The 57,671-nt window shown below is 51.7% G+C and carries 56 protein-coding genes and 3 pseudogenes (2 of these 59 only partly in view); 37 read left to right on the forward strand and 22 right to left on the reverse strand.

The window, feature by feature from the left end:
• Positions 1 to 466, forward strand: partial view of an AraC family transcriptional regulator gene (locus RVM24_RS18975; RefSeq protein WP_230713398.1) — the 3' portion only. It extends 581 nt beyond the left edge of the window; the window shows 466 of its 1,047 coding nt (coding positions 582-1,047); its start codon lies beyond the left edge, outside the window; the stop codon is at positions 464 to 466.
• A gap of 3 nt (positions 467 to 469) precedes the next feature.
• Here RVM24_RS18975 and speA read toward each other — a convergent pair whose 3' ends face one another.
• Entirely contained in the window at positions 470 to 2,380 is a 1,911-nt protein-coding gene (speA, locus tag RVM24_RS18980; protein ID WP_374813097.1) for a biosynthetic arginine decarboxylase, read from the reverse strand.
• A gap of 229 nt (positions 2,381 to 2,609) precedes the next feature.
• Between speA and speE the strand changes: the two genes are divergently transcribed.
• Positions 2,610 to 3,491 carry a polyamine aminopropyltransferase gene (gene speE / locus RVM24_RS18985; protein ID WP_061332546.1) on the forward strand — a complete coding sequence of 294 codons (882 nt, stop codon included), beginning with the start codon at positions 2,610 to 2,612 and terminating at the stop codon, positions 3,489 to 3,491.
• Positions 3,492 to 3,583: 92 nt separating this feature from the next.
• Positions 3,584 to 3,778, forward strand: coding sequence for a DUF6316 family protein (locus RVM24_RS18990; RefSeq protein ID WP_061332547.1), 195 nt, complete (start codon positions 3,584 to 3,586; stop codon positions 3,776 to 3,778).
• Positions 3,779 to 3,854: 76 nt separating this feature from the next.
• Here RVM24_RS18990 and RVM24_RS18995 read toward each other — a convergent pair whose 3' ends face one another.
• Together RVM24_RS18995 and glnK are read right to left on the reverse strand one after the other, a co-directional pair.
• Positions 3,855 to 5,102: an ammonium transporter gene (locus tag RVM24_RS18995; RefSeq protein ID WP_061332548.1), complete on the reverse strand. Its 1,248-nt coding sequence runs from the start codon at positions 5,100 to 5,102 to the stop codon at positions 3,855 to 3,857.
• Between the two features lie 71 nt (positions 5,103 to 5,173).
• A complete protein-coding gene (glnK, locus tag RVM24_RS19000; protein ID WP_058091350.1) occupies positions 5,174 to 5,512 on the reverse strand; it encodes a P-II family nitrogen regulator in 339 nt (112 codons plus the stop codon).
• A gap of 384 nt (positions 5,513 to 5,896) precedes the next feature.
• Here glnK and RVM24_RS19005 point away from each other — a divergent pair, with 384 nt between their 5' ends.
• From RVM24_RS19005 to RVM24_RS19040, 8 genes and pseudogenes are all read left to right on the forward strand, one after another.
• Positions 5,897 to 6,148: an accessory factor UbiK family protein gene (locus RVM24_RS19005; protein WP_061332549.1), complete on the forward strand. Its 252-nt coding sequence runs from the start codon at positions 5,897 to 5,899 to the stop codon at positions 6,146 to 6,148.
• Positions 6,149 to 6,221: 73 nt separating this feature from the next.
• Positions 6,222 to 6,416 (forward strand): annotated as a pseudogene (locus RVM24_RS19010) (magnesium chelatase domain-containing protein); the annotation flags it as partial.
• 168 nt (positions 6,417 to 6,584) lie between these two features.
• A complete protein-coding gene (locus tag RVM24_RS19015; RefSeq protein ID WP_431474576.1) occupies positions 6,585 to 8,810 on the forward strand; it encodes a hypothetical protein in 2,226 nt (741 codons plus the stop codon).
• Entirely contained in the window at positions 8,794 to 10,470 is a 1,677-nt protein-coding gene (locus RVM24_RS19020) for a hypothetical protein (protein WP_431474577.1), read from the forward strand. Before RVM24_RS19015 ends, RVM24_RS19020 begins: the two co-directional genes overlap by 17 nt.
• Positions 10,471 to 10,537: 67 nt before the next feature.
• Entirely contained in the window at positions 10,538 to 10,972 is a 435-nt protein-coding gene (locus RVM24_RS19025) for a hypothetical protein (RefSeq protein WP_431474578.1), read from the forward strand.
• Positions 10,965 to 11,597, forward strand: a complete 633-nt coding sequence (locus RVM24_RS19030; protein ID WP_431474579.1) for a hypothetical protein — start codon at positions 10,965 to 10,967, stop codon at positions 11,595 to 11,597. Before RVM24_RS19025 ends, RVM24_RS19030 begins: the two co-directional genes overlap by 8 nt.
• Positions 11,584 to 13,083 (forward strand): hypothetical protein, encoded by a 1,500-nt coding sequence (locus RVM24_RS19035; protein WP_431474580.1) that lies wholly within the window; start codon positions 11,584 to 11,586, stop codon positions 13,081 to 13,083. The genes RVM24_RS19030 and RVM24_RS19035 overlap by 14 nt, the downstream gene beginning before the upstream one ends.
• 269 nt (positions 13,084 to 13,352) lie before the next feature.
• Positions 13,353 to 14,567, forward strand: coding sequence for an IS256 family transposase (locus RVM24_RS19040; RefSeq protein WP_431475389.1), 1,215 nt, complete (start codon positions 13,353 to 13,355; stop codon positions 14,565 to 14,567).
• A gap of 12 nt (positions 14,568 to 14,579) precedes the next feature.
• Here the strand turns inward: RVM24_RS19040 and RVM24_RS19045 are convergent, their stop codons facing one another.
• Complete coding sequence (locus tag RVM24_RS19045) at positions 14,580 to 14,771, reverse strand: helix-turn-helix domain-containing protein (RefSeq protein WP_431474581.1); 192 nt, start codon at positions 14,769 to 14,771, stop codon at positions 14,580 to 14,582.
• A 115-nt stretch (positions 14,772 to 14,886) separates the two neighbouring features.
• On the opposite strand from RVM24_RS19045, the gene RVM24_RS19050 reads away from it, so the two are divergent.
• The 4 genes from RVM24_RS19050 (at position 14,887) to RVM24_RS19065 (ending at position 17,671) form a co-directional block, all read left to right on the forward strand.
• On the forward strand, positions 14,887 to 15,438 hold the full coding sequence (locus RVM24_RS19050) for a hypothetical protein (RefSeq protein WP_431474582.1): 552 nt from the start codon (positions 14,887 to 14,889) through the stop codon (positions 15,436 to 15,438).
• A complete protein-coding gene (locus RVM24_RS19055; RefSeq protein ID WP_431474583.1) occupies positions 15,435 to 16,835 on the forward strand; it encodes a DEAD/DEAH box helicase in 1,401 nt (466 codons plus the stop codon). Before RVM24_RS19050 ends, RVM24_RS19055 begins: the two co-directional genes overlap by 4 nt.
• Positions 16,832 to 16,957, forward strand: coding sequence for a hypothetical protein (locus tag RVM24_RS19060; RefSeq protein WP_431474584.1), 126 nt, complete (start codon positions 16,832 to 16,834; stop codon positions 16,955 to 16,957). The genes RVM24_RS19055 and RVM24_RS19060 overlap by 4 nt, the downstream gene beginning before the upstream one ends.
• A gap of 390 nt (positions 16,958 to 17,347) precedes the next feature.
• A complete protein-coding gene (locus RVM24_RS19065; RefSeq protein WP_431474585.1) occupies positions 17,348 to 17,671 on the forward strand; it encodes a HipA N-terminal domain-containing protein in 324 nt (107 codons plus the stop codon).
• Between the two features lie 338 nt (positions 17,672 to 18,009).
• Here the strand turns inward: RVM24_RS19065 and RVM24_RS19070 are convergent, their stop codons facing one another.
• The 5 genes from RVM24_RS19070 to RVM24_RS19090 are packed head-to-tail and all read right to left on the reverse strand — an operon-like array spanning position 18,010 to position 20,678.
• Positions 18,010 to 18,477 carry a nucleotidyltransferase family protein gene (locus RVM24_RS19070; protein ID WP_431474586.1) on the reverse strand — a complete coding sequence of 156 codons (468 nt, stop codon included), beginning with the start codon at positions 18,475 to 18,477 and terminating at the stop codon, positions 18,010 to 18,012.
• A 3-nt stretch (positions 18,478 to 18,480) separates the two neighbouring features.
• A complete protein-coding gene (locus RVM24_RS19075; RefSeq protein WP_431474587.1) occupies positions 18,481 to 18,747 on the reverse strand; it encodes a hypothetical protein in 267 nt (88 codons plus the stop codon).
• Positions 18,748 to 18,749: 2 nt separating this feature from the next.
• Positions 18,750 to 19,382, reverse strand: coding sequence for a metallophosphatase domain-containing protein (locus RVM24_RS19080; protein ID WP_431474588.1), 633 nt, complete (start codon positions 19,380 to 19,382; stop codon positions 18,750 to 18,752).
• Positions 19,379 to 19,984: an exonuclease domain-containing protein gene (locus RVM24_RS19085; protein WP_431474589.1), complete on the reverse strand. Its 606-nt coding sequence runs from the start codon at positions 19,982 to 19,984 to the stop codon at positions 19,379 to 19,381. The genes RVM24_RS19080 and RVM24_RS19085 overlap by 4 nt, the downstream gene beginning before the upstream one ends.
• On the reverse strand, positions 19,977 to 20,678 hold the full coding sequence (locus RVM24_RS19090) for a metallophosphoesterase (RefSeq protein WP_431474590.1): 702 nt from the start codon (positions 20,676 to 20,678) through the stop codon (positions 19,977 to 19,979). The genes RVM24_RS19085 and RVM24_RS19090 overlap by 8 nt, the downstream gene beginning before the upstream one ends.
• Before the next feature lie 120 nt (positions 20,679 to 20,798).
• Here RVM24_RS19090 and RVM24_RS19095 point away from each other — a divergent pair, with 120 nt between their 5' ends.
• Both RVM24_RS19095 and RVM24_RS19100 read left to right on the forward strand, forming a co-directional pair.
• Positions 20,799 to 21,317 (forward strand): hypothetical protein, encoded by a 519-nt coding sequence (locus RVM24_RS19095; RefSeq protein ID WP_431474591.1) that lies wholly within the window; start codon positions 20,799 to 20,801, stop codon positions 21,315 to 21,317.
• Between the two features lie 197 nt (positions 21,318 to 21,514).
• Entirely contained in the window at positions 21,515 to 22,228 is a 714-nt protein-coding gene (locus RVM24_RS19100; RefSeq protein ID WP_431475419.1) for a metallophosphoesterase family protein, read from the forward strand.
• Here the strand turns inward: RVM24_RS19100 and RVM24_RS19105 are convergent.
• The 4 genes from RVM24_RS19105 to RVM24_RS19120 form a co-directional block, all read right to left on the reverse strand.
• Entirely contained in the window at positions 22,185 to 22,562 is a 378-nt protein-coding gene (locus RVM24_RS19105; protein WP_291825418.1) for an antitoxin Xre-like helix-turn-helix domain-containing protein, read from the reverse strand. The two genes, RVM24_RS19100 and RVM24_RS19105, sit on opposite strands and share 44 nt — an antisense overlap.
• Positions 22,562 to 22,801: a hypothetical protein gene (locus tag RVM24_RS19110; protein ID WP_431474592.1), complete on the reverse strand. Its 240-nt coding sequence runs from the start codon at positions 22,799 to 22,801 to the stop codon at positions 22,562 to 22,564. Before RVM24_RS19110 ends, RVM24_RS19105 begins: the two co-directional genes overlap by 1 nt.
• Before the next feature lie 152 nt (positions 22,802 to 22,953).
• Positions 22,954 to 23,526 (reverse strand): HNH endonuclease family protein, encoded by a 573-nt coding sequence (locus RVM24_RS19115; protein WP_431474593.1) that lies wholly within the window; start codon positions 23,524 to 23,526, stop codon positions 22,954 to 22,956.
• A 441-nt stretch (positions 23,527 to 23,967) separates the two neighbouring features.
• Positions 23,968 to 25,851 carry a sigma-54-dependent Fis family transcriptional regulator gene (locus RVM24_RS19120; RefSeq protein WP_431474594.1) on the reverse strand — a complete coding sequence of 628 codons (1,884 nt, stop codon included), beginning with the start codon at positions 25,849 to 25,851 and terminating at the stop codon, positions 23,968 to 23,970.
• A gap of 179 nt (positions 25,852 to 26,030) precedes the next feature.
• Here RVM24_RS19120 and RVM24_RS19125 point away from each other — a divergent pair.
• From RVM24_RS19125 to RVM24_RS19145, 5 genes are all read left to right on the forward strand, one after another.
• A protein-coding gene (locus tag RVM24_RS19125; RefSeq protein ID WP_431474595.1) for an IS3 family transposase occupies positions 26,031 to 27,583 on the forward strand; the annotation gives its coding sequence in 2 pieces (ribosomal slippage) (positions 26,031 to 26,499 and positions 26,499 to 27,583; 1,554 coding nt in all).
• Between the two features lie 136 nt (positions 27,584 to 27,719).
• Positions 27,720 to 28,643 (forward strand): transporter, encoded by a 924-nt coding sequence (locus RVM24_RS19130; protein ID WP_431474596.1) that lies wholly within the window; start codon positions 27,720 to 27,722, stop codon positions 28,641 to 28,643.
• Between the two features lie 39 nt (positions 28,644 to 28,682).
• Positions 28,683 to 30,794, forward strand: a complete 2,112-nt coding sequence (locus RVM24_RS19135; protein WP_431474597.1) for a PQQ-dependent dehydrogenase, methanol/ethanol family — start codon at positions 28,683 to 28,685, stop codon at positions 30,792 to 30,794.
• A gap of 14 nt (positions 30,795 to 30,808) precedes the next feature.
• On the forward strand, positions 30,809 to 32,323 hold the full coding sequence (locus RVM24_RS19140) for an aldehyde dehydrogenase family protein (protein WP_431474598.1): 1,515 nt from the start codon (positions 30,809 to 30,811) through the stop codon (positions 32,321 to 32,323).
• A 254-nt stretch (positions 32,324 to 32,577) separates the two neighbouring features.
• A complete protein-coding gene (locus tag RVM24_RS19145) occupies positions 32,578 to 33,354 on the forward strand; it encodes a LuxR C-terminal-related transcriptional regulator (protein ID WP_052479352.1) in 777 nt (258 codons plus the stop codon).
• 478 nt (positions 33,355 to 33,832) lie between these two features.
• On the opposite strand, the gene RVM24_RS19150 is transcribed toward RVM24_RS19145, so the two are convergent.
• The 6 genes from RVM24_RS19150 to RVM24_RS19175 form a co-directional block, all read right to left on the reverse strand.
• On the reverse strand, positions 33,833 to 36,013 hold the full coding sequence (locus RVM24_RS19150; RefSeq protein WP_058091438.1) for an ATP-dependent DNA helicase: 2,181 nt from the start codon (positions 36,011 to 36,013) through the stop codon (positions 33,833 to 33,835).
• Positions 36,010 to 36,444, reverse strand: coding sequence for a VPA1267 family protein (locus tag RVM24_RS19155; protein WP_431474599.1), 435 nt, complete (start codon positions 36,442 to 36,444; stop codon positions 36,010 to 36,012). Before RVM24_RS19155 ends, RVM24_RS19150 begins: the two co-directional genes overlap by 4 nt.
• 2 nt (positions 36,445 to 36,446) lie before the next feature.
• Positions 36,447 to 37,070, reverse strand: coding sequence for a hypothetical protein (locus tag RVM24_RS19160; protein ID WP_058091436.1), 624 nt, complete (start codon positions 37,068 to 37,070; stop codon positions 36,447 to 36,449).
• A complete protein-coding gene (locus RVM24_RS19165) occupies positions 37,070 to 39,061 on the reverse strand; it encodes a site-specific integrase (RefSeq protein ID WP_431474600.1) in 1,992 nt (663 codons plus the stop codon). Before RVM24_RS19165 ends, RVM24_RS19160 begins: the two co-directional genes overlap by 1 nt.
• Complete coding sequence (locus RVM24_RS19170) at positions 39,058 to 40,101, reverse strand: hypothetical protein (protein WP_431474601.1); 1,044 nt, start codon at positions 40,099 to 40,101, stop codon at positions 39,058 to 39,060. The genes RVM24_RS19165 and RVM24_RS19170 overlap by 4 nt, the downstream gene beginning before the upstream one ends.
• 1,133 nt (positions 40,102 to 41,234) lie before the next feature.
• Positions 41,235 to 42,245, reverse strand: coding sequence for a tyrosine-type recombinase/integrase (locus tag RVM24_RS19175; protein WP_197492689.1), 1,011 nt, complete (start codon positions 42,243 to 42,245; stop codon positions 41,235 to 41,237).
• 825 nt (positions 42,246 to 43,070) lie between these two features.
• On the opposite strand from RVM24_RS19175, the gene RVM24_RS19180 reads away from it, so the two are divergent.
• Complete coding sequence (locus RVM24_RS19180) at positions 43,071 to 43,721, forward strand: hypothetical protein (RefSeq protein WP_431474602.1); 651 nt, start codon at positions 43,071 to 43,073, stop codon at positions 43,719 to 43,721.
• A 169-nt stretch (positions 43,722 to 43,890) separates the two neighbouring features.
• On the opposite strand, the gene merR is transcribed toward RVM24_RS19180, so the two are convergent.
• Positions 43,891 to 44,331 carry an Hg(II)-responsive transcriptional regulator gene (merR, locus tag RVM24_RS19185; RefSeq protein ID WP_431474603.1) on the reverse strand — a complete coding sequence of 147 codons (441 nt, stop codon included), beginning with the start codon at positions 44,329 to 44,331 and terminating at the stop codon, positions 43,891 to 43,893.
• Between the two features lie 177 nt (positions 44,332 to 44,508).
• Here merR and merT point away from each other — a divergent pair, with 177 nt between their 5' ends.
• The 4 genes and pseudogenes from merT (at position 44,509) to merA (ending at position 46,729) form a co-directional block, all read left to right on the forward strand.
• Positions 44,509 to 44,760 carry a mercuric ion transporter MerT gene (gene merT / locus RVM24_RS19190; RefSeq protein WP_431475420.1) on the forward strand — a complete coding sequence of 84 codons (252 nt, stop codon included), beginning with the start codon at positions 44,509 to 44,511 and terminating at the stop codon, positions 44,758 to 44,760.
• Positions 44,761 to 44,775: 15 nt separating this feature from the next.
• Positions 44,776 to 45,078: a mercury resistance system periplasmic binding protein MerP gene (merP, locus tag RVM24_RS19195; protein ID WP_011783481.1), complete on the forward strand. Its 303-nt coding sequence runs from the start codon at positions 44,776 to 44,778 to the stop codon at positions 45,076 to 45,078.
• Positions 45,075 to 45,212: pseudogene (merF, locus tag RVM24_RS19200) on the forward strand (mercury resistance system transport protein MerF); the annotation flags it as partial. The gene merP and the pseudogene merF, both read left to right, overlap by 4 nt.
• Positions 45,213 to 45,377: 165 nt before the next feature.
• Positions 45,378 to 46,729 (forward strand): annotated as a pseudogene (merA, locus tag RVM24_RS19205) (mercury(II) reductase).
• Between the two features lie 138 nt (positions 46,730 to 46,867).
• Here the strand turns inward: merA and RVM24_RS19210 are convergent.
• Positions 46,868 to 47,836, reverse strand: coding sequence for an integron integrase (locus RVM24_RS19210; protein WP_431474604.1), 969 nt, complete (start codon positions 47,834 to 47,836; stop codon positions 46,868 to 46,870).
• A gap of 129 nt (positions 47,837 to 47,965) precedes the next feature.
• On the opposite strand from RVM24_RS19210, the gene RVM24_RS19215 reads away from it, so the two are divergent.
• The 8 genes from RVM24_RS19215 to RVM24_RS19250 all read left to right on the forward strand — a co-directional run bounded on the left by RVM24_RS19215 (position 47,966) and on the right by RVM24_RS19250 (position 54,852).
• A complete protein-coding gene (locus RVM24_RS19215) occupies positions 47,966 to 49,195 on the forward strand; it encodes an ISL3 family transposase (RefSeq protein ID WP_036220386.1) in 1,230 nt (409 codons plus the stop codon).
• A 349-nt stretch (positions 49,196 to 49,544) separates the two neighbouring features.
• A complete protein-coding gene (locus tag RVM24_RS19220) occupies positions 49,545 to 49,817 on the forward strand; it encodes a hypothetical protein (protein WP_431474605.1) in 273 nt (90 codons plus the stop codon).
• Between the two features lie 130 nt (positions 49,818 to 49,947).
• On the forward strand, positions 49,948 to 50,433 hold the full coding sequence (locus tag RVM24_RS19225; RefSeq protein WP_222197988.1) for a hypothetical protein: 486 nt from the start codon (positions 49,948 to 49,950) through the stop codon (positions 50,431 to 50,433).
• Between the two features lie 82 nt (positions 50,434 to 50,515).
• Positions 50,516 to 51,196 (forward strand): hypothetical protein, encoded by a 681-nt coding sequence (locus tag RVM24_RS19230; protein WP_431474606.1) that lies wholly within the window; start codon positions 50,516 to 50,518, stop codon positions 51,194 to 51,196.
• Between the two features lie 112 nt (positions 51,197 to 51,308).
• A complete protein-coding gene (locus RVM24_RS19235; protein ID WP_273135258.1) occupies positions 51,309 to 52,190 on the forward strand; it encodes a toll/interleukin-1 receptor domain-containing protein in 882 nt (293 codons plus the stop codon).
• Between the two features lie 93 nt (positions 52,191 to 52,283).
• Entirely contained in the window at positions 52,284 to 52,817 is a 534-nt protein-coding gene (locus RVM24_RS19240; protein ID WP_431474607.1) for a GNAT family N-acetyltransferase, read from the forward strand.
• Positions 52,818 to 52,919: 102 nt separating this feature from the next.
• Positions 52,920 to 54,356 carry an SEFIR domain-containing protein gene (locus RVM24_RS19245; protein WP_431474608.1) on the forward strand — a complete coding sequence of 479 codons (1,437 nt, stop codon included), beginning with the start codon at positions 52,920 to 52,922 and terminating at the stop codon, positions 54,354 to 54,356.
• Positions 54,357 to 54,432: 76 nt separating this feature from the next.
• Positions 54,433 to 54,852 (forward strand): GFA family protein, encoded by a 420-nt coding sequence (locus tag RVM24_RS19250; RefSeq protein ID WP_431474609.1) that lies wholly within the window; start codon positions 54,433 to 54,435, stop codon positions 54,850 to 54,852.
• A gap of 252 nt (positions 54,853 to 55,104) precedes the next feature.
• Here the strand turns inward: RVM24_RS19250 and RVM24_RS19255 are convergent, their stop codons facing one another.
• A complete protein-coding gene (locus RVM24_RS19255) occupies positions 55,105 to 55,983 on the reverse strand; it encodes a hypothetical protein (RefSeq protein ID WP_431474610.1) in 879 nt (292 codons plus the stop codon).
• A 244-nt stretch (positions 55,984 to 56,227) separates the two neighbouring features.
• Here RVM24_RS19255 and RVM24_RS19260 point away from each other — a divergent pair, with 244 nt between their 5' ends.
• Positions 56,228 to 56,851: a hypothetical protein gene (locus RVM24_RS19260; RefSeq protein WP_431474611.1), complete on the forward strand. Its 624-nt coding sequence runs from the start codon at positions 56,228 to 56,230 to the stop codon at positions 56,849 to 56,851.
• 5 nt (positions 56,852 to 56,856) lie between these two features.
• A protein-coding gene (locus RVM24_RS19265) for a type I restriction-modification system subunit M (protein ID WP_431474612.1) crosses the window boundary here: on the forward strand, positions 56,857 to 57,671 show its 5' portion. The gene runs 703 nt beyond the window's last position; 815 of the gene's 1,518 nt are visible here — the first part of the coding sequence; its start codon is at positions 56,857 to 56,859; its stop codon lies beyond the right edge, outside the window.

Genomic DNA, 57,671 nt, shown 5'->3' on the forward strand with positions numbered 1-57,671 from the left:
TTTCTGCACCGGTGTTAACCAGCTCCGCTTCCAAAAGCAGTTTCTGAACCTGCCGTTATCGTTGTCCAATCCTGTGGCTCGTCGCGTGGCTGAGGCTCAATGCGAGGAAGAAATGCGGCAGATGGAGGCATCCACCTCGGTCACGGAACGAGTAGTCAGGATGCTGGAATCGATTCGTGACGGCCGCCTGTTGAGTCTGGAGGATGTGGCCGGGCAGTTACATGTGTCTGCTCGCACTCTGCGGCGCCAGCTGGCTGCAGAAGGCGCCCGTTTCCAGCTGCTACAGGAAACCGTGCGCCATCAACGTGCGCTGGATTGTCTAAGGCGACACTCACCCCTGAGTATCGACGACATTGCGGAACACCTGGGTTACAGCGACCCGTCCAATTTTGGCCGGGCCTTTCGCAAGTGGGAGGGTATCTCACCCTCGGCCTGGCGTCGGCTACACCAGGCCGAGGGCGACTGAAGGCTATTCCTCCAGGTAAGTGTAGCCCTCAAGACCGGCTTTCAGTTCGCCCAGTAATCGGTCCTGTGTGGATTTATCCAGGTTGCTGGCGGCAAACTTATCCTGGTAGGACTTGATCAGGTTCTCCGGTTCAAAGTTGACGTAACGAAGCACCTTGGCGACGGTGTCGCCGGTAATGGGCTTGCCAATGTCATACTCGCCCTGGTCGTTCAGCCGCACATCCACCGAGTGGGTATCGCCGAAAAGGTTGTGCATGTCTCCCAGGATCTCCTGATAGGCGCCGGTCATGAAGAACCCCATCAGCAGTGGCTCGCCCTCCTTTTCCTCCGGCAATGCCAGGGTGGTTTCGATGCCCTGGCCGTCCACGTACTGGTCAATCCGGCCGTCCGAATCACAGGTAATGTCCTGAATCACCGCGCGCCGGCTCAGCGGACGGTTCAGGCCATTGATCGGCATCACCGGAAAGATCTGGTCAATGCCCCAAACATCCGGCAGGGACTGGAACAGGGAAAAGTTAACAAAGAGCTTTTCAGCGAGCTTTTCGTTGAGTTCGTCGATGATTTCCCGGTGCGCCCGACTGCCACTGTCCAGCTGAACCCGAAGCAGGCGGCAGCAGGTGGTGTAGAGGGTTTCGGCCTGGGCTCGCTCGCTGAGTGACAGCAGACCATGGGCGAACTGGGCGTGGACATCGTTCATCGCATGCAGCACATCGTGGTAAATCTCGGCCAGCGACCGGGGTGAGTGATCATCCTGCAGGCTGAGAAGGTCGCGCCAAAGGTCATGCAGTGGTGCTGGTGCGTCTGCTTCAGGCTCAGTGACTTCCCGATGGTCTGGAGATTCCCGATCAATCACGTTGGTGACCAGAACCGAGTGGTGGGCTGTCAGGGCCCGGCCGGATTCACTGATCAGGTCCGGGTGGGGAATGCCTTGGCGATCGCATTCGGCTTGCAGCACATGCACCACGTTATAGGCGTATTCAAACACGCTGTAATTCATTGAGCAGCTGCTGCGGGAGCGGGTGCCCTCGTAGTCCACGCCCAGGCCGCCGCCGATATCCACGGTGCCGACGGGTGCGCCCAACTGGTGCAGTTCCGTGTAGAAGCGGGCGCATTCCTTCAGGCCGGTCTGGATATCGCGGATGTTGGCAATTTGTGAACCCAGGTGAAAGTGCAGCAGCTGCAGGGTACCCAAAGCGCCGGCCTGTTTAAGGGTATTGACCACATCCAGAACCTGGCTGGCGGACAACCCGAACTTGGATTTTTCGCCGCCGGTGTTCTGCCAGTTACCTTTGCCAATGGTGGCCAATCGTGCCCGCACTCCAATCAGCGGTGATACCTCAAGACGCTCAGCCTCTTCCAGTATCAGCGGCAGCTCCGATTGCTTCTCCACCACGATAAACACCCGGTGGCCCAGCTTCTGGCCGATCAGGGCCAGGCGAATGTACTCACGGTCTTTATAGCCGTTGCAGACAATCACTGACCCCGCCTTGGGGGCAAGGGCCAATACCGCCATCAATTCCGGCTTGCTACCGGCTTCGAGCCCGACCTGTCCGGCCGAGGCGGCGGGTTGTGCCGCCAACAGCTCTTCCACAACCCGTCGCTGCTGGTTCACTTTGATCGGGTAGACCGCGGTATAGCGGCCCTGGTAGCCCTGTTCAGCGGTCACCTTGTTGAAGGCGCCGCAAAGCTTGTTCACCCGGTCGTGCAGTATGTCGGTAAAACGGATCAGTACCGGCAGGGCAACGCCGGACTCGGCCAGAGACCGGGTCAGGTCAGGAAGGTTGATTCGGGCTGCTGTCCGCCCCCGGTCTGGGCAGATCTCGACTTCACCCCTGGGAGTCACCGCGATGTAACCATCACTCCAGTGAGCAATGTTATAAACCTTGTGGGCAGGTAAGGCTGTGGTTTCAGGCATTGTTGCTATCCTGTCAGGAAACCGGAATGGCCCGCAGGCCGTTGTCAGGCTGCATTGTAGGACCTGACAGGCCGGATCGAAAGGATTGCCGGGCCACGAGTGGCCTGAAATGTGAAAAATACGTGGCGGCGAAGGGGAATAGTACTTTGGCTACGGCCGTGGGCCCCCTACAATACGCCCCTTTGAACAGGCCCCGACCCCGTGGTGGCGCAATGAATGGGAGGTACAGATGACGGTATTGAACGAAGGCTGGTTTACCGAGGTATTCCAGGATCAGGGCACGGCATTTTCCCTGCAGGTCAAGCGCAAGCTGCACGAAGAGCAGACGCCGTTCCAGAAGCTGGAAATCTATGAAACGGAAACCTTTGGCAACCTGATGGTGCTGGACGGTTGCGTGATGCTGACCACCCGTGACAACTTTCTGTACCACGAGATGATGACCCATCCGGCGTTGTTCACTCACAAGAACCCGAAGAAAGTGGTGATAGTGGGCGGTGGAGATTGCGGAACCCTGAAGGAAGTGCTCAAGCACCCCGGTGTCGAGGAGGCCTGGCAGGTGGAAATCGACGAGCGGGTTACCCGCATGTCGGAAAAATACTTTCCGGAGCTGTGTGAGGCCAATAATGACCCCCGGGCAAATTTCTTTTTTGGCGACGGTATCAAGTGGATGCGGGATATTGAGCCCAACAGCATCGACCTGCTGATTATCGACAGTACCGACCCGGTGGGCCCCGCCGAAGGCTTGTTTGCCCTGGATTTCTACCGGGACGCCATGGCGGCGCTTCGGGAGGGCGGCATTATTGTGCAGCAAAGTGAATCGCCGCTGTTGCACACGGACAGCATCATCAAGGACATCCACAGCGATATGCAGAAGGCCGGCTTCGGCCACGTACAGACTTTGCCGTTCCCTCAGCCTGTCTACCCGACCGGGTGGTGGAGCTGCACCATGGGTAGCAAGGATAACCCGCTGAAGTATTTCCGTGAGGAAGACGCCAACAACCGCCCGTTCGTGACCCGCTATTACAACGCCGGCATTCACCACGGAGCCCTGGCGATGCCTCAGTTTATGGTGGATGCGCTGGAAGACGCGGTGCGCCCCGAAGAGGCCTGACAAAAATTAGACAGCTCCGCACTCTGAGCTATGCTGAAACAGTGTGGTCATTTATTGATCATCGTGCTGTGTTCGGAGTGAAAGGAGTTGTTATGGAAACGCGCAAAGGTGAACAGGATCGTCACTGGTTTCGTAGTGAGCGGTTCTCGTTGGTCAACGGACAGTGGTTTTTCCAGACTCGCGAGGGCTCGATCCAGGGGCCGTTTGACAGTGTCCACGAAGCGGAAATGGAATTGATGTTGTATCTGCGGCACGCGGATGACCAATTGTTCCAGGGCGTCTGTTAGTGACGGAGCGCCAGGAACAGCAACAAGAAGGGCGCCGTTTGGCGCCCTTCTTGTTTTTCGTGGTTGTCAGGCTGGCTTACTGCTTGCCGCTGACAAACTCTGGATAGGCTTCCATGCCACACTCGGAGTAATCCACACCCTCGTATTCGTCTTCTTCGGATACCCGGATGCCCATGACCGCCTTGAGAATGCTCCACACGATCAGGCTGGTCACGAAGACCCAGACAAAGATGGTGATGGCGCCGATGATCTGGCCGCTGAAGCTGGCGTCGCCGTTGGTAACCGGCACCAGCAGCAGGCCGAGCAGACCGCAGACGCCGTGAACAGAGATGGCACCGACGGGGTCATCAATACGCAGCTTGTCCAGGGTCACAATGCTTACCACCACCAGCAGGCCACCGAAGGCACCGAAGATGGTTGCCAGCAGCGGAGTGGGGGTGTCCGGGCCGGCAGTGATGGTCACCAGACCAGCCAGTGCACCGTTCAGGAGCATGGTCAGGTCAGCTTTGCCAAACATCAGTCGGGCAAGGATCAGAGCTGCGAGACCGCCACCAGCCGCTGCGGCGTTGGTGTTCATGAATACAATGGCGACGTCGTTAGCGGATTCTGCGGAAGCAGTCGCCAGAACCGAGCCACCATTGAAGCCGAACCAGCCCATCCACAGGATGAAGGTACCCAGAGTGGCCAGGGGCAGGTTGGCGCCGGGAATGGCGCGGATCTCACCGTTCGGGCCGTATTTGCCTTTACGGGCGCCCAGCAGCAGGACGCCAGCCAGGGCCGCAGCTGCGCCAGCCATGTGTACGATGCCAGAGCCGGCAAAGTCACTGAAGCCAAGATCGCCCAGGTTGTACATGCCGAAGACGTCAGCTTCGCCCCAGGTCCAGGCGCCTTCCATCGGGTAGATGAAACCGGTCATGACCACAGCGAAGATCAGGAATGCCCAGAGCTTCATGCGCTCGGCCACGGCACCGGATACGATGGACATGGCTGTAGCAACGAAGACCACCTGGAAGAAGAAGTCAGCGGATGGCGCGTAGGTTGCTGCAGCCTCATACTCGAAGCCTTCTTCAACGCCCATGCCAGTGATGCCGCTCAGGAAGGTGCCGCCACCGTACATGATCGCGTAGCCGCAGACCATGTACATGGTGCAGGCAACGGCGTACAGGGCGACGTTCTTGGTCAGAATTTCAGTGGTGTTCTTTGAGCGCACCAGGCCGGACTCGAGCATGGCAAAGCCTGCTGCCATCCACATGACCAATGCGCCACACACGAGGAAGTAAAACGTATCTAATGCGTACTGTATTTCAAAAACAGTGCTTTCCATAGGAGGCCCTCCGCACAAGGCTCTTAGGTTATAAATTTTTTGCGTTGGCTTTTTTCAGAGTCAGTCTGCTGTCAGACCGCTTCTTCGCCAGTCTCGCCGGTTCGAATCCGGATGGCTTGCGCCAGTTCGGTCACGAAGATCTTGCCGTCGCCGATCTTGCCGGTATTGGCCGCCTTGGTGATGGCTTCGATGACCTGGTCAAGCAGGTTGTCGCCAATGGCGATTTCCACTTTGACCTTGGGCAGGAAGTCCACCACGTATTCCGCGCCACGGTAGAGCTCTGTGTGGCCTTTTTGCCGACCGAAGCCTTTGACTTCAGTGACGGTTACGCCTTGTACGCCAATCTCGGATAGTGCCTCACGGACATCATCCAATTTGAAAGGCTTGATGATCGCTGTCACAAGTTTCATTGCTTTCTCCTTGGTAAAGCCGTCCCAACAGTGAGGGCCAGCGGCCGGTTGTTGAGTTCGGGATGCTGCCACCTCGCACATCAATTGTGCGGATTGCGTACGAGAGCTTTAGCATCGGGTGTGCCAACGCAAAAAAAATGTTTTAAATCAGCTTGTTGGTTATATCCTGTTCCAGAATGGCGCAATAACGCGCACCAACTTGGTGCGATGAGCCCGCCCTTGGCTCAAAAAAGAGCATGGCCGGGTTAGCCATCCGCCGCCATTATAATGCGGACAGGGCACAGTATGGCAGGGGCGGCGGTGTGATACACTCCCACCAAAGCGGATAGCGACTCAGCCACGGCGTTTGCCGCGTCGGGAAACAGAGACTCTCAGAGGTGATTTATGAAAGGGCCACAGGACTTTTTTGCTCAGTTACAGGGCCAGTTTGGCCAGTTCGTTCCGGATATGGCTCGGGCTGCGAAAGACGATTTTGAGGCCCAGGCCAGAGCAACGGTGATGACGGTCATGTCGAAGCTGGAACTGGTCACCCGCGAAGAGTTCGATGCCCAGCAGGCGGTATTGATGAGAACCCGTGAAAAAGTGGAAGCGCTTGAGAAGCGGGTTGCCGAACTCGAGCAGAAGCTGTCCTCATAATGACCGGTCTGGCCCGGCCCGCAGGATGCAGCGGCCGGGACTTGTAAGAAACTGATTGCCAAGGAAGGTTGCCATGCTTGCTATTGTCCATTCCCGTGCCAGTATCGGTGTGTCTGCACCGGCAGTGACTGTTGAAGTGCATCTGTCTGGCGGACTGCCGGCCCTGTCGATTGTTGGTTTGCCGGAAACCGGTGTGCGTGAGAGCAAAGACCGGGTTCGCAGTGCCTTGATCAACGCCGGGTTCGAATTCCCCGCCCGTCGAATCACGCCCGTTTTCCCGAGCTTCAAATTTTGTACATAGGCTGATGGCCAGATAAAACGCCGAAAATAAAGGATCGTGTCCACTCTTTTGGCAACTTGCTAGATCTGTTTTCTTAGACTAAAACGATAAATACACTAATCTGTATAAAAAAACAGTATTCAGAAGAGAGTGGTCATGAATTTCGTTCGCATAAACGGGTTGTTGGTCGTTCATCTCAAAGACCCTCGCAGCACGAAGCCCAGTACCCGCGAGCTGTATGAGCTTGGTAAGGTAAACGATCCTGTTGTTGAACGAATCATTGAAGCGTTTAAAAGAAAACTAATAGGGAGTCCCTTTCGTTCTCAGGTAAATGGGCTGGGCTGTTTTCTGCGCCCTTTGGGTGTGTTTCTGAATAGCTGGATTGCAGACAGTTCAAAAAAGACGGTGGCTTTTGATCTGGCAAGTTGGCAAGCGTGTGTTTGCGATTTTGCTGTGTGGTGGCTTGTAAGGGACGATTCGAAAGCGACCCTGGCAACGCGTTGCGGAGTGTGGCAGAGAGTCGTTATACCTTTTTTTGAGTACCTTCAAGAAGAAGATGTTTTGCCGTTTGGCCTAGTTTTCCCGAAACTTAAGCTGCCGAAAGAGCAAACTAGTTCCAATCCTCAGCAGCCGAAATTGATTGGCGAATCTCCTGCGATGGCTGTTTCTGAAGAGCATGCCATTGAAAAAGCCCCGCTTGATCGAACGTTGGCTGGCCCGGTTTTTTGGCGGGCAGACGCCGAATATTTAGACGAAATCGAGACCACATTACGAGAACGCGATGCCATGCTCGCTTCAGCGTTAGACGACTACTGGCTAAAGCTGATAAAGGATTACCGAACTGGCTGGCGGCTGAAAAGGCAGATCAGTGACGTCGAGTGGCACGCGCAGGAGGCTGCGGGAGACTGGGCTTATGGCTACTATACTAAAGCGGGAATAACCTTCGATGATCCTAAAGTGGGCCGTAGAATGCCGCTTTGTACACCACTAAATCCTCGCGGCCATGTCTGGCTACTTCGTTTCTTACAGCATTTTTTGCTTGGTCTTGAAGATGCAAAAGATTTTAATCTGAAGGCGATTCAAACGCATCCCGCTGTGTGTGTTTCATGCTTTAAGCATCCAAGGCGAACGCCGATAGAGCCTTTGAGGCGACTAACGGCATTGAGCAACGAGCAATTTGACGTCATACCTACAGCCGCTTTTTTTTGGCGTTTTTTCGGTTTGTTGTCAATGTTGGATATGGCTGTGGCCATTACAATATTGATTCGCGAGCACGCAAACTGGACACCTGAGGCCATAGCTGGCGCTAAGCTACTGGACGCGCATGGAAAGTCTTATTTGTTGATAACGGATTCAACTAATCCAGCTGAAATTTTTAGCGTCGACAAGCCTAGGGCAGGTAGCCGAAAGTGCGCCATTCTCTCCAAACGGTCGATAAGAGTTGTTCGCCATTTGTTGCGGGCAACGGCTCCTGTTCGGGACGTTCTGCGTCGATCGGGGAATCCCCATTGGCGTTACTTATTTCTGGGGTACATGAGACATAAGGGACTCGGGCACCCCAGCAGTATCCCTTCAAGTTTGCTAAATCGGAGGGAAATGGTTGAGGCTAGTCTGGTTCGTTTTTACCCAAAATTAACGCAGGCCGGGCTCGGTGTGGGGACGTTGGATTTTTCCAAAGTACGGGCCACTCAAGGTGTATTGGCATGGTTCGATAAAGGTTCTGTAAAAGCAGTAAAGCAACGACTAGGGAATAGTTATCGTGTTTCGATCGAACACTACATCCCCGAAACTCTGCTTGCCGCATGGAATGAACGCATCATTCGTCGTTTCCAAAATACGTTAGTGGTGTTGGCTGCCGCAGAAGAAGACTATCTGCTGGAAGTTGTCGACATGCCCAGTCTTGCGGATTTACATCGTTTTCTAGCGCAGCTCGTTTACGAATTACCGCCCGGTCGCTCCCCGATTGCGGATCGTTTACAGGCGAGATTTGGCGAGCGTTATCGGATTGATGAGCCGGAAAGCGAAAACCTTAACAATCAGAAGAAAACACCGAAGGAATCACTGCATGTCCGTCTGAATCCGAGCTGTATAGCTCTGTTGCTAGCATACAGGGAGTGGGCCAAAACGCAGCTTTCACCAGCGATGCAACAACAAGCAGATCGTCAAACAGGGTTAACCCCAGCCCATTTCATTGAGTTGGCAGGCATGCTGCAGTCTGCTGCCCAGAGTGATCAAATCGGAAAAGACCTCAGTCGTGTTTTGAACGTGAAATTGCTGAGACAGCAATTCGCGCAAGCTGAACCGAAAGTGGCGGCTCTGGCAGTGCAGTTAGACAAAAAATCACTAACCTTTGAAGGGAAGAATCATGAGCGATGTGGTTGATTTGCGATCTTTGGAGGATAGCTTTTGTCTTGCCGCCGGCATCGATCCTGCCCTTGCGCCCTACATCGCCTATATCCGTCAGCAAGTTGAGCCGTTTGCCGGAAAGTATCATGCTGACTGGTTGCTGAATGATTGGAACGCACCTACTTGGCAAACCAGGACAAAGTGGCTTCGGCAAGTGAATGGCGAGTGGCGGGGCACCTTAGACGTTTGTTGGGATTTACTACTACCGGATGGCTGCAGGTTAACTGAGCCTAAGTACGCAGCATTGTTAGACGCCTGTCGTCGCGTGTCGTTTCTGTTTCGCCAGGGTATGGCTGGCGACATACCCGCCCTAAATTCTTGGCGTGATTTCAACGCTTTTTTGCTGCACCTTTGCGAATGGTTAGTGCTTGAGTCGGCACGCTACCATCCTGCACGGCATTCTTTTTCGCTATTGGACAATGACGGCATCCGGCGACTATTTTTTGCGTTGGGACGAGGAGGTTGGTGTGAGGCGTTAAACATAGTGGAACGTTGTTTGAATGAGATTCATGAAGCCGTGTTTGGTAGTTCTTGTCCGTCTAGGTTGCTCGCAGCGCCCGGCAATTGGCCAAAAGAAGTGCGGGATGAGGTGGTTGGATGGCTGGCAGTCAACAATGGCTACTCGGATATTAAAAACTCTAAGAATGGCAGTGGCTTGGTCTCGAGGGTGTGGCTAGGTGGCTGCATTAGCACCTCCTCCCCGAAACTGAATTTTCCTCGCCTCAATGCCGTGCTGCGCCAGTTTGAGCCACGATGGCAACATCCAAACTTGCTTTTGTCTGGCTATTCTTCAACGGAATACCCTAGGCATCGCACTCCGCTGCTTCGGGACGTTCTGGAAGGTGCAGGAAGTGAGGGGGCCGTTAATTCAGCCCATGTTCACATGGCCAATTTGCTCAAGCTATCTCGCCATTTACCCGACGTGATGCCCGATCCATCGGGTTTTAGGCTAAAGGATACGCAGCGAGCAGCGAACCGGCTGACCAAGCCGACGAGACACACGCCCTTCATTCCAGTAGATATTGGGTTGCGCTACTTAAATGAAGCCCTTCGCTGGGTGGTGCACTATGGTGATGCGTTGGTGGATTACTATTTGACGATTTACGCAAAGCGTGATTCGGAGCGATGGTCCGCTGGCAATCTAAACAATATTGGAGTAGCCGAAAAAGCCATATTTCGCAGCACCCCTCTGCCAGACGCTTTGCGCGTGGCGGGGTTTGAGTTCACTCGCTTTACGAGCAGCAAGGATCGTAGCTTTGAGAATCGCAGAACAGATCCCACACTTTACGAGGCCTTGGAGATCTGGTTGGGCGCGGTCACGGTATTGCTAGGTTTTATGAAGCCTTCTCGAGATACGGAAGTCACGGCGTTACCTCGGGTGTGTTTGCTGCGTACACGTGGTGGCCATTATTGGCTGGATTCTGAGCTGGCCAAGCGCACCAAAGCAGAAGTGCGTGCCCGCACTGGCGGAAAACCCATTCCGGTGATTGCAGCCCGCGCCATTCAACAGGTGCGCAAGCTGAACCGAGGACTTGTGAAGATTTACAAAGAAGAAGATCCGCACCTGCGTGAGTCACTGTTTTATTTACCTAATAGTACTAGGTGGGGGCAAAAAGGTGGGTCCGAAAGCTCTTAACGACTATCTGGATAGGTTCTGCGACTACGTGAATTTGGCTCCCGACGACTACGGGCGGCGATGGTACTTGCGTATCCATGAAATGCGTAAATGGTTTTTGCTGTTGTTGTTCTGGTCAGGTCGCTACGACGTGTTGGATGCGGCTCGTTGGATAGCGGGCCACACCGATGTTGAACATATTTATGCGTACATCGAGCGTGAATTCCCAGGTGACAAGATCGGTGAGTTAGAATCGGAATGCGCCATCGATTTGCTCGCAAAATACGATGAAACCCAGGTCATTATGGATGATGAAGAAGTGGGCATGGCGGAGCTTTATCGTCGCGTACTACGGCATTTTAACGTTAGGCGGCTGAACTTGGTCAGAGAGCGTGAGTGGCATAGTCTGGTCCAAGAGCTATTTGAAAAAGACTATCATCTGGAACCTGTCACAGTGCATACGTATGATAATCAGAAGCGTGTTTGTATCGCCATTCGACAAGGGAGTCGGGTAGATGATTGACATGCGAGAGAAATCTAGGATTCGCCTGAGTGAAGAGGCGTTGAAGCGTAATATTTATAACCGTTATCGGGCTCTTAAGAGTGCATATAGTAACCCGCAGATAGCGCCAACCCTGATTATTAATGGCTGCAAAACGCAAACTGCCTTAGCGAGGCTGAACTACCCGCAATATCAGATCACGCCGATAGCGCGGATGTCGCTCTTCAAGTACGCCGACCTTGTGCTCAGGGGGGCTGATTATCAGATTCCTGAGGACGAAAGAGGTGGAGGAGAAGCGGGCTGGGCCTACCTGGACTGGCTGCGCAAGCAGGTATTTACAGCTGGTGTACAATCCACGGGTTACCGAACCAAAGCGGCGCGTGCTGCACGGGCCAAGCAGCGTAAGGACGCCATTTCAGACAAGCTGCTGCAAGCCGAACGACACGCTTTGGCTGTGAGCAAGGCGTATATTCAGCTGTTTCGTGAAGTTCGGATCTTTTCGAACAGTAATCACCTCAATGACGCGTCGCGTCAGCGCCTCTTCAATATCCTGAACAATGCGGATACCCTACATAGCGAGTTGTTTTCTTCCAGTGACCTGCGTGACGACAATGTTGAGGAGCTGTCGGATCGTGAGAAGGTCTGAGCAGCTGGTCTCTAAACTGACAGATGTCAAACTGCCTGACAGCGCTCAATACTTCAGTGGAGGGGGCAACACCACTCACCGTGTTCACTATCAAACCCTTCCTGTCGCAGCGTTTGTGCGATGGCCGAGCAATAAGCCCTGTATGGCTATCAACACTTACCTGCTGGATCAGGCGCATCGATGGACTGGGGATAGTGTTATCACCGAGGCCAACAAGTTGGTCCAGCTCGTGCGCTACTGCACCCATGGCCGCGCTGATCGGCGGGCTTGTGACTTTGGTGACCTCAGTGACAATGATGTCGCTCGTCTCATCAACAAGCTTTGCACAGATGCCTATGTTAATGATGTCAGTCAGCGTGTGCGCAATAACAACACCGTGCGTGCCATCATGCAGTCGTGCTTCCGTTTTTTGCATTGGTATCAGGATACGCTTTATATGAAGCCATTCCCGCTGATTGGCGACCGGAAGTCAGGCGCAGCAATCACGGTTATGCAAAAGGTAAACCCGCATAGTAATCGCAGTTACTTTGATCACCGCTACCTTCCGCCGACAAACACGCAAGATCCCAAGCTGCCTATCAGCAATACCATGATTGAAGAGATCGAGGCAGTGGTTGAAGAGCTTTACGATGCTGAGAACTATCCAGAGCCAGCCAGACGCCGCTTTGGCAGAGATTATGTCTTGTTTGATGCGTATAGAGTTTACATGACTGCTCGAAGAGACTTCATGCTGATGATGATGGAGCGCACTGGGTTGCGCCCAAGCGAACTTGCTACCATGTCACTTGCGGATAATCTTTGCAGTACCAAAGGGCAACGGCCTTATTTGGTGCTCCCAACGTTAAAGCGCCGACGCCTCAACCCTCCACCCAGACACTTCCATATTAATAACGACTTAGCCCTTCGTGTGCGTATCTATATGCGTGCGCGCAGTATCTGGTTGGAAACCTGTCAGGAGCGAAATCCTGAATTGACCGATCATGATGCCATGTTACTTAGTACTGAGCCTGGTAAGTATGGTCACGCCATAGCAAATACGGCGCTGGAGAAGGATTTTGAGAAATTGTGTCTGAGGGCTGGATACAAAGGAGCTCAATCGTGCCTGTCAATGTTTAGGCATCGGTTCATCACCCTAGAGGTTCGCTTACACTTAAAGGAACTAGGGAAAGGTAAGACTGAACTCAACAAACAGGATTATCGAATCGTCTTGGAGAAGGTAAAAGAAAAAACTGGGCACAAAAGTATTGACTCTTTATGGCATTACATTGACCTGGCTTACGAGATGGACGGTGTGTGGGATCCGGTGAGGCAGGCAGAAGAGCAAATGCTGGCTGCAGACCAGCTTCGGTATGAGCTGCGGCATCTACGGCGTGAGTGGAGGCACAAGAATACATCCGAGATGATGCCGGAGCAGGTAATTGATCTGGTTGTAGACCGACTGGGAGGCATCATTAATAAGGGCATTAGAGGTAGGCTGGCTAAGTAGGATTGATGTTCGTAGTGGGAAGTCCACCCTAAATCGAAGTCTGTAGCAACGGTTTTGGAGTTTTGCCAATTCATTGCGAAAGGCCGACCAGCAACACTTTTCAGTTCAATAAAGATGACAGCGTTATTCCTTTGTGCGGGACTGATCTGGCAGTAGCTTCGCAGGCGGGCAATCGAGACACTCAGCAAGCAGATGAGGCTGTAAACCAAATTGTGTAACTGCTCACGACTGAGTAATCTTTTCAAAAGGATACCATCGTGGGTACACAAGTGGACCAAGAAAAACTCAAAGCTATGGCCGCCGAGCTGGCCAAGGACATCAAGTCTGAAAAAGATCTCGGAGCCCTCACTCAGCAACTGGTCAAACTGACGGTCGAGACCGCCCTCAATGCCGAACTGGACGAGCATCTCGGATACGAGAAGCATGCGCCTGAAGGCCGTGGCACCGGCAACAGTCGAAATGGCTATACCGCCAAGCGCCTGAAGGGCCAGCACGGAGATGTGCCGATAGAGGCTCCCCGTGACCGTGATGGCTCTTTCGAACCTCAGTTCGTCCGCAAGGGCCAGTCCCGCCTGACCCAGATGGATGACCAGATCCTGGCGCTATACGCCAAGGGCCTGAGCACCCGGGATATCGTGGACGCCTTCAAGGAGATGTATGACGCCGACATCTCGGCCACTCTGGTGTCCAAGGTGACGGAGCGGGTGATCGAGCAGGTTCAGGAGTGGCAGAACCGTCCGCTGGATCCGATCTATCCCATCGTCTATCTGGACTGCATCGTGCTGAAAATTCGTCAGGACAAGAGGGTGATCAACAAGTCCCTATACCTGGCCCTGGGCATCAACATGGAAGGCCAGAAGGAGCTGCTAGGCCTCTGGCTGGCCGAGACCGAAGGCGCGAAGTTCTGGTTGTCGGTACTGACGGAACTGAAGAACCGTGGTCTGGAGGACATCCTGATCGCCTGCGTGGACGGCCTCAAGGGCTTCCCGGATGCTATTGCTGCTGAGTACCCTCAGACCAAGGTGCAGCTGTGCATCGTGCACATGGTTCGCAACTCGCTGCGCTACGTGTCCTGGAAGGACTATAAGGCCGTGACGGCCGATCTGAAGCAGATCTACCAGTCTGCCTCGGAACACGAAGCCCGGCAGGCGTTGGAGGCCTTCGGAGAACGCTGGGACGGTCAGTACCCACAGATCTCCCGATCCTGGCACAGCCATTGGGACAACCTGATCACCATCTTCGAGTATCCTCCGGCCATCCGAAAAGTGATCTACACCACCAATGCCATTGAGTCGCTGAACAGCGTCATCCGCAAAGCCACCAAGCGCCGTAAGCTGTTCCCCAGCGATGACTCGGCACTGAAAGTGGCCTTCCTGGCGATCCAGCAGGCCTCAAAGAAATGGACGATGCCGATCCGTGATTGGAAGCCGGCATTGAATCGCTTTATTATCGAATTCGGTGACCGTCTGGACGGTCACCTGTAATGGGATGGGCAGTTACACAGATTTATTTACAGGCTCAAGCAGATAAATCTTTTCAATGGTGATATTGACCTCTCCTCTTTCAATCTTACCTACATAGCTCCTATCGATCCCCGAGTCATGAGCAAGGCGTTCCTGAGAAAATCCTTTTGATTTTCGAATCGCCCGCAGATTCCGGCCAAACGCTTCACAAACCGGTGAGCCCATTTCTCGCCCTCACAAAGGGCAAGACTATGGCTTCTTGAGGCATGACGAGCCACGGCATATACTACCCATTTTCCCGGGTCGACCAGATCGGCCTAGAGACCAATCGGACCGCCTTATGAAAAAGCCTCAGCCCCTGTATGTCGACAACATCCTGATCGAACTCCTTCGAGAACAGTCAGACACCCCTTTCTCAAACACAGAAATTCGGGATATGTATATCGCGCGAATTCCGCAAGATGAGCGGCCAAACGGCAACCAACTCCGCAAGCACATATACAGAGAACTTCTACGACTTGAATCAGCCAAGATAATCGAACGTCACGAGGGATCTACTGGTCGCGGCTGCAAATTTATCTACCGCTCAGAGCAAAAAAGCATTTCTCTGGAAGCCAAACCTTCACCATTTAAAACGGCAGATGGGCAAGTTGAATCGTCGATGGATGTTGAGACACAACGGGCGCTGCAGGAGGAACTCTCTAATCGGAAGGTCGAACTGATTGCCAGTATTGGTGAAGCGGAGGAATACCAACGCCTCTATCAAAAATACCCGGCGCTTCGGAGCGCCGTGAAGGTGCAGTATCTGGAGTCTCGCGAGAGAAGCACGAAGCTTCTGGGCCAACTTCGTGCTGTAGAGTCGGTCATTACGAAAATTGGGTTTCCCGCATGATCCATTTGCGCGTTTGGCAGAGCGAGTGCATCGATCAAGCGATCGATGCGTTTGAGTACCAAACACACTTCCTATGTCATGCAACACCAGGGGCGGGCAAAACCGTCATGGTTGCGTCTGTGGCTAAAGCCCTTCTGGAACGTAATAAAATTGATTTCGTATTATGCTTCTCCCCTTCTCGGGCAGTTTCACAAAGCGTCGCCTCGACATTTAGCCAAATCCTTGGGCGAAGCTTCAATGGCCAGATTGGTGCAGCAGGTGGCTCTTACACCTATCAGTCGATGAACACCCTCCCCAGAGAGCTATGGCAAGTGCTGAGTGAACACAGAGTCTTCGTGGTATTGGACGAGATTCATCACTGCTCCGGCAGCAGTTGGGAAGAACTCACTATTGGCAACAGTTGGGGGCGAACAATTCTCGATAGGATTCAAGGAAAAGCTTCCTTCACAATGGCGCTATCGGGAACGCCTTGGAGAACTGACGACACCCCAATCGTACTATCTCGATATACGCAGCTCGACGGCCAACTCCATTGTGATTACGAATACGGGCTGGCGTGGGCGGTTACTGATGGCGTTTGTCGAGCCCCAAAAATCGTGCTCACTGACAACCGAGAAATCAGCCTGAAATCATCTGAACTCGGCCTTAAAACCTATTCCAGTATCCGAGACACTATCAAGCAGGGTCATATTTCTTACCCCGACTTTCTTTTTCGGGAGGAGGTGATCGACCACACGCTTTCTGAAGCATCGAAAAAACTATCAGAGATTCGGCTGCAGATCCCTGCTGCGGCCGGGTTGATCGTAGCAGCGACAGTGGCACATGCAGAGCAGATCGCGAACAGGCTTTTAGCGCTAGGCGAGGAACCTGTTGTTGTCACTTGCCGCACCCCGGAAGCTCATCAGATAATCAACAACTTCAGGACCTCCTCAGATCGATGGATCATCTCTGTAGGAATGATCAGCGAAGGAACCGACATCCCTCGACTCCAAGTGTGCTGCCATCTCAGTAGAATTCGAACAGAACTCCATTTTCGGCAGGTCCTCGGTAGAATCCTTCGGCGCCAAGCGGACGAACCGCCTGACGTTGGAGGTTGGCTCTACGTCCTTGCAGAATCGAGCCTGACCGAGTTCGCACGTAGAATTAGCGACGACCTTCCAGAGCAAAACGTGGTTTCGTTTTCACCAAAATCGTCAAAGCAAAACTCGGATGCCGCCTCAGAGTATGCGGCTCTAGCGAAAGACGGTGAGGCTTCAGAGTGGGGCGGCAGTATCGATGTGAGTGGCACATGGCTTTCTGGACCTGATCACACAGAGCAAAAGGAAAAAACGGAGCTTTCTATGAGCAATCATTATTGGAGTGAGATTCTGTCGCTGTTCGAGGATCGAATCGTGTGACCCTTTACTCAGAAATGACTGCCGTCAATACCTATCATGCCCGCGAGTTCGCTGGTCAGAACGACCTGAACTCACCGCCGGCAGGGATGCCAGGCGAGCGCGACACCTGCACAGTGGTGTGACACGCCAGGGAGAGGCCTGGCTTCGACCTGCCTTTCAAACGCCACCGACACTTTTGCTCTATAGCGCTACGATGAGTGGTGCGATTGACGCAAATATATCTATGAAAAGTGAGTCTTTAATAATAACTAGCGGGGTTTTAGAAAATCCCACACGAGTTATACATGCCGCCCGATCCCTTGAACTCTAATCGCAACCATCAATTGATCGATGACCCCGGTTTTAGGTCGGAACCTAAACTGGGGCGTTTCGACGCAATGGAACCGTCCCTACCAAATGTGTATATATATTGTATGTTGGACGTCGGTCAAAGCTTTGACAACTGAATCACTTTGGGCTTGCACACAGCATTAACTCATAAACACAATCATTTCTAGGAGGACATCGATTCGATGAGTCGCTTTAGCACCAAAGCAATCGTTTACATGCATGACCTCGTTGCTGGCCACCTAGAACGCTCGGGCAACCAGGTTATCTTTCAGTATGATGAACAGTATCTGCCACTCGGAAAGCCACTCAGTATTAGCTTACCCCTGAGATCGGAACCCTATAGATCAAATGGCTTGCCCGCATATTTTAGTGGTCTATGCTCGGAGGGTTGGCTACGACGAGTACAGGCTTTCCAGCAAGGGATCGATCCTGATGATTCTTTTCTTCTATTAATCAATAATGGAAAAGATCTCGCAGGGGCGATCACAATCGAACCCATCGATTAGGCAAGCATGTTTTCTCCCCTGACCGCTCCACGCGTTTGATGGAGCCCGGAGTTGATTGTTTTCCATTTTACTGATTTCGCTGCGTGGCAGCCTGACTGCATTCAGCTACTTGTTGTTGCGTCAGCCCGAGTGACTTGCGGACGCTCCTTTAAACTCTTGCCGACACTTTTCACAATGCACCCTATTAGCGACAATCAACCGCCGACCTTCTGAATTTGTCACTAAAAAGCGACAGAAAACCGAAAAAACACGGGGGCGTGTCAAGCTGCAATGTCAACTACTCCCTTTCAAGTTCTGAGTGGCCAAGTCGGCCTTTGGATGGGAGGCTTTCAACGAGCTCATCCAGCACGCCAAAGCATAATACCCTCCAGAGCAATATTCTGAAGCAACGATGGGTTGGAGTAGCAACCCGGATTGGTCCATTGACACTCCCAGACCGGCAGGGCCTGAATTAAAACTCCTGTTTCAAGGAGCACATCAAATGCCAGGCCAGCCATCGCCAGCTTGGTATCCACGAAATCCTCCGGCTGTCCACTCAGGATAACGGCCACGTCTGCATCACTTTCCTCGTGATAATCGCTACGGGCTCGGCTGCCAAACAGAATCAGTTGAAGGGGATCGAACCGATCAGCAAGTCTTTCCAAAAAGACGAATACCGCCTCCCGAATATCCACCTGGTCACCCATAACGATCTGTTCCAGGCCGACGGACGCAACCTGATCCCAGTACCGAAGCTCCTCTGGTATCGGTGCTTTTGGTTCACACTGGGTGATCAGATCATTCAGGTTGTACTTCTTCTTAGGCATAGTCTACCTTCGATGTCCTCTGCGCCCCCGGATCACCACAGCTTGCTGCACTCCGGTTGCGGGACGGGTGAACCTGTCTAGCGTTTGGTATTCACCATCCCACTCCTGAGCATGCCGGTAGCGGATAACCTGCTCAGTCGTAAGATCAACGATATCGTCAAAGCCGGTTTCGTAGCCCTCAACCAGCACCGGTGTTTCCGGCGGCAGTGACGTCAAACGAGCTATCAGCTCTTTCGCTGTCATCGAGACTCCGCCGTCAAGTTCGACCATTTTCATATCTCCAACACCACAGGCTGATTTTTTGGTTCATAGCGAGCCGTGCAGGTACTGGCATTGATCAGCTTCGTGTTTCCTCGCTGGTACTGTCCGTACCCCTCATGGATGTGCCCAAAAATGTGTGCTTTGAGAGAGAGTTGCTGAAGTCGGTCAAGCAAATCAACGCAACCAACATTCTGGCACTTGAACCCTACATTGACCTCATCCCCGATACCGTGAGGCGGGCCGTGAGTAATGAGGACATCGGTGTTGTCCGGAATACACTGCCAATTTTTGTAAAGCGGCTCACCACGCTCCAGCATGAACGCCCAGTCCATGAAGGTGGGTGTCCAAGGCGACCCCCAAAATCGTAAGCCGCCAATCTCGACGCCACTGTTTTCCAGGTATATGGCGTTGGTCAAAGCTTGCCTGGCCAGATCTGGCGTCTCCTGAAAGGCCCAGTCGTGATTGCCGGCAATCACAATCTTATAGCGGTGCGGTAACGTACCGAGCCAATCGTTAAGTTCTTCAATGTTTTCCAGAGTGCCCTGGCCCAGACTATCACCGGCGTGGATCAGTACATCGCCCTCCGGAATTGCCGGGATGCGGCGGTGCATGCTGTGGGTATCTGAGATACAGACCAGTTTCATGATGTCCACTCCTGTGGTGTTAACAGTTCTGGCTCCAGGCGCCAATCCATATGAGATAGCAGTCGGACCATATTGCGCGCATCGTCGACACCGCGATGGTGGTGGCCTTCAAAGCTCAGGCGGTGATAGGCCATGGCGTGGACCAGACCGTTCTCTTTCTTTTGTCCGGTCGTTCTGCGCCAAATCCGCTTCAGGTTCAGATGCGGAAACCCCATGAATATCGGTGCCACGCCCACACGTTCACCTTGAGCTTTGATATGCAGGCGATCGTAGTTGCCCCAGCTGCACCAGATGAAGTCTTGCGATGGGGCCCCCAACCACTCGTCTAGCGCCTGAATCACACTTGAATAGGCTGGAGCTTGATCCACCATGGCCTGGCTGATACCCGTCAATTCCGTGCAGAAATCACTGAGCAGTGGATTCTCAGCAGGGCGTACCAGAAATGACCGGCTATCCAGCAAGACGCCTTGCCGTGTTGCCAACGCGCAACCGAACTCAATAATTTCCATGTTGTGGACACTTTGTGGCTCGCCCTCCGGGTTTATCCGGGAATCCCAGCAAGTGGCCTCGAGATCTACGATCAATAAGTTGCCGTTATTCATTTCGAGGCACCTTTGCCACTCTGTCCAACACTTGGTGAACCGGCATCAACGGCACCTGCCCCGTCTTTGCCAGCGTGTCAATCCAGAGCTGATTGCCTTTCTGAACGATCTCAGCGGTTCCTATATGGCCTGACACCACGGCCGAGATGCCCGAAATGGTGTGGTCCGCCCTTTGAGCTCGGCTCCAGGGCCAGGTGCATTCAATGGCAAAACGCTCTGAGAAGGGGCTCCCCTGAACAGTGCGCCAGTCGTCAAACGGGCTTTGGGCATGCACCAGCCCAAGATACCCTTTCTCGCATTCCAGTGTGATGGTAAGCGGAAGCTGGTAACGGCACCGGGTTGCCAGGCTCTGATACGAGGCCTCGTCCAGGCTGGCAACCCAGTCACCACCCATTCCCCGATGTTTGTATCGGCTTCCGGTATCTTCAGCTCCAGCAATAAACATCAATTCATGGTTGCCAATCACGCTGTGTACCCACTCTGTTGCTAACACCCACTCCAGGAGCGCTCTGGATTCTGGACCACGATCAATGGTATCCCCCAGTAAAAACAGGCGATCAACCGTTTTATTGAATCCGGCGCACGACAAAGAGGATTGCAGAGATTCAAACTCACCATGAAGGTCACCACAGACCCAGTCCACTCCGATCGGATTAGCAGCAACAAAACGGTGCGGGGTCAGTCGCATGCTCATTAACAAACACCACATATAGGCATATTGCCTTTCTATATCAACAAGATGTAGATTTCAGACTAGCAATGTCGATCTAAAAATGCCAGAGTTATCAAGCGCCCCCACAGGAGGAACCAGGCCATGACAACAGAACCATTATCCGAAGCCGAACTGCTTCACGGTCTGGATGCGTATGGTGCCCATGCAGACGAACTGGCCACTCCCACCACACAGCAGATCTTTGCGTTTCGCGCCTTTGATTTGCGGGATCGTTTTCCGGCTCCCTTTCCGGATTTTCGCGGGGCGCTGGAGGCCTTGCAGAGCGGTACCGCCTACCTGCCCGAGATGTCCGGGGAAATTGTGGCCTACTGTCGGGATGGTCGCACTATCCCCATTCCTTCAGAATTGTTCATGCGAACGCAACCCCGCTTCCGTAGCCGGGATGAAGCCGAAGAATGGGTTCGGGACAGGCTAACGTCGATAAAACAGGGCGATGCTTTAGCACGGCTCAAAGGCGCAGCGCTCTGCTATCCAAACGCCCCGTTTGAGAAACAGATTGAGGAGGCTTTGACCATCAAGGACAAACACATGGTTGGCCCCTCTGAAAACGACGCAGTTTGTGAACAGGTGGAACGCTGGCTTGTGTCTCAACAGGCGTAGCGATGCTCAGAATCACGCGAGTTGAACGTCACCCTTTCTATACCTTGCCCTATCGGACCAGCGGGCCTTCCGGTAAAGCGGTATTTCAGCAACTACCGTTTCATCGGGCTTTTGCGTCCGGGTTACCCGCTGACGTTAAAGCACTGGTTCTTACGTCAGACTTACAAGGCCGGGAACATGCGCCTGCCAATCGCCTGATGGGCGTAGCGGTGGCAGAGAATCTTGCCGCTCTGGTAACAGAAAAATCAATCCCCGCGCCTCAAGCGGTGTTGCTTTGTGGCGACCTCTACGATTATCCGGACTGCCACAAGCGGGGCGGCACCGGGCCTGTGGACGACGTGTATGCCGCATTTTCAGACTTCGTCCCTCACGTCATCGGAGTTCATGGCAACCACGACAACCTGGCAAACGGTGACTCGTTGCCTGGCAATACGGTGATCCTCGATGGCCAGGTTCACGACGCCTCCGGCCTCCGAATAGGCGGTGTCAGTGGTATCGTTGGCGATCCTTGCCGCCACCAGAGGCGGACGTCAGAAGATTTTCTGACCGTCATGGAGCGCGTGACGGCTCAGCACCCGGAACTTCTTTTATTGCACCAGGGGCCCGAGGACGAACAGCGGCTTCGAAGAGGTGATCCCGACGTCACGCTTTCTCTCGGACCAGGGGAAAATAATCGGAGACATCGACTAATTCCAGCCGACCGAAAAATCAGGACGTTTCCGGGTGATTCTCGCCGGCTACTGTCCAGGTACTATCAGGTTCCTGAACGCTGCGCCAAAACGGTTTTAGTCGTCGCGAGAGGAGGAATGCATAGAGCCCCAAGGCCAGTGATGCATGGGAAGTATTATTCTCGTGCTCGTTATCTGGTTACCCCGTACGCTTTGCATCAAAGTAGCGTCGAGCTTCCATAAGATGCCTCATGGAACCTCGCGCCAGAAAGTCCAAGGCAGACGTTCCAGCGAAAGGAGCATCACAGGTTTCCAGGCGCATCCGGCGATTGGCGCGTTCGGCCGTTGGGTACATGGCTCTCAAGGATCTGTAGATGCCCAGGATGTAGCTGATGCGCTCCAGGGTATCCGGTGGGAGCTTAATGTGGGGCAATTTCTGATACTCGGTCAGCGTGCTCTGGGATACACCGCCGAGCATCTGCATCATTTCTTCCTGTGTGCAGTCCCACTCACTGCAGATACCAAAGAATCCTTTGAGCGCAACATGCCCTTTGGCTTCTTCGTCATCGAGGGCCATTATGATTGCCCTTGCTTGGGCTGATCTCGATCCTCCATAAAGTCGTCACTGACGCCTTCCGAGTCGAAATACTCATCCCAAACCGGGTCGGTCGGCCGGTCATAGCGTTTGACAGAACCTTTCAGGCGCTCCAGAGGAGTAAGCTCCTGAGGCAACGGCTCAGCCAGCTCATCGGCATGGGCGGTATGGGCATCGAGGCCGTCCAGGAGTTCTTTTTCGATTGGGCGCTTTGTTGTCATGGTCGGGGGTGCTCCACATTCATCACTCAGCTAGACAAGAATGAGCAAATTTATCCGGTAACGCCACTCATTGTTGGCACGATTCCAAGATTAGTACCAATTAGTAACGCAAATTACTAATTGGTACTAAGCGGCAAACCACAGCGACCGACTTAACGGCGACACTCCTCGAGAAACTCTTGAAACCAGGCCGACTCCGCTGTCGAGGGCTTGAGATCATACAGCTTCACCACCCGAACGAACCGGGCCACATAGCCGCACTGACCCGCCGGCGGCAGCCATTCGTCCGGCCCTTTAGCGCCCTTGCTCCGATTCAGGCTCGCCTCGACCGGCAGCAAGTTCACAGGATCGTTAGCAAACCGCAATCGCCTCTCTCCGGACCACTGGCGAGCTCCGCGATCCCAGGACCAGGCAAGCGGCACCACGTGGTCAATGTCGATGTCGGAGGCATTTTGGATGACGTTGCCGGTAAAAGAGCTCACCCAGCGACCAGTTACCACGCGACAGCCACGATCCGTCGCAAAGCGAACCTGGGTGGTGGAGCTGGCTACCAGAGCTTCGGCCCGACTGTTCTGGTTATCACTGAACTTTTTTGTTGACTGGAAGTGAGTGAGTGACTGGACACCCTTGTATGCTTGAGTTGGAGCCGTGATTGATTTAGAAATCCAGGTGTCAACGATGACAGTTCTAGAACGTTTCCCCGCAGAAACAATTAGCGTCTCCAAAACATTCCTCCAAAACATTTTTGTTGACTGATCGACTCATCAATTTAACCTATTCTCGGTATCCAAGGGCTCTGCCCTCTCGCCGCAAGCGGCGATTCACCCGAGGTATTTAAGGACCAGCAATGTTCTGGTATTCCGACCATAGATTGGCCGCTTTGGCCAAACTATGGAGTCATAGGTGAGCAGAATTGGCCGCTTTCTGATAAAAGCGGTCCTTTTTCAAATAGGGGTTTACCCGGTCCGCTATTCGGAAACAAGGCACGCTGAGGTCGCAAAGCGGACATTTAGAATAGGCGGACAGCGACCGGCACAGCCAAGCTAATGGCCCACAACTGGAAGCCGGATGCACCTGACAAACTGTAATGCCCGGGCGCTTGCTCGCTGAAAAGAGCGGCGCGTTTTATCCTCTCATGAGAAATCCGGGCTACTCCATGAATTACCTCAGAGACCAAAATGTTTTATTTTTCGATAGAGAGTGGCTCGTGTTATCCCTAATTCTCGAGCTGCGGCACTGACGTTGTGATTGTGTTTCTCAAGCACACATCGCACCGCCTCGCGCTCTGCAGCGGCGAGTGTGCCGCCCTCGCCAAGGTCCACCTCCGCAGTGTCATTTTGGACCTTGATGTCTTCGGGCAAGTGTTCAACATCGATAATTCCCTGAGTAGACAGCGCCTGACCAAGATTCAGTGCCTGCTGGAGCTCTCTGATATTACCTCTCCACGAATGGTGCCTTAAGAGATTACGAGCCTCGGATGTCAGAATCGACGGGGAATCTTCCTGTGAAATTGATGCCAGCAAGTGATCAATCAAAGCGTCGAGGTCTTCACGCTCCCGCAGAGCAGGGAGCTGCACCCTGAGGCCATTGATCCGGTAATAAAGATCGCTCCGAAAGTCTCCGCTTTCCATAAGCTCATCAAGGTTCCGATGTGTCGCACAGACCAGAGAAAACGAGACGGGCCGAGGCTTCTCTTCTCCAAGTCTTGTGACAGTGCGTTCCTGCAAAACACGTAGCAAACGTGCTTGAAATTCCAATGGCATATCGCCTATTTCATCCAGGAAGAGCGTACCGCCGTTCGCCTCCTCAAACTTCCCCCTGGCGCCACCACGTCTGGCACCGGTAAATGCACCGTCTGCGTAGCCAAACAACTCTGATTCGATCAACCCGGCAGGAATAGCCGAGCAGTTCACGGCAACAAACGCGCCTTTTGAAGAGGGCCCATTGGCATGTAACGACCGTGCTAAAACCTCTTTGCCCGTTCCGGTTTCCCCAGTCACCAGAACCGGAACTCCAAACTGAAAAGCCCGATGCGCCTTGTCGAAAAGTGGTTTTGTAGGCTCGCCCACGTAAAAAGACTGAACGATGTCCGGCCGTCTTTGCTGTGGCATCGAGTTGACGCTCAAAGGCCCTTTGCGAAGACTTTCAACTTTAAGAAAAAGCCTTGCCCCATTGTGACATTCAACCTCAAGAGGGCTTTGTTGTGATCCCTCAATCTCGGCAGCGCGGCATGAGAATAAGTCTTTGAAACAGACATGACTCTGCATCTTCTCGAGAGAATCGATATCCAGCATCTGCCTGGCCGAGGGGTTTGCACCTAAAACTTCACCATCCTCGCCGAAATGTATCAAACCACGCATAGGTGACTGCGTAAGCTCCGGGCGATAGTGAAGCGCGAGGACTAAGGCGCCACGCAAATCGTCGACCATTCGATTCTCAACAGACCGAGTTGCGAGCGTAACTGCCTCAAGAATCCCGACCGGTCGGCCATCATAAGGTTTCGAAGCATTCAAAGCCCCGACCAGCGTCCCTGCAGGGTCAAAAATGGGCACTGCCACGCAGGATAGATCGCGGAGAGAATGCAAGAAATGCTCACTTCCACACACAAGCGACGGCCTGCCTTCTATCAAAGCGCAACCGGGGGCATTGGTTCCAGCTATATCCTCTGAAAGGTCCATACCAGGATTCAAAGCGGCTCCCAGCAATTCGTAGCAGGGACTGTCATTGCCGAAATATTTAATGCTGTGGCCTTCTCTTTCCACACACGCCAAAACCCAACCTGCAGAACTGATTGCACGAAACAACCGATGCATTTCAGGCTCCGCAAATGTCATGAGACGCTGATGTTGATTGCGGATATGAGAAATCTGGTCGAATTGCGCGGCCTCAAGTAAGAGCTGATCAGAGGGGGACACGCCATGTTTTCTGCATCTTAGCCAAGAGCGCAAAACCTCATCCCGCACCCACTGGGATGGTACAACACGCCCTTCGTCAAACAACTCACGGGCTTGCTGGACCTGAGTGTTCAGATCAACGATCTTTTTATGCATAAGGACACCCACCACTCTGTATTTTTTTTATTCAACCATCCAATTTTAGTGTATTGAAACGATCCATTTTTTTCCAAAAACTAAAACATAGATGCTATAAAGCCGCATAAGTAACCCCCTCTGGCAGGATAGTTGGCACTACTTAATTTTTAACCAGTTGGGCGGTTCAGGTGTTGATAGTGCCTCGTTATTCCGAAGAACGTAAAGCCGCCGTGCTGGCGAAGTTGTCGCCGCCCCACAGTATGAGCGTAGCCGCTCTGGCGCGGGAAGAAGGCATTTCGGATCAAACCCTTTACAATTGGCGGACACAAGCCAGAGATGAAGGACGCCCGGTGCCCGGTTCCAAAGCTAAGTCAGACCAGTGGTCAGCAGAAGCAAAGCTGGCAACCGTGATTGAGACAGCTGCGCTGTCCGAAGAAGAACTCAGCCAGTATTGCCGGGAGAAAGGGCTTTACCCTGAGCAAGTCCGGCGCTGGAAAGAAGAGTCCCTGCAAGGCTTCCAGCGCAGTGCCGAGCGGGAAAAGCAACTGCGCAAGAAGAGTCAGGCAGACCAGAAACAGATCAAGAAACTGGAGCGCGAATTACGCCATAAGGAAAAGGCTCTGGCCGAAACCGCTGCACTGCTGGTGCTGCGAAAAAAGCTGGATGCGCTCTGGGAAAACGACAACGAGGACGACTAACCTCGGTCCCTGAGCGCAGGGTAATGATTGACCTGATTCAGGAAGCCATGAACGCCGGGGCCCGGCTGTTCAAGGCCTGTGGAGAAGCTGGCATTGGCTTGCGCACCTATCGCCGCTGGTTCCGTGAAGGCGAGGTTCAGCCCGATAGGCGCCCGGAAGCTGTGCGCCCCAGGCCGGCAAACAAACTCAGTGAAGCAGAGCGCCAGCAAATTCTGTCGACCTGTAATTCGGCTCGTTATGAAAGCCTGCCGCCGTCCCAAATCGTGCCATCGCTGATGGACGAGGGGCTGTACCTGGCCTCGGAGTCGTCGTTCTACCGGATACTCAAAGCCCACAACCAGTTGAACCATCGGGGACAAAGCCTTGCACCGCAGCGATCCCGGGAAGCGACCACGCATCATGCCTCCGGCCCGTGTGAGGTGTGGTGCTGGGACATTACCTACTGCGCTTCAACCGTGCGTGGGCAGTTCTATTACTTGTACATGTTTGAAGACGTATACAGTCGCAAGATCGTGGGTTACGAAGTCTACGAGGCTGAGAGCGGCGACTACGCTGCCGGGCTGTTGCAACGTTGCCTGCTGCGAGAGCAGTGCCTCCACCGGCCTCTGGTGCTGCACTCGGATAACGGAGCCCCGATGAAGGCGCAGACGATGAAAGCAAAGCTGGAGGAACTGGGTGTCCTGCCGTCTTACAGCCGACCGCGGGTCAGCAACGACAACGCGTTCTCGGAGTCCCTGTTCCGGACTCTGAAATACCGCCCGGGATGGCCTTCATCGGGATTTAACAGCCTGGAGGAAGCCCGGCGCTGGGTCGACCGCTTCGTCAACTGGTACAACCATGAACACAAGCACAGCAAGCTGCGGTTCGTAACACCGCATGAGCGCCACAGTGGTGAGGACGCCGCTATCCTCGCCCAGCGTCAGCGGGTTCTGGAGCAGGCAAAAAAGAGAACTCCAGGCCGATGGGGCCGTCGCCCCATCAGGAATTGTGAGCCCGTCGGCTCAACCACGTTGAACCCGGAAAAACGAGTGGTAGAGAAAGACGTCGCTTAAACAGAGAAATCAGTGCCAACTGTCTTGAAAAACACCGGTAATTGTTTCATAATAATTTCCTAAGGATCAATCGATCTGGCATATTGATTGCTTAACTTCGAGTGCAATACCAACAAAACTAATAAGAGGCTGCATCATGTCATCTGTATCAAACTATAAGCACAAAAGTTTACTCCGTTCCAGAATTGGGAATTTCTGCGTCGCTTCTGCTGGCCTGGCCACTATGTTGCTGGCTTCTGGTAATGCAGTAGCTATTGAGGTTGATGCCGGGGATTACACAGCATTGCCCGCCGGCACCAATCTTGGATTGGTCTACTATCAATACGCCACTGCCGATTCCCTCTACTCGGATGGAGACAAGGCCCCCATTAACGCTGGATTGGACTCACAGGTAGGAATCCTGCGTGGGGTGCATTTCACTGAAATTGGCGGTTATACAGTAGACCCTCAATTCCTCCTTCCATTCGGCAAGGTAGAGGGAAAAGACGATACCTCTGCCCTCGGTGACACCAGTGGCATTGGCGACCTGTTCCTTGCCGCAACCGTTTGGCTTGTAAACAAGCCCGAAAGTAACACCTACTTCGGCATTACTCCGGTTCTGTATGTTCCTGTAGGGAGTTACGATCGGAATGACACATTAAACCTCGGCGAAAACCGATGGAAATATGCATTGCAGGCGGGTTACATCACCGGTCTTACCTCTAAAATCTCGTTAGACCTGATTGGTGATGTCACTTTTTTCGGCAAGAATGACGAACTTGGTGCCTCCAAAGCCACTCTGGAACAGGATCCCTTGTACCAGTTCCAAGGCTTCCTACGTTATAACGTAACACCTCAATGGGATCTTCGCACCGGCATTTCTCATACCCTCGGCGGTGAGACACAAGTAAACGATATAAACCAGGACAATGACCTTGCAACTACCAAGATGACTATCGGTACGGCATGGTTTGCGAATCCGGGACTGCAACTAATCGCAAATTATGGAAGAGATTTGTCCGTAGAAAATGGATTTAAAGAACAGCACCGACTCAACTTTCGTATTCTAAAAGCGTTTTAAAATCCCATAAAACAGTAATAACAACGAAAGGATATAAAAATGAAACTGACTAATAATCACTACAGAAAACGTCTATCAAAAAAACTAACAAGTAGTGCATTAGTTCCATTTTTCGTAATCGGAGCCAGCACTGTTATTGCGGCTGATCAGGTAAATCAAAGCTATATCATTGAAAACGCCAAAACCGGCAAGGACTGGCCAACCCATGGTTTTGATTATGCGGAGACGCGCTTTAGCCCTCTCGCCCAAATTTCGGCCGATAATGTCGAAAACCTCGGGCTTGCATGGTCCTACAACCTCGAGTCTACCCGAGGAGTCGAGGCCACTCCGCTTGTCGTGGATGGCGTGATGTACGTCACTGCTTCCTGGAGCATTGTACATGCACTCGATGCAAAGACCGGCAAAAAACTATGGACCTACGACCCTGAAGTACCCGGGGAGGCGGGCTCAAGGGGTTGTTGTGATGTTGTAAACCGCGGTGTGGCAGTGCACTACGGAAATGTCTATGTTGCATCCTACGATGGTCGATTGATCGCTATTGATGCAAAAACCGGCGAAAAAGTCTGGGAAACGAATACTCTGCCCGACAACGACATGAGCTATACGATTACCGGCGCACCTCGAGTTGTTAACGGCAACGTGATCATAGGCAATGGTGGGGCCGAATTTGGAGTCAGGGGCTACATCACAGCTTACGACGCGAAAACCGGCGCACAGAAATGGCGTTGGTATACCGTGCCGGGAAATCCGAACGAACCGTTTGAAAACGAAGCCATGGCTCGCGCCGCGAAAACCTGGGACCCAAGTGGAAAATACTGGGAGGCCGGTGGCGGTGGCACCGTATGGGACTCCATCGTTTTTGATCCGGACCTGAATCTCTTATATATCGGCACAGGTAACGGCTCTCCATGGTCACACAAGAAGCGGAGCCCGGAAGGTGGAGATAACCTCTATCTCTCCTCAATTGTTGCTCTCAATGCCGACACTGGTGAGTACGTGTGGCACTACCAAGCCACGCCCGGGGATAACTGGGACTATACTTCAACGCAGGACATGATTCTCAGCGAGCTCATGATTGATGGGGAGCGTCGCAAAGTAATCATGCAAGCTCCCAAAAACGGCTTCTTTTTTGTTCTCGACCGGACAAATGGTGAATTCATATCGGCCGATAATTACGTCGATGTTAATTGGGCCACGGGATACGATAGCAATGGTCGCCCAATAGAAGTTCCTGAAGCACGATCCATGGACGAACCCTTCGATATCATCCCTGGGCCTTTTGGTGGACATAATTGGCACTCAATGTCTTTTAACCACCAAACCGGCCTGGCTTACTTCCCGTCTCAGCACATCCCGATCACACTGGTCGAGGACCCCTCCTGGGAAAGCATAGAAAGCAATGAGCCGGGACAACCCATGAGTGGCATAGGTTGGAACACCGCCTTCCAATTTAACGTAGCGCCACCATCAAGCAAGCCGTTCGGGCGACTTACAGCCTGGGATCCCGTTACACAGCAGGAAGCCTGGCGTTACGAACACGTCTCTCCCTGGAACGGCGGAACCCTGACAACGGCCGGCGATCTGGTATTCCAGGGAACCGCAGACGCTCGCTTTATGGCATTCAACGCTCGGACGGGTGACCCCCTCTGGGAATCCCCAATGGGTACCGGCGTCATTGCAGCGCCCATAACCTATGAAGTGGACGGTACTCAGTATGTCTCTATTGCGGCAGGCTGGGGCGGTGCTTTTGGAAAATCCCAGAGGGCCTCCGACCTCAAGACCGCCGGCACTGTTTATACATTTGTCCTGAACGGTGATGCCGAGATGCCTGAGTTCACCCAGTATCAGCTGAACTCTCTGGTTTCGGGCGTTGAATACAATCCCGACTTCATTGGAGAAGGCACGGCTCTTTACGTCAGTAATTGCGTGTTCTGTCATGGCGTTCCCGGCGTAGACAAGGGCGGTAATATTCCAAACCTGGGTTATTCAAAGAAATCAGTCATTGAAAACCTGGACGCCTTCCTGTTTCACGGTCCATTCGTTTCCAGTGGCATGCCCGATTTTACCGAAACGCTGAGTAAGACAGATGTCGAGAAAATCAAAGCGTTTATTCAGGGTACTGCAGACGCTATCCGTCCAAAAAGTCAGTGATTTGGGGGAAACTAATGAATACGTTCACAAAACATCCACATGGTTTAGAGAATAAAACCCAGGCGTTCCTGGCACGTCAAAATCACCGTATGCTGATAGGCGGCCAATGGGTTGATGCTCTGGAAAACAAACGCATAGAGGTAGAAAACCCGGCTGAAGAAACGGTTATAGGAAGCATACCCCTTGCACATCCTGATGACGTTAACAAAGCGGTTAGCTGCGCAAAAAGTGCGTTCAATAGTGATGACTGGGGCCGAATGAGACCCTCCGCCCGTCAGAACCTGCTTCTCAAACTTGCAGATCTGATCGAGCGAGATGCCAGAATCATTGCTGAGCTGGACGCGATCGACAACGGCAAGTCTGTTGCTGTTGCCGAAGCTGTTGACGTAAGCCTGGGACTGGAATTCTTTCGCTACATGGCCGGATGGGCAACAAAAATTGAGGGCTCGACTCTTGACGTGTCCATGCCCTTTGCCCCGGCTGACTCTGACTTTTCTGCTTATACCCGACGCGAACCCGTCGGTGTTGTTGCCGCGATCATACCGTGGAACTTTCCATTTCTGATGGCCTGCTTGAAACTGGCTCCGGCACTTGCAGCGGGCTGCACGGTTGTGTTGAAGCCTGCGGAACAAACATCGCTCTCTGCCCTCTATCTGGGCGAGCTGATCGAAGAGGCAAACTTTCCTGACGGGGTTGTCAACATCATTACTGGCGAGGGCCAGAGCACCGGGTCAGCACTGATAACTCATCCTGACATCAACAAGATTAGTTTTACCGGATCCACTGAGGTAGGTCAGATCATAGGCCGTGCTGCGATGGATAATATGGCGCGAGTTACCTTGGAGCTGGGGGGCAAGTCTCCAATGATTGTTCTGGCTGACTGTGATGCGGAAAAGGCTGCGCAAGGAGCAGCGGCAGCAATCTTTTTCAACCATGGACAAGCCTGCAGTGCCGGCTCCCGACTTTACGTTCACCGGAGCATTTCTGACAAGGTCCTGGATCGGCTCGCCGAGTTAGCAGAGGCCATCCCGCTGGGGCCTGGCCTGGATCCAGATGCTCAAATGGGGCCACTCGTGTCCCGGGTTCAGCTAGACCGGGTTTGTCACTACATTGAGACGGGGCGGCAGGAAGGTGCACGCCTGGTTACCGGCGGCGAACGTGCTGACCGCAAAGGTTATTACGTCAAGCCCACCATATTTGCGACCGAAGACGACTCTCTGGTCATAGCCAAGGACGAGATCTTTGGTCCCGTTCTGGTGGTCATCCCGTTTGATGATATCGAGGACGTCGTAGCCCGGGCCAACGATAGTCGATATGGGCTGGCAGCGAGCATCTGGTCAAACGATCTCTCTGAGGTGCAACGCTTAATCCCGAAATTAAAAGCAGGCACTGTCTGGGTAAACGGGCACAACATGCTTGACGCCAACATCCCATTCGGGGGCTATAAACTCTCCGGGGTTGGACGTGATATGGGTAAGCAGTCACTCGATTCATATCTTGAAACAAAGTCGGTTGTCATTGCCCTTTAGGAAGAATGCTAAACCCCGGCCCTGAGAAGCCGGGGTTTAGCTTTGATTGGTCGACCATTCAACTTCCGAGAGTCGAATACCACCTTCCTCACAGGTGAGCCACAAAGCTTCATCGATATGGGGATCAACAGAATGACGCAGGTCTGCTGTATGGCTCCTTGCGCGATGCCGCTCGAGATAGTCAGGTATCCATGCGGCGAGGAGTGCGAGCAGCACACCAGTAAATGTATGTACAGTTTGGCGAGGAATAACAAATGCTAGAAGAAGCCAATAACCTCAGAAGCTTGTCAAAGAGCCAAACCACGCTGCACTCCCTCCCGGTTCCTGACATTGGCCAGGAAGAAGTCGGCAAAACGTCATTATTCAAGGCTATGATTGCTGATTGTCAGCCGCTTTTTCGCGATGCCTTAAGGAGCATTATTCAGAGAAATCATGATTGCAAACATGTCTTCGAGGCATTCAGCTTGGAAGACGCCATGGAAATCGTGAGTGAGCATGGCAGCCTTGATCTCATCTTCTTCGATCTCGACATGCCTGATATGAGAGGGCTTGGTGGGCTTGGTCGTTTAAATGAGATCGCGCCTTCGCTCCCCACCATAGTCATGTCGGCTAGAGTAAACAGATATGTCACGTCTCAGGCGATCGGTCAGGGGGCCATGGGGGTCATAGCAAAAACTGCATCAAGAGATGAAATTGTCGACGCTATTCGACAGGTTTTGGATGGCAAGATTTGCGTTTGTGCAGGCTCTGACGAATTCGAAAATGGTAACGGCCGTGGTGCTGTCATGGCCGGCTCAGAAGCAGAGGTTGATCCGAGCCAGTTTCAATCTTTAACGAAGCGACAGCTGATAGTTTTAGAGAGAATGACACGCGGAGAGTCTAACAAACAGATCGCGTACAACTTGCACTTGGCGGAAACCACTGTTAAGGCTCATGTTTCGGCTGTCCTACGTAAACTGAATGTTCAAAATCGCGCGCAGGCTATCCTTGCAGCGAGTTGCCTCGACCTAGTTTCTCAAATGCGTAAATAGCCAGTTGTTTCGATTCAGCGCAGACCTAAAACGAAGCCAGAGTCGAAAACTGACTGAAAACTCAAATCAGCCGGTGGGTGACGATGTAAGCATCCCTGTTTTAATTGCGCCGCGAATTAGAGTTCTCCACACGATTGTGTTTTGCCAAAAACTCCAATGTCAGAGGGACTTTCGGTGACTCCGGAGGGGGGGAGGCAATCAGATCATGAAGCGCCGAAGAAAAGGGCCGTTTTGGGTCAAATTCGGTCGTTTCTGAATGTTCGCTTTTGTTTAGGAGAGGATCTTTTACTCTGGCTTGATTCTGTGGTGAAACGGTCAGTCGCGGCACCGTAAAAAAGGACCGCTTTGAGAACAGAGCGACCAACTTAACGTGACAGTGGGCGGCCAAACTATGGTGTCGCTATCAGTTCCGCTATGATCGGATTGCGGTACAGGGAGAGGTCCCGATGGCCGCGACCGGCGATGAGGGGGCGTGCCGTCAATGGCTAACCCCCGAATCCCTCTTCCCTTCGAGCAACAAATCTTTCAAGTAACTCGCTCGCCTGTTGGCATTACTCACTGACTTCGCCATTGAAGCAAAATCGCTGCTGTTCCCCACGATATGAACCTCGGCTTCTGCACGAGTCACCGCTGTATAGAGCCAAGCTCGATCTGAGATCCGCCCCTTCTGGATTGCGACTACGATTCTTGGGAACTGGCTACCTTGGGCCTTGTGCAGCGTAATGGCATAGCCCAGTTCCATACAATCGAAGATTTCCTCCGTGATCGGAATTTGCTCACCTGTATCCAGCGTCACCACGCCATAGGTGTCCTGATCGTCCTGATAGCCACGTTCTGTCGAGGTCAAGACGCCCAACGAGCCGTTCTGAATACCGAGGTTGTAATTATTTTTGGTGAACAGGATAGGGTCACCCAATCGGAGATCCAGGTAGAAATCCTCGCCATAGAGGGTAAATTGCAGACGCTCACCATCTGGGTTAATCAGCCGCTGACACTCCTGATTCAGCTCTCTGACTAAAGCCTTGGTTGCCCCGACGATTTGAGTGGGCTGAGGAGAATCTGCATAGAGCGCCTTGCACCGATCAACAATCTGTTCTGAACTCGCCTCATGGAACGTAATCGCTCCACAAGACAACGAGCGAGGGACCTCGCCACGATTGATGGTGGCTGAGTATTCAGGTATTCCTGTCGCACCTTCCTGACGCTTCACAATACGAAGTGCCTGAGTCGCCACCGCACCTGACTCAACGATGTCCGACAACACTTTGCCGCAACCGATTGGCGGGAGCTGATTGGGGTCGCCAGTGAGAATGATCCGAACCGATGGATCAAGATGCGTGATGAGTCGGTACATGGTTGGAAGGTCAATCATGCTCGCCTCATCGATGACGAGGACATGCTTTGGGCGATCCAGCGTGGGCTCTATCGGCTCCTCTCGAAGCAACCGGGCAATGGTCATGGTGAAGAAGCCAATGCTCTCGTGCAGCCGCATTGCCGCTCTGCCAGACAAGGCAACCGCATGAACTTCATATCCCAGTGAGTTGTACGCCCTGAGAACTGTCCTCAGCACCGTCGTTTTGCCCGTTCCGGCACCACCGATAATGCAGGACACAGAGTTGGTCAGACTGGATTCAACGGCCTGCACCTGTTGTTCCGTGAGGTCATAAGGCAGATCCAGAACCGCATCGGTTAAGGCTTTGAATACCTCCTCATCTGAGTCAGTCATGCTGGCCATGGATTTCAGGCGTTTGGCAACGACCGACTCCATCATGATTTGAGCGGTAGGATGGTAGGTGCCGTTATCGGGTCGGAGGATAAATTGGCCGCTCTGATGCCCGTTTTCGAAAGCGGCCGTTGTCAGTTCGGCGTCCTGTAAAAGCTCGTTAACCAAAGGCTTGAGGGCTTTGTGGGTGGCGTAAGTATGCCCCTTTTCAACCTGTTTGCGGATTGCCGTCTCCAGTGCCCCGGCAAGGCGCTGGGGCGCAGATTTCGCAAAGCCTAATCGCTCTGAGATGGTATCAATGTCCGTAAACGCCATCCCAAATCCAAGAAGTGCATAGGGATTGCTCTTGAGGACATCGACAGTGCGTTCATCGTGGTATTTCAGAATGCGTTGCTGGATACGCAACGGGATTCCGAGCGAGGCCAGCCAATTAGCGTGTGCGAGGTTTCGGTATTTGGCGTAGCCGTTGTATAGGGCGTCTACCGATACATCACTCAGAATGCCCTTCAGAAGCTCCCTGTGATCCGCTGTGTCGTATCGCAGCATCTGGTGTAGTTGGCTGCCGAAGGCGTCCCAGAGCGCCCGTGCTTTCGCCTCACCAATGCCGGTGAAATCTCTGTCTGACGCAATAAAGCGGATCAGTGCCTCACCGGATTCTGGCAACGTGCATTCCATTTCAACCGGCGCGTTATAGACATGCTGCTGTAGTTCAAAGTCGCCTGCCTGAACCGCCTCCAATACCCGCTCACCACGCACGCGCCATTGCTGGCCTACAGATGGTTTGATGGGCAGAGACTGGTTTTCGCACCGGATGGAGATGATGTATTTCCCGCTGTTGATGCGGTAGCTGTTGGCTTTCAGCGGGACACCAGAAAAGATCGTGTATTTTGCGCCTTCATGCTGACAACTGGTTACGCGGAAATAGTCTTCATTCATGGGGCGACACCAAATTCCGTCAGCACCTCAGATAACTCGCCATAGCGCTTGAGTTTGGCTTCCAGCGTTGCTACGCGGGCTTTCAGCTCAATGTTTTCCTGCTCCAGAACGGAGAGTCGTTTTGACTGCAGTGACCGCTGATTGGCGCTGGCATCGTAAGGCTTTGGCGCAGACCGTTGTTGCTGTGCGGATTCTAGCAGTGGCGGTAATACGCCTCTTTCACGGAGGTCCGTTTCGAGATGCTCCAAGGCCGTTTTTATCGCCGGATTCTGGCGCAAGGCGCTCTTTCCGATACCGATAGCGTTGGCAACTTCGCCACGGTTTAGCTGGCCGCGAGAGACGATCTGCTTGAAATCATCATCGGTTTGCGTAACGGCCCAACGCTGAAAGGCAACAAGGTTTTCCCGCGCTTTCTGCTGTCCGTTTGCCATGGTCAACTCCCACCTTTCGTCTGGGCAACCAGTCGTCTTAACTGATCTCTCTCTTCCGCCAGTTGCGCAAGCTCTTTAATAAGCTCACGGTTAGATTCGGACAAACCGGCATTCCGTCTGCGGCATGCGCTCAACTCAGACTCCAGAGCTTCGTTTTTCTCTTTCAGGTTGCGTTGCGTCGAAAGCAAATCTCGCTCAATAGCCGCTTCCAGAAATTCCTTCATTTTCAGGTTTTCCATTTCGTGGAGCTGCCTTTGCAGCACCAAATTCTCTGTCTCTGTCTCTGACTTTGTTTTATGACGTCCACGACGCGCCTTAAGCTTTAAAGCCTCATAACGATTGATTAATTTTTCATTTTCTCGCTCGATAAAATCAATGAGTTCCGGTCTTCGCGAAGACCTAATATTGCTCTTATCGATGTTCAATGAGAGAGCGATTCTCGAAGCGATTACTGTGCGCTCTCGCAAACTCAATTCATCGCCCTGGTCAATCAAGCCCTCAAGTTCTTTGACTTCTTCCACCACTTTTGAGTAGAGCGCTTTAGTTAGACTGTTTCCTTCTGCTACCCATGAAGGTGCATCGTTAACTAACGGGGATACGAAGTTCTCCAAATCAAAAGTGCTCATTATATCTCTCCTAATTCACGGAGAATCCGCTCTGCATTTTTGATAGCTTTTTTGCTCGCATCGACAGCCTTGCTCCGGATTTTGAGAGGATGTTTTTGAATGAAATTTTGATGGGCGACACCCAACCTTTTAATAGCTTCGGCATGGGGTTGAAGTACCAGGTTCATCGGACAGCCTGAACAAACAGAAAAACCCGAAAATCGGTGTGGATCGGGAAGATTAGTTCTTGGGTCCCTACAAAGAGCTTGACTTTTTCTCTTCGAACTGAACATGCAATAGCCATATTCATGAGCATTGATGATGTCAAAATCCCTGGCAATTTCATCGACTGCTTCCTCAAACTCGCCAACTGGAAGGAATACATGACTATCGCCAATAATTTCAGTGACCCGCTTCCTTATGTAGAGTGCGACGCCGCCAACGAATTCGTATTGGTCTTCAGACGTCGCAATTCTGGCAACCAGCTCATTAATGTAATCTCGCTCTAGCTGGTTCATTACGCTTGGGGTGAGTTTGCCGTCAGTGTACTTCTTTGTATAGCCACTGCCTTCACCGTGTAGAAAGTGTTGCCGAATAGCCTCCAGAACGTTTCCATCAAATCGTCGTAAGGCGAACGCAGCAAAACTGTGTCTGAACTGATGGGGACTGATTGAAGAATTTTTCGTTGTAACAGCATCTCCGTGTTTATCAATAAAACGGGCGTAAAACCTTTTTACATAGGACGAAACTGTATCCTTTTTTGGGTGGAAGTACTCTCCTTCTTCACCCCTGTCCACCATGTTTTGACATAAATTCCGGCTAAATAAACCAACATTGTCTGTCCGTTTGTCCGAGTAGCTCAGCGCCTCAAGCACATCGGCTGCTTCTGCGACCAAGCCGTGCATGACTCTAATCTCGCTTCCTCCAGCGTGGGTTTTATCTACTTGGCTTTTGAAAATCCACTCACCACTGTTTCTCTTCTCGTAATCGCTTACCTTTATTGTGCAAAGCTCAGAAACACGAATGCCCGTAAGACAGAGAAATATAACCGCGCAAGCCTCATATACCTCTGCACAATAATTAACGAACTCGCCGTGTGAGTTCCAAAATAGCGAAGACAGTTCTCGCCCAATTACTTCCGTGAATAAAGCATCAAGTCTCAGAATTTTTTCTCTGGCATTCCTTCTATGACCATGATTTCTAAACTCCGGAAAGATTCTACCTTGTTTCATGTATTTATTCAGACTGACCCGATTGCCTGATTCCCTTCCATAGACTAAATCATGCCGAATTTGATCAGGCGATCTCTGCACTTTACAGAGGGCGACTGCCGCCCGCGTCTGGTCAGATCGAAGCACCGCAATTGCTTCTGCTAGAAGAAGCATCGCAACTTCAGTAGCAACCTCACCGAAACTCCCTCCCTTAAAATATGCATCTATGTGGACGCCATGCTTTTTAAGAAGGTCGCCAAACATAGCATTCGCCGAATTTCTCCGGTTATGAAAGCAGATCGCGAAACCATCAGAAATTGCACCCTCTGAAAAAGCGTGATTACTAACATTTATAACAGTGAACAAACCATTTGTGCTTCCACGAGAAGCCAAACCGTCTGGTTTATCCTGCGCAGACAAAAACAATTCCCCAAGAAGATTAGCCCGAAACATCTCTGTGATCAGCTCCCTGTCCCATCGATGAAACTCAAGCGTTATATTACGTTGACTAGAAAATAATAGAATTTTTCGGAGATCAACGACAAAGCCCTTTATCGTACTTTTACGGGCGACAAGCTTTCCGTCCTCCGATACGTAACCACCCGAATAGAAAACAACCATTTCCTTTGCCCACAGTTTCTTTACATACGAGCCTTCATAAGATGCCCAATTTAACACCAAGATATCGGATGACGTTTCATCAGTGATATACCATTTCTCATCGCCCAGACGATTGAAACGCGGCGTTTCGAGATCTTTCTGTTCTTGCGAACCTGATGCTTTTGAAGAGACGGTGCTCATGAGTGTGCCTCGAACAATTCTGGAAACTCAAAATTCAGCCTTGCTTGAAGTTCTGAACCTGCCTTTTTAAGATGTGCCGGAAACTGGTCGAGAATTTCCAAAAGGTAGATTTTCTTTGTCATAAGGCTCTGGAAAGTTTTCGTATTTTTTTCAAAAACCGAACTCAGGACTGAATCAAGCTTCTTCACATATGCCTGTATGAGAGCGCTGGTTACCTCACTTTTAATAATAACAGTCTTGTCAGAAAAGGTTAGCTCTCCAAACAAGCCAAATTCTAGATCATCGATCATCTTCTGAGAAATTTCTTCCAAGCTTGCAGCGGGCGCCTTTAAACCCAGTAGTGACGATGCTTTTTCCAGATCGACAACTTCAGTGTTCTCAAGCATAAATGACAACTTTGACGCATCCTCCATCATTTTCTCGCCAACCTGCCTGGGAAAATGGGATTGCTTTATAATATGTTCAGGTTCTCTTGACCGAGCAAGATATACTTCTCGTTTTGTTTTCTGAGTATGTTTTGTAAGTGCAGCGGCAACCTCAGGGTCGTCTAGTTCCGCGTCGTCAAAGGTCGACTGATCAAGTAAAACACGGCTTCGCCCAATATTATCGACGCTTAAAGTTGTTTTGATGACATTTTTTATCCGCTTTTTTACAGTGCCGTAGTTTCGGCGATAATCTTCTTGTTTAATCCGTTCCTTTACAGCCTCATGGTTTGATAAAACATTCTCCATTAACCACAAGAATGGTTTTTCATCACCCAGTAAATCCATTTCACATTGGTTTCGAGGGATTGAGTCCGCGACGCAAAGATCACCAAATAAATACTCATAAGAAGTTAACGGACCGAGCGCAAATCTCCAGAATTGCCCACAATGCGGATTGAAGAGATTTCTTTCTGCGTTGGCGATATAAGATTCGCTTTGTTGCGTTAACTCAACAAAGTATTTAATTGCCTGATAAATGTAGGACTGCCGCTTATACTCTGGCGATGTAAACGGAATAGTCTTATTTGACCGAAATTTATAATGACTGTAGACCAATGTCCTTTCCGATATGGAAAAGTCATCAACCCTCATAGATTGCAAGGCAGCGGTCTGGACTCGGTCCGACGCTAGAATATAAGCAAGGGAAAGGTTCTCGACATACGTCGGTAAGACCAGATCGCGTATTGTGAAGCTATAGTTCGTTGAGAAACCACCGTGGGAATTTCCGAACTCATTACCGAATGATTTACTGTGATTTTTGATCAAATTAAAACTAAAGCCAGTGTCGAATTTGATACAGTCGTTTAAGAGCTCTCTCATGCGTTGAACAGAAGGCGATCTATAGTTTCGATTCTTCAAACCTGCAGGTATTATTGACCGAAACGCTCTGTTCACGAGCATTGAATTTTTGCTCTGGGCTGCCGTCTTGAGCATCTCTCCATAGATTTTTCGTGCTGAAAGTTCCTGTGAGGAGTTTAAGGTTCTTTGTCTCGAACTCAACGAACTGTTCAATATGATGGGATAAGAGGAAAAGCATAGGTCATCGAATATATGGCGTAGCTCCCCAACAACGTTTTCGTTATCCAATAATTCGTTTCGCTCTTGCGCAGTTCGATTTATTATCCAGCTACAGACTATTCGTAAAGAGTGGAGGAGCTCAAGATTAGAGTATGGACAATGCGGGAAAATCTCGCTCATTGACAATTTTGGCCTTTTAGGCGAAGGTTTTTTCAGAGCGCGATTGGTTGGAATCAATCTTTGAGCTATTCCTATATCGCCTTGATTCGATGATTGTGATAAGAAATATTTAAGGGCTTTTGAGACAATATTTACTTCGCTACGAATCGAATTCGTAGTCGCCGTTTTTTTGTTTTTTAGGTAATTGAAGTAGTTCGGGTATAAAAGTGTTTTTGCGCTTAGAGCAACAGGATAATCTAGGGTTCCTAAATAATCAAAAAAATTCCTAATCTTCAAAAACTCGCTTCTTCTTGTCGAAGGCCGTAAATTTGCAAATTTCGCAGAACACAAATATTTGAGGCACGCTCTGATAACAATGTAGCCGATCAGCTCCGGTTTTATTTCAAAAGTTCTATTAATTCCATCTACATTGGTTGAGTACAGGCCTCTGGATATCTCAACTATAATGCTTGAGGTACTTTCAGTGAGATTTAACAAGTTTGGCCCGCCCGCTATTTATATTGATTATTAAAAGGTGGTAACTTTCTATCGTTTCCCGCAAGTTTCTTTAATATATTATTTCTTTGATTCATAACTGCGTCAAAAAAGACATATATGAACGTGGTTTGCTTGTCGGTGTGACCCATATATTCGGGAACGATTACCCAAGGGTCGAAGCCATTTTCGTAACTCCAACTCACTAAATTCGTGGCGTAGCATTTTCGGAGTGTATGGAATCTACTTCTGCCCCAGGCAATGTCTGACCTTCCTTCAGTGCTGAGGATTTTGCTTCGGCAAAACGCGAATACATCGCTAGGTAATTGGTCTGAGCTTCCGAGCCATGATCCATTTTTTTTGCAAATTAAGGGGCCAGGCGGAAGCTTCCCCCTCTCTCCATTTATAAACTTTGATATAGATGACACTAACCGTGGCGGACAGGGAACTGTTCTCAACTTTTCGCCCTTTCCTATAATTTCGATTTCGATTGCGGCGTTGAGTGTTGACCTCGCATTTAATTTGGCTTCCAGGACAGTTGTATCGAGATTTCTCGGATCGATAATTTCTCGCGCTCTCAATCCCGCATAATAACCAAGCATTAGAACTAGTTCTGCCCTTTGCCTGGTAAAGGTTGATTTTGAAATTAATTGAGACGCTGGTAGTACAGTATTTTGAAAATCGTCCTCGGAAATGTGTGTCTCCCGTAATTTTGCGATCGAATCTGCTGAGAGCGTTGATGTTTTAAAATCAAAATTTGACAGGTTGATTTCAAAGTTTGGAATATTTTCTATCAGCCCGATGGATCTTGAAAACCGGTAGAACCGGTTAAGTGCTGCAGTGTGATTTTCGACTGATTTTCGTTTTAATCCTTTCTCTTGAATGAGGTAACTATGGACATAAGCAGAGATATCTCGATCAGTAAGAGCGTTCCATTGGTCCACTCCTTTCCAATCCTCCAATGCTGTGAAAAAAGTCCTTAATCGGTCTTTGTAGCTTCTAACTGTGTTCTCTGATGCGCCGCGCATAGATTCACTTAAGGCGAAAAGTGTGGGAGCCAACAGAGGTTTTTTTCGATGCCAAAAAAAATAGCTGGAGATGTGTAAGGAGGGCGTTAGTTCAATGCCAGTAACTTTTTGAACAGTTATCATAATTATCACATAGTGCTTTTTGATGACAATACAAAAGAGCTGGCTTGCTGTCAACAAATAATCTCATGCTCGCGCACAGTGATAATCCCGACAGTCGCCATCCGCATCGTCCCAACCGTGACCAAACGCCGACCGCCGATAGTCGCTCAGAGACTCTGAGGACGCGCTTGTAGGCTTTTGGGGCGCACCCAGAGACGCTGTCGATATTCCCTTGGGCAGCCGCCCCCCCGCCGCTAGGCACGCCTCGACAGTGTCGAAGGGCGTGTAGTTCTGAGTGCGGTCATACCAACCGCTTTCCGGTGGGTGACACAAACCGCTTGTCGATTGCTTTACGATGCCAGCGGTGGCCGTGCCGCTGGCAAACAAGAAAGCGACGAAGACCGTAAGATGAAAACAGACAACAACGTGTTTCATAGATCCTTAAGCTCAGGTACGTGATAGGTTGTTAAACGCCGCAAAGCACGAGATTCTGAACGCTTTCTCAGTCCATGGCCATCCGTATTCCACGGACACGCACCCCCTCAACCAATCCGGCACACTGGGCGAAGTGAGAATTTTGCCAAAGCGTCGTAAGATAGGCATGGATCACGACACCAACGCAATTAAGAGGGCCGGTTATGAATCTCTGGGCAGGCTTTTTGGGATATTCCGCGTTCGTGCTAACCATGCTTGCCATCGGCGGTCTGGGTTACTGCTACGCCGATGATCTGGAACGGTGGGCGAAACAAACACTGGGGAAAAGTGATGCCCGCCGGAAACCGCGGTCTGGATCTCAGTGCCGGTGAGGTTGCCCTGATGTCTCAGCGGGGCATCGCGGAGGCGCGGATCCGTGAGATCCTCGCCGCGGAGGCCTCGAGCCCTCATCCAAGCGGCCTTTCAGCCACGGAACGGGACATCCTCAGAAGCGCGGGCGCTCGCGGCCTGGACGATCCGCCGGTGGCCCATCGTCGGCGTCAAAGGGCGAATCTCGAAGCCCTCATCCAAGCGTGCCGGGAGCTCCTCCAGAACGCCCAGGACACCGCGACTGTAGCCTCGCGGCTTCATCTGTCAGAAGAAGTGGTGGTGAACCAAGCCCATCACGTCCCACCGCAACTGTCCGCGATCGAATTACCCGCAATAGGTTTAACGTTTCCAGCCTGGCAATTCACCGAGACGGGGACCATTCCGCATTTGCGGGACCTCTTGGCAGTGGTCCGTACAGAGATGCCGACGCTTGTGTTGACCTGGACTATGATCATACCTCACGTCGATTTAGATGCCGGTAACGGGCGTTTGAGCCCTCGCGACTGGCTGATTAGCGGCTTCAATCCTGAGCCCGTTCTGGAGGCCGTGCGAGCGATCATAGGCGAGTGAGGCTTCACCATAGCGTCCGAGTATGCATAGCATAGATGACTTAGCTATAGGAGGACGAAAGAGTCTGCATTAAACAAAAGCGAACGTTCGCGCACCTCGGTTCGATAAATCTGCCTATCTTTTCGTAGTGTCCGCAGTGACGGGGTAGAACCTCAAGAGGTCGATTGGTTCAGAAGCTAATCCCTTTGGCCTTTTTTCCAATGTCTCCCTCATGTAGAGATGCAATGAGCGGGCACGCGATGCTGTCCGGCTGCGCGTGGCATTGACTGACCATTTCGCTCAGAGCCTCCTCGATTTTTACCAGCCTTTCGATCTTTTCGCGCACATCCTTCAGCTTGTGCTCGGCGAGCGCACTGGCTTCTTCACAGTGGGTGCCATCTTCTAGCCGTAGGAGGTCGCTTATCTCGTCGAGACTGAAACCCAGCTGCTGCGCAGTTTTCACAAATGTCAGCCGATCAATATCGGCGAAACCGTAGCGTCGAATACCACCTGGAGGTCGTTTGGGTTCTGACAAAAGACCTCGCCGCTGGTAATAGCGGATCGTCTCGACATTTACATTGGCCGCCTTGGCCAAGCCGCCAATAGTCAGTGAATTAGCTTTATCCAACATGATGCTTGACTCCGTACTTGACTACGGAAGTAACCTTATCTTATCGAGTCCATGGGCAACAGGTGTCAACGTCATGTCGAAACTCAAATCTAAATCCGGAGGTGCTTCTCTCGCTGTCGGGGGATTGCAGGAATTCTCGCCTCGGCTTGCTGTCTCGGGCCATTGGTACTTATCACTTTGGGCGTTTCCGGTGCCTGGATCGGCAACCTGACAGCTTTGGAGCCCTATCGACCGCTGTTCATTGGCGCGGCCATCGTCGCCATGTACTTTGCTTGGCGACGAATCTATCGCCCTGTAGAGCAATGCTCACCCGGTGAAACGTGTGCGATCCCTCAAGTCCGAAAGACTTATAAGGTGATCTTTTGGGTAGTTACGGCTCTGGTACTGGTCGCTTTAGTTTTCCCCTACGTTTTGCCCCTATTCTACTAAAAGGAGATCTTGCTCATGCGTAAACAGTTTGTACTTGCCATGTTCCTCACTTTGCTCAGCATGTCCTCCTGGGCTGCGTCTCAAACAGTAACTCTCTCGGTGCCTGACATGACCTGTGCCGCGTGTCCGATCACCGTCAAGTTGGCCTTAAGTAAGGTGGAAGGGGTGTCGCAAGTTTCCGTGAGCTACCCTGATCGAGAAGCCGTCGTCACCTTTAACGATGCGCTCACTTCCATAGAGGCGCTCACCGAGGCCACGAGCGACGCTGGTTACCCCTCCACTCCTACGGCCTCAGAGGCGACTCCGGAGGGGCAATGAAGAATCCGAAGAACCTGCTCAGGGTCGGCATAGTAGGGACTATTCTGGTTGCACTATGCTGCTTCACACCGATTCTGGTCATTCTGATGTCCACCGTGGGACTGGCCACCCTGACGGGCTATCTCGACTATGTGCTTCTTCCGGCACTGGCGGTATTCATCGGCCTTACGGTCTATGCGTTCTGGCGGAAAAAGCACTATGACGCCAGCTATGAGAGCAATTCAAAGCTCCAAGGAGTTTCCCCAGTGAAAAATGACAACAAACTGCATATTGCGGTAATCGGAAGTGGTGGTGCCGCCATGGCGGCTGCCCTGAAGGCGACTGAACGCGGTGCCCGCGTCACCCTGATTGAACGTGGGACTGTCGGTGGCACCTGCGTAAATGTTGGCTGCGTGCCATCGAAGATTATGATTCGTGCAGCACATGTCGCGCATCTTCGAAAAGAAAGCCCTTTGACGCGGGCATCAGTGCTGAGGCTCCTCAGGTAGACCGAGCAAAACTGCTTCAGCAACAGCAGGCACGAGTGGAGGAGCTGCGTGACACCAAGTACGAAAAGATACTTCGAGAACACAAGGACATCACAGTCCTGAACGGTGAGGCTCGGTTTGTCGATACCAATAGCCTGGTAGTCACGCTGGCTGAGGGTGGTAAAAAACCGGTTCATTTTGATCGCGCCTTTATTGGAACCGGAGCCAGACCGGCAGAGCCGCCAATAACGGGGCTGGCAGACACTCCTTACCTGACATCAACCAGTGCCTTGGCGCTGGATACCGTTCCCAAACGGCTGATCGTGATTGGTGCCGGTTTCGTTGCCTTGGAATTGGCTCAGGCATTCGCCAGACTCGGCAGCAAGGTTACCGTTTTAGCCCGGAGCCGTGTGTTGTCCAGCGAAGATCCTACGATCGGAGAGGCCATAGAGGCGGCTTTTCAACGGGAAGGGATTGAGGTGCTTCGCCAGACCACGCCTAGCAACGTGGACTACAGCGACAACGAGTTTATCGTCGAGACGCCTGCCGGCACCTTGCGAGCCGACCAACTACTGGTGGCGACCGGTCGAACGCCCAATACCGAGGCCCTGAACCTGGCTAGCATTGGCGTGGAAACCTCACGCGACGCAATTCAGGTGGATGATCATCTGCAAACCACGACCCCCGGAATATACGCTGCCGGAGACTGCACCAACCAACCGCAGTTTGTCTATGTCGCCGCTGCCGGAGGCAGCCGAGCCGCCATCAACATGACGGGAGGCGAGGCCAAACTCGACCTCAGTGCCATGCCCGGGGTCATGTTTACCGATCCCCAAGTTGCCACCGTTGGCCTCACTGAAGCCGAAGCAGTTGCAAGGGGTTATAGCGTGGACACCCGACTGCTCGACTTGGCAAACGTGCCGCGTGCGCTAGTCAATTTTGACACCCAAGGCTTTATTAAAATGGTGGCAGAGCGCACGTCAGGTCGTTTGCTCGGGGTGCAGGTTGTCGCAGCGGAAGGTGGTGAAATTATCCAAACGGCAGTGATGGCGTTACGAGCAGGTTTAACTGTTCAGGAAATCGGCGATGACTTGTTCCCTTATCTGACCATGGTTGAAGGACTCAAGCTCTGTGCGCAAACGTTCACCAAGGATGTAAAGCAGTTGTCCTGCTGTGCCGGTTAATCGCTCCGGCTCTGGTCAACGCTAGCACTGTCCAAAATTTGAACGTTCGCTTTGCGACCAGCACCTAAACAAAAGCGAACATTCGCCGCACCCCCAATTCCAGGCTTTACGCCCCTTAAACGGGTAAGCAATGCCCCATCAAGAACTTGGCAAACGAACAAAAGGGCTGATGGTTCCAGCACGTCGATCGCCAATGACATGCGTGTAGATTTCTGTCGTTCGAATGTCGCTATGCCCAAGAATTTCCTGAACCGTCCTGATATCGCTCCCCGATCTCAATAACTCTGTCGCAAAGGCATGCCGAAAGGTATGAGCCGTCACACGCTTGGTGATTCCCGTGGCCAGAACGGCCTGCCTCAATCGCCGCGAGTACGATGAATGATGAAGATGGTGGCGGCACACATAACCAGCGATGGGATGAACGCATCTTGTTACGGATGGGAACAGGTACTGCCAACCAAAGTCCTTCATGGCCGGTCCATACTTCTTGTGAAGTGAGGCCGGCACTGACGTAAGCCCGAATCCATCGGCCAGATCGGACTCATGTACAGCCCTGACATGGGCGAATTGTCGCTCCATGTTTTCTCTTAGATTGCCTGGAATCAGTGTGTATCGATCTTTTCGTCCCTTACCGTTGAATACGAGCAAACTGCGGCTTTTTAGGTCGATGTCTTTCACGCGAAGTGAAAGAGCTTCGTTGATTCTCAAACCGCATCCATAAAGAAGCGCAGTGATGAGCCAATACTCTGCATCCATGTTTTGAAGAATAGAAGCAACTTCATCGGGACTCAGAACGGTTGGCATGCGTCGAGGCGTTTTCGTCATCTTGTACTGTAGGTTTTCAATCTCCCGCTTCAGCACATGCTTGTAGACAAAAATAATCGCGTATAGCGCCTGATTTTGAGTGCCCGGACTGACTCCCCGATTGACGGCGAGGTGATTCAGGAAACGCTCAATTTCGTGATTACCCATGACTTTTGGGTGCTTCTTGTCATTGAAAAGGATGAACTGACGAACCCAGTAAAGATAGGACTTCTCGGTTCGGTAGCTGTACTGCTTTGTCCTAATTTCTGTGCGGACCGATTGTAGAAACGGTGATTTCGACACGCTCGCCCTCCGTGGCTGAATGCTGTATGTACGTGGGTCTTCACTTCTTTTAGTGGGTAACCCTTTATTTCCCTGCCGTTTTTGGTCAATGTTAGCCCATCCGATTAACCCGATGGATGGTGGCCGACATTGGATCAATGCACCCTCTACGAACAGATTCTTGGGCTCTCAGCACCTTGGTTTGTCTCAGACGTTGAGCTTGATAAAAGTCAGAGCGAAGTCGTAGTCCAGGTCAACATAGATAAAGGCACAGCGCTTGTCTGCCCCCGGTGTGGCCGTGCCTGCCCGGGTTACGACTCCCGGGAACGTCGTTGGCGTCACCTCGACACCTGTCAGTTCCGAACCCAGGTGGTTGCCCAAGTCCCCCGTGTGCAATGTCCGGAACATGGCTGCCTGACGGTCAGCGTACCTTGGGCTGAGCAGAACAGCCGGTACACGCTGCTATTTGAAGCCTTTGTTATTAGCTGGCTCAGGGCAGCCTCGATCTCTGCGGTCAGCAAACAGCTGCGCCTGAGTTGGACTGCTATCGACAACATCATGGAACGGGCTGTACGTCGGGGCTTGGCCAATGCGCCCGACCGCGATACAACACGGCTGGCTGTCGACGAGACCGCATTTCGTAAGGGGCACGATTACGTGACGATCGTTTCCAATGCCCAGGGTCAGGTTCTGGCGGTGGAAGACGGCAGGTCCTCAGACAGCCTCGGTCGCTTTTACGACAGCCTGGAGAAGCCGCGCAAGCAATCGATCATTTCGATATCCATGGATATGAGCCCGGCGTATCAGAAAGCGACGTTTGCCCATATCGACAAAGCCCATCGGAAGATCGCCTTCGATCACTTCCATGTTGCACAGATGCTGACCCGGACGCTGGATGCCACTCGCAAGGCTGACATGGCGCGGGCGGATCACTCGATGCGTCAGGAGATCCACCGAAGCCGATACACCTGGTTACGCCATCGCAAGAGCCTTGAGGGGCAGCAGATTCAGCAAATCCGGGCCTTGTCGGATGCTCTCAAAGACACCGGCCTGGTGTGGTACCTCAAGGAGAAGGCACGGGACATCTGGCAGGGCTATCGCGTCAAAGGCGCTCGCGCGGCCTGGCAGGAATGGATTCATATGGCTCGACTCACGGAGGTTCGAGCCTTGACCTCAACGGCCAATCAAATCGAAACCAAGCTGTTTGGCATCCTCAATGCCATGCGTTTCCGGGCTTCCAATGGTCTAGCGGAGGCAATCAACGGACAGGTTCGAGCTTTAAAGGTCCGGTCCCGGGGATTCCGGAGCAAGGAGAGATTCAAACGGGCAATCTTGTTCCATTATGGCGGGCTGCCTATGGCACCCAACCCACACGGATAAGTGAAGAGCCATGTACGTACAGTTATAATAAAAAGCACCCAAAAACGCCAAAATTCTTGCGGCTTAATTTGCACGGCCCTGCTCACTTTTCACAATGCATCTCTGTAGGTATCTGTTTCAGCATGGGAAAAATTCGACCCACTGGATTTAACGTGCAAAAACGTGCATAAATATCCCGCGTGCACACTTTTCACAGAACCAAAAGCTCAAAAGCCCCCTGAGATGGAGGGGTAATGATCTGAAAAATCGAGGTTATTCAGGTTGCGAAGCAGTATTGGACTGGGTGATGGTGTTGCGGTTTAATAAGAATGCAAACTAATAAGCTGTTAAAGGCTAAAGGGAGTTCCCGGTGAACAAGGAAGATCTTTCTCCAGAAGACCAAGCCTACTACAAGCGTTTTGAGTTTAAGCCGTTACGAGTATTGCTGTATTTGCTGGCAGTGGTTTACTTGGTGTTTGTTTATGCGGTTGGTGGTGCCCAGTTTAGCGGAGGCTTTTTCAGCGGCTTGGTCGGAACCTTTGTTCTGATTCAGGGCATCGATCTCTCTCAAAGACGAGTGATCGTCATTGGCGGGTTCCTGACAGTTGTGAGCGTCTTTCAGACAATATCGTCGGTGTTGTAGTGGCTACCGAGCGCTTACTGCAAAAGCCTTTAACAAATAGTTGTAGTACGTTTCGGGCCTCGCGGCCCTACACCGGACGCCCATTTCGCTGCGCTACATGGGCGCCGCTAAACAAGGGCGTTAGCACTTTATGAATCATCTCGAACAGCTCGTTGCTGAGTGGTATGAATACAGAGGATATTTCGTCCGCCGGAATATTCAGGTTGGGCCTCGTGCGAATGGTGGCTACGAGTGCGAGCTTGATGTGGTGGCTTTTCATCCTGGGCAACAACACCTGGTTCACATCGAGCCATCTATGGACGCGCACTCATGGGCAAAGCGTGAGCAGCGGTACGGCAAAAAGTTTGAAGCCGGGCGGCAACATATCCCAGCGCTGTTCGACGGCATTAGCTTACCCAAAGAGATTGAGCAAATCGCACTCCTTGGGTTTGCCAGCAATGCGAACGTAAAGACACTCGCAGGTGGTCGAGTAATGACAACATCTGAGCTATTTGCAGAGATTGTTGCCGGGATCGGAAACAAGAAGATTGCCAAGGCGGCGATCCCAGAGCAGTTTCCGCTGTTGCGAACTATTCAGTTCGCCAGCGAGCATCGTCATGCCGCTGGCTGGTGCTAACAAGGTGGTCAACGGGACGCCAACTACGCTGCGCTCCGTTGGCGCCCATTACCACTGGCGTTAGATCATAAGGGAGAATGCAATGGGGAAGAGTCGTCCACCAGTTCAAATTACAAAACCTGAGACGTTCATACTTGAATCATTAAGTGTAGAGGATGAGAAAGTAGGTCGGCTGGATGGTAAGGTTTTGTATGATATTCTGAGGTTGCAAGGCAAAAATCCAATTTACTATTACTTCAGAACCCAGGCAGAGCTGGTGAAGTTTTCAGATATTTTTAGAGACTCAGGGTACCGCTATTTACACCTTTCCTGCCATGGAAATAATAATCATCTCGATTTCACTTTCAGTCAGTGTGACTACCAAAATTTTGCGAAAATATTTGAGAAAAAGCTAAATAATCGAAGGCTGTTTATCTCCGGTTGCAGCCTTGGTAATAAAAATTTCGCAGAGGAAGTATTCTCAAAAAGTGGTGGGATGTATTCAGTGACAGCCCCTACTAGAGTTGTATATTTTGACCAAACAACATCGTTCTGGCCGGCTTTCTACTACATGATGCATGCTTGGGATTCTTCCAATATGAAGAAGCAGAGGCTTCAGTATGTACTAGGGCACCTGACAGCTGTATTTGAAATGCCGTTGGCCCATTATTTTAAAAATACACGGTTAAGGGGCGCTGTGGATGAACAGGTTTTTTCTGCAGACGAGCCTGGGAATATTGCAATGCCAGGAAAAAGTGGCGCATTGCCGGGCGAACCGATCTAACAAGGCGCATCAATACGCGGCCGGTGGCCGCCGGACGCCCTTTACATTGCGGCTGCGCCTCCATTCCAAGGGCGCCGTTGTGCGCTGGCGTTAAGTTTCGAGGAGTAAACCATTGAGTAAGGATGAAACCCCAAGCGCTGTCATTTCCTATTCTTGGGATTCAGAATCGCATAAAACGTGGGTTCGCGAGATCGCTCAACGTCTCAGACTGAATGGGGTGGATGTTAAGCTTGATCAATGGCATGTAAAACCCGGCCAAAGCCTTACTCAATTCATGGAGAAAGAAATAGTCGAATGTGATCATGTAATCATCATTTGCACACCAAACTATTATGAGAAATCACTGACGCGTCATGGTGGAGTTGGCTACGAACAGCAGATTATTTCAGGTCATATCGCAGCCGGTGTCCAAAGGGAAAAGTTCATACCAGTTGTGCGAGACGGGGAATTTGAGCCTGGAATGGCTTGCGCCATACCACCCCACTTCGCAGGTATTTTCGCAATAGATATGAGGGAAGAAGACGCAGTAGACGGCTCTGTCGAACTAATTTTACGAACCATATTTGAAGACCCAGTTCATGCAATTCCGGAAATCGGTGAAAGACCGAACTGGGACAAACAAGAAAAAGAATTCACAGACCTTCGTTTGGCAACAATTGACTTAGATGGGTATGAACTCCGAAGTGGATTGGCGCAACATCATCGAACTCCCGACACGTTTTATATGCCCGAGGAGAAAGAGCGTCAAACTTTGAAGGAAGGGGATATCGTCAAGCTAATTTTCATCATTCAAGTCCCTGAGGATCCCGAAGATCCGGACGACGACGGCACGTTTGGCGAAAGAATGTGGGTTGTCGTTACTGGACGCAATGGCCCCTACTATACGGGGGTACTGAATAATGTGCCGGTCACATCAGATGAGCAAGAAAACCTCTCTCTAAAAGATGAGGTAATATTTTTGCCAGAGCACGTCATTGATATCACAGAAACTTAACAAGGCCAGGCACGGCGACGCCTACTACATTGCGGCTTCGCCTCCATTTCGTAGCCGCGCATGCTGGCTGGCGTTATGCACAGGGAGAGATAGGTGCCATTGTTTGAAACAGAGAGGTTGATTGCAAGGAAGCTGTCCCATCAAGACGTTCCGGTGCTCACCGCAATGCTCAGTGATCCAGAAGTCATGAAGTTCTCCGTCCGTGGAGTTTGTGACGAAGAAGCTACCCGAAAATTCGTTGATTGGTGCCTTGAGTGTTACGCCTCTCATGGGATAGGGCCATGGGCATTGTGTGAGAAAGAATCAGGGGATTTTATCGGCTTCTGTGGCGTTGGGCCGGAGTTGGTTGGCGATGTTGAAGAAATCAATCTAGGTTATCGTCTGGCCCGCAGGTTCTGGCATCAGGGGTATGCGACAGAAGCTGTAAAAGGTGTTCTCCAGTATGCTTTCGACCAAAAACACTGCGAGTCGGTAATTGTTATTATCGAGCCGGAGCATACAGCTTCCGTCAGGGTCACGGAGAAAGTCGGGTTCGGAGACTATACGACTCGAGAGTTCCATGCCCGGCCTGTGCGCGTGTATCGAATGTCGCGCGACGACTGGGCACTGCATAACAAATTGTTGTAGTGCTTTCCGGGCCTGGCGGCCCTACACCGGACGCCTACTACGCTGCGCTCCGTAGTCGCCGCTAAACAAAAGCGTTATACCTAGTCAGCAAGGAGTGAAGAATTGAGTAATCCAAAGTTATTTATATCCTACAGTTGGTCGAATCATGATCATGAGCAACTTGTTCTTCAGATTGCGACGGAGCTTATTGAATCTGGTGTTGATGTCATTCTAGACAAGTGGGATCTGAAAGAAGGCCATGATGCTTATGCTTTCATGGAAAAGATGGTAACTGACCCAGATATTAGTAAAGTCGCAATAATCTCAGATAAAACTTATGCGGAGAAAGCAGACGGAAGAAGCGGCGGCGTAGGAACTGAGACACAAATTATTTCCCGTGAAGTATATGAACAGCAAGAACAAGACAAATTCGTCGTTGTCGTTACGGAGAGAGATGAGAACGGTAAAGCACATCTGCCAACTTACTATAAATCTAGAATCTATATTGACCTTAGCGAACCCGATGGCTACGCAGATAACTTTGAGAAGCTACTCAGGTGGATTTACAACAAGCCCCTCTATGTAAAACCTGAGGTTGGAAAAGCCCCCAGTTTTTTAGAAGAAAATAAGGCTGTTTCACTTGGCACATCATCCGCTTTCAAGCGCTCTATAGACGCCATAAAGAACGACAAGTCTACTGCTCCGGGCTGCTTTGATGAGTACTTGAGCTTATTCTCAGAAAATCTAGAGCGCTTTCGTGTTCATGACGTAGAGGGTGAAATAGACGATGCGATTATGTCAAACATAGAATCATTTATACCTTCTAGAAATGAGTATGTTCAGCTAATGATAGCGGTCGCTCAGTACAAGGCTATACCCGAGTTTGCTGAAAGGGTTCATCGGTTTATTGAAAGTCTAATACCATACATGGATAGACCTGAGCATATAACTTCTTATAATCGTTGGGAGTTCGACAATTATAAATTCATTGTCCACGAACTTTTTTTGTACACGCTCGCAGTGTTTATAAAGTACGAGCGTTTCGAATTGGCCTCTCCGCTACTAATGCAGCAATACTTTGTTGGAGGTCGGTCCGAATATGGTAAAGATACCATGATCGGGTTCGAAAACATCCGGCAATATATGGAATCCCTTGAGCATAGGAACAGGCGGTTAGAAACAAGAAGATTGTCGCTCCGAGCTGATCTATTAAAAGAACGGTGCCATGGAACTGGACTGGACTTCAGATTCTTAATGCAAGCTGATTTCGTTGCTTTTATGCGTGCTGAAATATCTGCTAGTGATGACTATAGCCGTTGGTGGCCGGAAACGCTGCTCTATTTGGGCCATTATGGCAGCTCCTTTGAAGTTTTCGCTCGCGCAAAGTCGAAAAGATACTTCGATAGAGTTAAAGCTCTCCTAGGAATAGAATCACCTGATGATTTGTCTGAACTTCTAGAGTCCTATAAACAGAACGGTAGGAGGCTACCGAAATGGGAGTTTAATTCATTTAGCCCTTCCGCTCTCTTGGGCTATGAAAGCTTAGGCACATTGCCGTAAAGGTATAACAAGGCGCATCAATACGCGGCCGATGGGCGCCGTTGTGCGCTGGCGTTAAGTGTCAAAGGATTGATCGATGCAAGGTGAATGTCTCTGCGGAAGCGTGAAATTCGAAATTGATGGGGAGATACGCAATCTCTATCAGTGTCACTGCTCGCTATGCCGCAAAGCCACAGGGGCTGCCGCTAACGCTGCCACGTTTGTGCAGGGTTCTAATTTTCGTTGGGTCTCAGGTCAAAGCGAGATCCGGTCGTACCAAAAGCCAAGTGGTTTCCGGAGCGATTTCTGTTCGAGTTGTGGGAGTCCGGTTCCAAATAGCCTGCGGGGCACCGAGATGGTTTGGGTTCCAACCGGTTTGCTCGATGAACTCGCCGTATCAAGGGTTTCTGTTCACCTCCACACAGCATCCGCTGCGCCATGGGAGCAAGAATCCGCTGAGTGCGTTCGATTGGAGGGCGGCCCTGAGAGCCTGGAATCACTTAACAAATTGTTGTAGTACGTTCCGGGCCCGGCCCTACACCGGACGCCCATTACGCTGCGCTACATGTGCGCCGCTAAACAAAAGCGTTATTCCGAAATCTGAACGTTCGCTTTGCGACCGAAGCGAACGGTAACAGTGACTGAGCTAGTTCCCAATCCAACATAACTCACAAAATTTTGGGTGGGCAACTTGTACCTTAACGTAACGCCGATTATGCGCAGTGTAAAACAGGCTCAAGAGGTGCCGGTTTTTAGGTAAAAGTTTCGGTTAGTCGAAAAAGCGAGTTGCCTCCAAAAACTCCTGACGAGCTCTGCTGACAGCGTCGTCCTGGCAAGTCATGGCATCTTGGGATCGCTGTTTTATTTCGGCGCGACCTTCGGCACCAAGCTTAAGCCCTTCAAGGTAGCCGCTGTGGTAATAGCGCGCCCACCCGCAAGCGCCGCCACCATTCCCAAAGTGTCCTGTTTCTAGATACTCCGGGCAGTCTTCTACAAAATGAAGGAAACTGTCGTAGGCGAGCAAATGTTCGATTGCCGACAACTCCACTTTCGTAAGCGGTGGACATTGGGCTAAGAGCCATTCCTGGATGTGCGATGGCTGCCCATTAAAATCCACAAACTCCTGCATCGTGATATTCCATATATCCGCCGAGGATCTCGACAGCGCTCTCTCTATGATTCTGTCTCTGACCCCCATATTTCTCAGGTAGGCGCTCAGTCGATCTTCGATGCTCTGCTGAAGTTTTTTTGCCTCATTTACGCTGAGGGAAGAGTACGTATCGGGTGAGAAATAAGGTCGATGAAGCCCGATAACCGCTTCATCAGCAATGTAGGTGCGGCTTGAAAAGACAATCGCTGCGCAAGCACTACTGCACTCGCCGTTTGGTATCACCAGGGTGAAGGCGTCGCGGAATAGGTTGCCTAGCTTCATAGCTTCTTCGACGTTTCCTCCAGGAGAGCTGATAAGGACTCTGTCGGGGAATTTGCGCCCTTCCTGAATTTTACTGACGACTTGGCGATAAAGGCCTGGCGTGATTTCCCCCGAAATCCATAGGATTGTGTTCGAGCTATCACCGGATATCTTGATCTCTGCAGCTCCAACTTGCAGAGAAGCACAAAGACAGAGTGCAAAAACGAGTCTTTTCATGGCGTTCCCTTGATCTGAAGGCTCATCTTATATCAGGTTTGATTAGCTGGAGTTGTGCAACCATTCTCCTGATTCTTTTCGAGTATCGGCTCGCACCATTTGTTCTTGGAAGCCGAGGGCTCGATTCTTTTACGACAATACCTGTCGTACTGCTGAGGAATAATGTTATACGTCTGTGCATCTTGCGCAATGATGCACTCTCGTCTAATTTGATCACAAAGAAATGCATCATTGAGCATACTGCATGAGCGAATCTGCCAAGCAACGGCTGCCACTTCGCAGCCTGGCCACCATCCACCCAGGCTACCCGTTTCGCGGCAAGCTTCCGGTGGACAAAGAAGGCAATGCGTTTGTGGTGCAGTTCCGCCACCTGAGCCCGGGGGAGTCCCTGGACGATAAGGAGGGCAAAACCCTTGACCGGGTCACCCTGCCAGGCCGACGGCGACCGGATTACCTCTGGCCCGGCGACATCCTGTTCATGGCTCGCGGTACTCGCAATGATGCAGCGGTGGTCAGCGCTTTACCCGCCAACACGGTCTGCACCCCGAACTTTTTCCACTTACGACTGAAGCCCGAGGCCTTCCGCCTGATACCCGAGTTTCTGGCGTGGCAGCTCAACCAGACCGATGCACAACGCTACTTTGCCATGTGCTCACAGGGCTCTGCGGCCCCCAGCGTGACCAAGACCCAGTTGGGCGACTTGCCCGTGGTGGTTCCGCCCATCGAGCAACAGAAGCTGATGATCAAGCTGGCTGACGCCGCACGACGGGAGCAGGCGCTCTTGGAACAGTTAATCGAGAACCGGCAGCGCATGACCGATGCGGTTGCCCGACACATACTTCGTCCGGATACGACAACAGGGAAATGACACCTATGAGCAACGATTCGATCAAGCAGGATCAGATCAACAAAGCGGTCTGGAACGCCTGCGATACCTTCCGGGGCACCGTGGACCCCAGCATCTACAAGGACTATGTGCTGACGATGCTGTTCGTGAAGTACCTGTCCGATGTGTACCAGGATCACTACGACAACTACGTGGCCGAATATGGTGACACCCCGGAGCTGATCGAAGAGCTGATGAAGAACGAGCGTTTTGTCTTGCCTCGGGATTCCGGCTTCTACGCCCTGTATGACCAGCGCCACGAACCCGGCAACGGAGAGCGGATCGACAAGGCCCTGCACGCCATCGAAGAGGCCAACATCGTCAAGCTGGCCGACGTATTCCAGGACATCAGCTTCAACTCCAACAAACTGGGCGATGAGAAACAGAAGAACGACATCCTGCGCCACCTGCTAGAAGACTTCGCCCGGCCTGAGCTGAACCTGCGTCCGAGTCGGATCGGGAAGCTGGATGTCATCGGCAACGCCTACGAGTACCTGATCAAGAACTTTGCGGCCACCTCCGGTAAAAAGGCCGGTGAGTTCTACACCCCGCCAGAAGTGTCAGAGCTAATGGCCGAGATCGTCGCGCCGAAGGAAGGCGATGAGATCTGCGACCCGGCCTGTGGTTCCGCCTCCCTGTTGCTGAAATGTGCCAACCAGATCCGCCAGAGCCACGACGGCTCTAAGAATTTCGCCCTGTTCGGTCAGGAAGCCATCGGAAGCACCTGGGCGCTGGCGAAGATGAACATGTTTCTGCACGGGATCGACAACCACAAGCTGGAATGGGGCGACACCATCCGTAA

Origin of the sequence: Marinobacter sp. KM021, assembly GCF_050707965.1 — a bacterium.
Classification (GTDB): domain Bacteria; phylum Pseudomonadota; class Gammaproteobacteria; order Pseudomonadales; family Oleiphilaceae; genus Marinobacter; species Marinobacter shengliensis.

Bases quoted from the DNA above. Each gene is read 5' to 3' on its own strand.
- RVM24_RS19180 (WP_431474602.1), top strand. From the start codon at position 43,071: ATGATCTGGAACGGTGGGCGAAACAAACACTGGGGAAAAGTGATGCCC.
- RVM24_RS19095 (WP_431474591.1), top strand. From the start codon at position 20,799: ATGACAACAGAACCATTATCCGAAGCCGAACTGCTTCACGGTCTGGAT.
- RVM24_RS19140 (WP_431474598.1), top strand. From the start codon at position 30,809: ATGAATACGTTCACAAAACATCCACATGGTTTAGAGAATAAAACCCAG.
- merR (WP_431474603.1), bottom strand. From the start codon at position 44,331: ATGTTGGATAAAGCTAATTCACTGACTATTGGCGGCTTGGCCAAGGCG.
- RVM24_RS19005 (WP_061332549.1), top strand. From the start codon at position 5,897: ATGAAAGGGCCACAGGACTTTTTTGCTCAGTTACAGGGCCAGTTTGGC.
- RVM24_RS19150 (WP_058091438.1), bottom strand. From the start codon at position 36,013: ATGAATGAAGACTATTTCCGCGTAACCAGTTGTCAGCATGAAGGCGCA.
- RVM24_RS18990 (WP_061332547.1), top strand. From the start codon at position 3,584: ATGGAAACGCGCAAAGGTGAACAGGATCGTCACTGGTTTCGTAGTGAG.
- RVM24_RS19165 (WP_431474600.1), bottom strand. From the start codon at position 39,061: ATGAGCACCGTCTCTTCAAAAGCATCAGGTTCGCAAGAACAGAAAGAT.
- RVM24_RS19110 (WP_431474592.1), bottom strand. From the start codon at position 22,801: ATGACAACAAAGCGCCCAATCGAAAAAGAACTCCTGGACGGCCTCGAT.
- RVM24_RS19155 (WP_431474599.1), bottom strand. From the start codon at position 36,444: ATGGCAAACGGACAGCAGAAAGCGCGGGAAAACCTTGTTGCCTTTCAG.
- speE (WP_061332546.1), top strand. From the start codon at position 2,610: ATGACGGTATTGAACGAAGGCTGGTTTACCGAGGTATTCCAGGATCAG.
- RVM24_RS19160 (WP_058091436.1), bottom strand. From the start codon at position 37,070: ATGAGCACTTTTGATTTGGAGAACTTCGTATCCCCGTTAGTTAACGAT.
- RVM24_RS19100 (WP_431475419.1), top strand. From the start codon at position 21,515: ATGGGCGTAGCGGTGGCAGAGAATCTTGCCGCTCTGGTAACAGAAAAA.
- RVM24_RS19085 (WP_431474589.1), bottom strand. From the start codon at position 19,984: ATGAATAACGGCAACTTATTGATCGTAGATCTCGAGGCCACTTGCTGG.
- RVM24_RS19015 (WP_431474576.1), top strand. From the start codon at position 6,585: ATGAATTTCGTTCGCATAAACGGGTTGTTGGTCGTTCATCTCAAAGAC.
- speA (WP_374813097.1), bottom strand. From the start codon at position 2,380: ATGCCTGAAACCACAGCCTTACCTGCCCACAAGGTTTATAACATTGCT.
- RVM24_RS19075 (WP_431474587.1), bottom strand. From the start codon at position 18,747: ATGGTCGAACTTGACGGCGGAGTCTCGATGACAGCGAAAGAGCTGATA.
- glnK (WP_058091350.1), bottom strand. From the start codon at position 5,512: ATGAAACTTGTGACAGCGATCATCAAGCCTTTCAAATTGGATGATGTC.
- RVM24_RS19030 (WP_431474579.1), top strand. From the start codon at position 10,965: ATGATTGACATGCGAGAGAAATCTAGGATTCGCCTGAGTGAAGAGGCG.
- merP (WP_011783481.1), top strand. From the start codon at position 44,776: ATGCGTAAACAGTTTGTACTTGCCATGTTCCTCACTTTGCTCAGCATG.
- RVM24_RS19260 (WP_431474611.1), top strand. From the start codon at position 56,228: ATGAGCGAATCTGCCAAGCAACGGCTGCCACTTCGCAGCCTGGCCACC.
- RVM24_RS19135 (WP_431474597.1), top strand. From the start codon at position 28,683: ATGAAACTGACTAATAATCACTACAGAAAACGTCTATCAAAAAAACTA.
- RVM24_RS19145 (WP_052479352.1), top strand. From the start codon at position 32,578: ATGCTAGAAGAAGCCAATAACCTCAGAAGCTTGTCAAAGAGCCAAACC.
- RVM24_RS19250 (WP_431474609.1), top strand. From the start codon at position 54,433: ATGCAAGGTGAATGTCTCTGCGGAAGCGTGAAATTCGAAATTGATGGG.
- RVM24_RS19225 (WP_222197988.1), top strand. From the start codon at position 49,948: ATGAATCATCTCGAACAGCTCGTTGCTGAGTGGTATGAATACAGAGGA.
- RVM24_RS19055 (WP_431474583.1), top strand. From the start codon at position 15,435: ATGATCCATTTGCGCGTTTGGCAGAGCGAGTGCATCGATCAAGCGATC.
- RVM24_RS19090 (WP_431474590.1), bottom strand. From the start codon at position 20,678: ATGAGCATGCGACTGACCCCGCACCGTTTTGTTGCTGCTAATCCGATC.
- RVM24_RS19050 (WP_431474582.1), top strand. From the start codon at position 14,887: ATGAAAAAGCCTCAGCCCCTGTATGTCGACAACATCCTGATCGAACTC.
- RVM24_RS19120 (WP_431474594.1), bottom strand. From the start codon at position 25,851: ATGCATAAAAAGATCGTTGATCTGAACACTCAGGTCCAGCAAGCCCGT.
- RVM24_RS19070 (WP_431474586.1), bottom strand. From the start codon at position 18,477: ATGCCTAAGAAGAAGTACAACCTGAATGATCTGATCACCCAGTGTGAA.
- RVM24_RS19175 (WP_197492689.1), bottom strand. From the start codon at position 42,245: ATGCGCGGCGCATCAGAGAACACAGTTAGAAGCTACAAAGACCGATTA.
- RVM24_RS19045 (WP_431474581.1), bottom strand. From the start codon at position 14,771: ATGGGCTCACCGGTTTGTGAAGCGTTTGGCCGGAATCTGCGGGCGATT.
- RVM24_RS19255 (WP_431474610.1), bottom strand. From the start codon at position 55,983: ATGAAAAGACTCGTTTTTGCACTCTGTCTTTGTGCTTCTCTGCAAGTT.
- RVM24_RS19105 (WP_291825418.1), bottom strand. From the start codon at position 22,562: ATGGCCCTCGATGACGAAGAAGCCAAAGGGCATGTTGCGCTCAAAGGA.
- RVM24_RS19130 (WP_431474596.1), top strand. From the start codon at position 27,720: ATGTCATCTGTATCAAACTATAAGCACAAAAGTTTACTCCGTTCCAGA.
- RVM24_RS19080 (WP_431474588.1), bottom strand. From the start codon at position 19,382: ATGAAACTGGTCTGTATCTCAGATACCCACAGCATGCACCGCCGCATC.
- RVM24_RS19065 (WP_431474585.1), top strand. From the start codon at position 17,348: ATGAGTCGCTTTAGCACCAAAGCAATCGTTTACATGCATGACCTCGTT.
- RVM24_RS18995 (WP_061332548.1), bottom strand. From the start codon at position 5,102: ATGGAAAGCACTGTTTTTGAAATACAGTACGCATTAGATACGTTTTAC.
- RVM24_RS19020 (WP_431474577.1), top strand. From the start codon at position 8,794: ATGAGCGATGTGGTTGATTTGCGATCTTTGGAGGATAGCTTTTGTCTT.
- RVM24_RS19230 (WP_431474606.1), top strand. From the start codon at position 50,516: ATGGGGAAGAGTCGTCCACCAGTTCAAATTACAAAACCTGAGACGTTC.